Raw genomic sequence first — 57,671 nt, 5'->3', positions numbered from 1 at the left:
ACGCTGGTCACACAAGCCATTCATCAACCACTGCCGGGGGAAGTGGCAGTGCTGGTGTTGGATGGGGATGCCAGCGAGCAGCTGGAACGCCTGACGCGCACACTATCCTGGTGGTCCCGGCAGGATTGCGGTGTGTTGATTCCGGTGTGGATTGGTGAGACCAAAGTGCCTGTAACTGGAACGAACGCTAGTCAGGTGCCGTGTTCGCTGGCTGATACCCGGCCCGTCACTATTGCCTGTGCATTACTGGAGGCAGAAGCTGAATGGCATCAATCAATGGGCGAGTTGAAATGTTTACCGCTGATCGCGTTGGCCTGTCAGCCAGCCACTGCGGTGGCAGTTGAATCCACAGCAGTGACCGATTGGCCGGTGACAACTGCGGTATTACGCCAACCACGGCGGCCGCTGCGACCGTTTATGGTAACGGTCAATCGCCCGGATCCTCACTGGCAGCATGGCGACCATGAGGTACTACCGTTGCTGGATCGTTATTTTGCCGATATTTGTGAAATCAATCCGGCATTGCGGCCACGGCTGGCAAGTCATATCGGTGCGACTAGCGCGATATTCCCCATCAGCCATGAACGCTTGGGCACTCGTACTGGTGGCTCGGCAGGCGCGTTGTTACACCACCATGAGGGAGAATTACTGGCTAACGCCTGTCTGGGCAACCAAATGGGCATCAATCTGCTGGTGACCGATGAATCCGCTGGCCTGGCGATGTTGGAACCATTGCTGCAGACCGTTGCCTTCGCCCGGCGGCAAAAACTGGATGATGAACCAGCGCCTTGGACTGGATTACCTTTAGTCAGTCGCCATGATGCTGCAGCGCCGGAGATGACCGAAGCCTTGCTGTCGCAAAGTGCTGATCAGGTTCGGGTTTTGTTGATACCGGATGGCAACACCGCCTTGGCGGCGTTGAAAGCCTGTTATGGTGAGTCGGGTGTGGTAATGCAACTGGTGATACCGGATGGCAGGGTTGATTCACTATTGACGCCGACCATGGCAGAGCAACTGGTGGCTCATGGTGCTAGTTGTCTGCGGGGGCATTGCGCGGCAGAAATCCAGCTGGTGGCCTGTGGTTATCTGTCGTTGCAACAGGCGTTCAGGATCAGTGAGCGGCTGCAACAGTTTCAGCGCCCGCATTCACTGGTTTATGTACTGGAGCCTGGGCGGTTTCGTTATGCCCGTGATTCTACCGAGGCTGGTTGCCAGATAGATAGCCAGATCATCGACGGTTTGTTCCCGGAGCGGGTGCGTCAACGGCTGGTCTTGTGCGATATGCGCCCGGAGGTGTTTATCGGTCATTTTCGACGCTTGCATCTCGAACACAGTCAGGTACTGGGGTTCCGTAATCATCCGGTAGCCAGAACGGGAAGAATGCCTCAGGCCAATGGCTGCAGCTGGTTACACGGTTTGGTTGAGTTGGCGTTATCACTTGGCTTGCCTGAAGATAGCTGGATGTCTGCGGCAGAATGGCTGTCGTTACAACCCCGCAGACATCAGTTCTGACATCCGTCCAGGTTGTCTTACATGTGTCCAGTGGTTTCGTAACGTTGGTGCCAGCTCAGTGCCTCACCGAGTAAGTGCGGAGTGTGCATCCCGCGTCCGCTGGCGCAGGCCCGTTCAAAGTAGTCCATCAATGCCGGACGGAATGCCGGGTCGGCACACTTCTGGATAATCTGGTGCGCCCGTTGTTTGGGTGACAGACCACGCAGATCCGCTAGCCCATGCTCCGTGACCAGAATTTTGACGTCGTGTTCAGTGTGATCGACGTGAGAGACCATCGGGACAATGGCGGATATCGCGCCATGTTTGGCGGTGGACGGCGTTACAAAAATCGACAGGTAGCCGTTACGGGCGAAGTCGCCAGATCCACCGATGCCGTTCATCATGCGGCTGCCCATAATATGGGTCGAATTGACGTTGCCGTAGATATCGGCTTCGATCAGACCATTCATGGCGATCACTCCCAAGCGTCGAATCAGTTCCGGGTGGTTACTGATATCTTGCTGTCGCAAGATAATACGCTGGCGGTAGAAATCGATGTTGGTATTCAATTCTTCCATTGCCGTGGGGCTGAGCGAAAAGGCGGTCGACGAGGCGGCTGTCAGTGTGCCGGATTTCAGCATCGCCAACATGCCGTCCTGAATCACTTCGGTAAATGCGCTCAGTTGCTTGAAGGGGCCAGCGTCGAGGCCTTCCAATACGGCGTTGGGGATATTGCCGACCCCGGATTGTATGGGCAGCAGCTCTTTGGGCATGCGGCCAATGGCAATTTCCTGCTGAAAAAACTGCAGAATATGACTGGCGATACGGCGAGAAATATCATCCGGTGGATTAAAAGGCGAGTTACGGTCGGGGGCACTGGTTTCGACAATTGCAATGATCTTGTCTGCCGGACAATGGAGGTAGTGTTCGCCGATACGGTCGGTGGGCTGGCTGATCATAATCGGTTTACGATGTGGCGGCAGGGCGGTGCCGTAATAAATATCGTGCATGCCTTCGAGACCGGCACTCTGGGCGCTGTTGACTTCCAGAATCACCTGATCTGCCTGTTCTATCCAGGTCTTGTTGTTGCCAACGGCTGATGACGGAATCAGGCGGCCATCTTCAAGAACGCCACTGACTTCTATCACTGCAATGTTCATTTTGCCGAGAAAGCCGGACCAGGCGTACTGGGACACTTCGGACAGGTGAATGTCGATGTAGTCCATACTGCCGTTATTGATTTTCTCGCGGCAGATCGGATCCGACTGAAAAGGCAAACGCATATTGATGCCGTTGACGGCGGCGAGTTTGCCGTCCAGTTCCGGGGCGGTAGAGGCACCGGTCCAAACGTTGATTCGAAACTCTTCTCCAGCGTTGTTCAATTGTTCAATACGTTCGGCCAGAGCGGCGGGAATGGCTTTCGGGTATCCCGCGCCGGTAAAGCCGCTCATGCCGACGGTGCTGCCAGCGGGTATCAGGGCGGCGGCGTCTGCGGCAGACATCAGTCGATTGCGGAGTGCCGTGCAGAGCATGCGTGAATCTGTAGCCATGGTGAAATCCCGGTTGTATAAAGGTGTAAAACTAAGTGGCGTATTTTGTGTCTTTTTTGTGCCAATACGTGCCAAATGATATGACCAAATGAGCAGTCTGTACGCTCCGGTGGTATCGACTTAAGTCTAAAGAAACGGTCTGTTGGTAAATTTGACCTAATTGCCAGGCTTGGGAAGCGGCAGTGCAATCATGAAAAAGCAGGATTTAAAATTCAAAGGAGGGTGTTCAAGACTGGGTGTTCAAGACTGGATCTAAAAGGCAAGCACGCGGAGGACGTGGATAACGTAGCTCAGCAAACAGCGCCAGAAAGAACGGAAGACGCTGACCTGACGGATGTCAGATCAGCGTGAGGGCAGGACAGGTGGCTTTACTGTTGTTTCAGCGACTGATTCACGACCGCCAATACGGCGTTCATACTGGCGCTCAGAGTATCTTCATCTGCTGCTGCTCCGGTATAACGCTGACCATTGATATTGGCCTGAATAAACGCCACGGCACCGGCATCTGAACCTTCGCCTGCTGATTGTTCATCAAATTGCACGATCTGTACGGCCACGCCCAATGCACGGTGAATGGCGTCGGTAAAGGCGCTGATGGCACCGTTGCCGTGACCATGCAAACTGACCAGGTTACTGCCATCGTTGAGGCAAGCCTGCACGGCGCTCTGGTTACCGCTGCCTTCGAGGGTATAGCTGTCGAGCTGCAACTGGCCATGGCTGGTCATAAAGGTATGGCGGAACAAGCGCACAATATCGTCGGTTTGCAATTCGCTGGCGCTGCGCTCGGCGAGCGCCTGAACCGGTTGTGCCAGTTCAATTTGTACCCAGCGCGGCAAGGTAATGCCCATGGCCTGCTCCAGCAAATAACTGGCCCCCCCTTTGCCGGACTGGCTGTTGACTCGAATCACCGACTGGTAACTACGGCCAATATCTTCCGGATTGATGGGCAGGTAAGCGACATCCCATGGTTCATTTTCTGTCTGTGCAGCAAGGCATTTACGAATAGCGTCCTGGTGGCTGCCGGAAAAGGCGGTATATACCAGCTCACCCAGCCAGGGGTGGCGCGGATGGGTTTTGATATTGGTGCAGGCCTCAACCGTGCTGATAATGTCGTCGGCCATGCTGATATCCAGCTGTGGATCAATGCCCTGGCTATAGAGGTTCATCGCCATGGTGACGATATCCATATTGCCGGTGCGTTCGCCATTACCGAGCAAGGTGCCTTCGATACGGTCTGCACCTGCAAGAAGCGCCATTTCAGCAGCGGCCACCGCGCAGCCCCGGTCGTTATGGGTGTGAATGCTGACCAACACGCTATCGCGCTGGTTGACGTGATCACAAAACCATTCGATCTGGTCAGCAAAGACGTTGGGCATGGCCGATTCGACGGTAGCCGGAAGGTTGAGAATGATCTTCTTCTCCGGCGTCGGCTGCCACACCTCAATCACGGCGTTGCAGACTTCAACCGCGAACTCGACTTCGGTGCTGGAGAAGCTTTCCGGAGAATACTGGAAGGTCCAGTCGGTCGCCGGATAATCCCGTGCGACCTGTTGCACCTTGGCTGCACCTTGGCGGGCGATATCGACAATACCGGCTTTATCAAGATTAAAGACTTTCTTGCGCTGTACCGGCGAGGTCGAGTTGTACACATGCACCACCGCACGACGGGCACCATCCAGTGCTTCGTAAGTGCGTTCGATCAGATCATTACGGGCCTGCACCAACACCTGAATGGTGACGTCATCGGGGATGCGGTTTTCTTCGATCAACCAACGTACAAAGTCAAAATCTGGCTGCGAGGCCGCTGGGAAACCGACTTCGATTTCTTTGAAGCCCATGTTGACCAGCAGGTGCCACATGGCCTGCTTCTGACTCACGTTCATGGGTTCGATCAGTGCCTGGTTGCCATCACGCAGATCCACAGAACACCACAGCGGAGCTGTCCGGATTTCCGCATTTGGCCAGCGGCGATCCGTTTTCCGGATGACCGGAAAGCGAGGGTATTTTTCCGGATTAAAGTCCGGGTTGCTGTATTGATGGTGGCTCATGATGGCTCCGTGCTGGGACTCAGCGTGCTGTAATGAAACTGGATACAGTGTAGTGCGAAGCTCGAGCATAAAGATTGTTAATTTCTGCTATTCAGCAGGTTTTTGTTTTTTATTATTGCGGTATTTATTGATTTTTTAGTGATAAATTGCTGGTTTGTTTTTTAACGTAGTAATAGGTGCCTTTTATGAGTACATCTTCTCGCGCCGCCATTGTGATTTTGGATCGGACAGACAAACACATTCTGGCGCTGTTACAACAGCAGGGTGCCTTGTCGAATCTGGAATTGGCCGACAAGGTCGGGTTATCGCCATCGCCCTGTTCGCGTCGCGTCAAGGCATTGCAGGACAGCGGCGTTATTGAGGGTTACCGTGCCCATGTCAGTGCCAGAAAGCTGGGTCTGGACTTGCTGGCGCTGATACACATCAGTATGGATAAACACACACCAGAGCGATTTGCCGCCTTTGAATCGGCGGTTGATGCCTGCCCGGAAGTGCTGGAATGTTATCTGATTACGGGTCAGTCGGCTGATTACGTACTCAAGGTGATCGTCAGTGATATGGAAGCCTTCCAACAACTGTTGCTCGGTACACTTACCCGTATAGAAGGAGTGAGCGGTGTGCATTCCAGCTTTGTGATGCGCAAGGTGATCGACCGCAGTGCCTTGCCGTTAGATTAGGAAGCGCCTGCTGATATGGGGGTTTGTACTGTTTGGTACCCGTTTGTAGCAGCTCTGCCGGAGGCGGCTATACTCAGGTAGAACCCCTCGGGATCAGGCAAGGGCAACTGTGATTTCTCAATCTCCCTCGGCAGAGAGTAAGCTGACACTCTACATTCTGATGTGCAGCCTTGTATTTGGGGTGCTGTTCAGCGCAGCGCAAATACGTATAGACCATCAGGTAGAAAAAGAGCGCTTCAATACCAATCTCGATGCCTTGCTGGGTTACCAGAGTGGCCAGCTGGCATTGGCATTACAGCAGTACCACAGCACGGCCATTCAATTGATTTTTGAGGGCTTGATGCTGAATCGCTCCATCGTGTCGGTTTATGTTGAAGATGACCTGTCCGGGTATAACCAGCGGCGTGGTTTGTCTGCCGAGGAGCTGGCCAGTGGCCCAATACATACTTATATGGTTGAAAAAACGGTGGGTCTGTTTGGCAATAACCTCGCTGAGCAGCGTCTTGAAAAGGTGGGTACTCTGACTGTCTGGATCGACGAGCGTGCCATTCACGCCGGATTTCGAGAGCGGGCTGCCATTACCGTAGCAATGGAAGTGGCACGTAACGTATTGCTGGCACTGGTGCTGGTGGTGATCTTGCGGCTTCGTCTGACTCGTCCACTCCGTGAATTAACGGATCTGATCAAGGATCTCGATCCCGACAATGCTCTGAAAGCACCGCTGGCAAGCAAGGCCAATCTGCGAGAGCTGCAAGAGTTGGTACACAAGATCAACAGCCTGTTTGCATCCGTCGATGTTGAAATGCAGCGCCGTCGGCAAGCAGAAAGACGAGCCCGCGAACTGAACGACAAACTGGAAGACAAGGTTCGTGCTCGCACTCAGGAATTGAAGAATAGTAATAGTCAGTTGCAGCAAAGCTTTGATGAGCTGCAGCGTACGCAACGGCTGCTGTTGCAGGCGCAAAGAATGGCGTCACTTGGTCATTTGGCCGCTGGCATTGCCCACGAAATCAACAACCCGATCGCAGTGGTTTACAGCAATATTGCCTCTCTCAGTGAATATCTGACCGAGCTGATAGAGCTGGCAGACCTGTATCAATCGGTAGAGCACTCTATTTCCGATTCGGCGATCCGTCAGTCTCTGGAGGCGATGAGACGCACGGTTGATCTCGGCTTTGTTCGTGACGATGCCCCGGATCTGGTGAAAGCCTCCCAGTCCAGTCTGGAGCGAGTCCGTAATATCGTGGCGGAATTGAGAACCTTTGCGAGTCAGGAAGGGCAAACCAGGCAGCGCGCCGACCTGGCTGAATTGATGCACCAAGCCATCGACGAACTGGATCTTCAACATGATGAGCACATTCTCCTGGATGTCATGATGAGTGGTATTCCCAAGGTGGATTGCGTGGCCAGCCAAATCCGGCTGGCGTTTCGTCATATTCTGGATAATGCCCGTGATGCGATCGATGGGTCTGGCAGAATCGAAGTGGCTGCCGAGCAGGTGGATGACAAGGTACGCGTATATATCAAAGATTCAGGGGTGGGAATGAACGCCGATGATTTGAGTTGTTCCGTCAATCCGTTTTTTACCCGTAAAGAAATCGGCAAGGGCACCGGGCTGGGTCTCACTGTGGTTTACAACGTCATGTCCAATCATAGCGGCGTACTGGATATAGAAAGCGAGCCAGGAATGGGAACACTGGTCACCTTTACCTTGCCTGTGACGGCTTTGCCTGGTGCTACTCTGTCAGTGACGAGTTGATTTGCCGAAAGCGCACGAATGATTTAGCGTTGCGGCAGCAACAACGGGAAATAACATGGCCAAACAACAAAGCAGTGGTGGACTGGTGTATTCCACCGAATTCGGGCGTACCTGCCCGGACTGTCGGGAACCTATTGAGCAGTGTTGCTGCGGTGAACCGGAGCAACCTCAGAGCGATGGCATTGTGAGAGTGGCACGTGAGACCAAAGGACGTGGCGGTAAGGTGGTTACCCTGGTGACCGGTGTTCCGCTGGTCGGTGCCGAACTCAAGACGCTTGCCAAAGAGTTGAAGAAGAAATGTGGCGTAGGTGGGGTACTCAAGGATGGCGTGATTGAAATTCAGGGAGAGCAGCGGGATTTGCTGGTCTCCGAGCTGAGCAAACGGGGTTTTACGGTGAAAAAATCCGGTGGCTAACGGTGGAATTGCATCACAGTTTCAGTGACAGAGTAATGACGATTTGATTAATTTGTGACCAGACATGACGCTCTTCAAGCTGTGATCAATTGCATCTTTCCCTTATCTCGAAAAGAGATAATCTGATTACTTCAAATAAACGCCGGAGCATATTGGGCGATGGAAGAAGTAATCCTGTTTCTGGAACGCGGTGGCGAGGTGGTGTACCCCATTATGGGGGTGATCTTTTTGCTCTGGGCTTATCTGATCGAACGTATTTTGTATGTATTTGCTGTGCACCCGAGACGTCGTTCGGTAGCGTTGCAGGAATGGCAAGCACGTAGCAACAAGCATAGCTGGGCATCGCAACAGATCCATCAGGAGCTGATTGCCAATCTGACGATGGGGCTGGACTCGGGATTCAGCACCATTCGGATGTTTATTGCCATCTGTCCGCTTTTGGGTTTGTTAGGCACCGTGACTGGAATGATTGAAGTGTTTGATGTGATGGTACAAATGGGAGCGGGTAGCCCCAAGCCCATGGCAGCAGGTATCTCTAAAGCTATTTTGTCGACCGTTGCCGGGATGGTGGGGGCGATCAGTGGCTTATTGGCACAAACCGTATTAAAACGGGTTTTTGAAAGCGAAAAGCGTCATTTCAAAACGGCACTGGCTTTCGATTGAGTGGCGGTTATCATGCCGCCCATTTTAGTGGGTGGATAGATATAGATGTTGCCACAGCAGATAATTACCAGGGATGAACAAGCCATGGCGCTGGCGCTGGCGCTGGCGCAAGAAGCGGCTGATGACGGCGAAGTACCTGTTGGTGCTGTCGTGGTGCTGGATGGCAAAGTGATAGGCCGTGGACGTAACCGCCAGATTACCGATCTGGATCCAAGTGCCCATGCCGAAATGCTGGCCGTACGTGAAGCGGCCGCCGCCATCGGTAATTACCGCCTCAGTGGTGCTTGTCTTTATGTCACTTTGGAACCGTGCACCATGTGTTATGGCTTGCTGGTTCACAGTCGTATTGAGCGTCTGGTGTATGGGGCGTTTGAACCCAAAGCCGGTGCTGTTCACAGTGCGATGCAGTTACCCACCAATCCTGTTTTTAATCATACTTTCCAGATTGAGAGCGGTGTGCTGGCCGAAGCCTGTGGCCAGATGTTGTCAGCTTTTTTTGCTGAACGCCGAGCCGCCCGTAAACGGCTGCGAGCATTGACCCGGCTATCGACTGCAGCAGACGATGGGGTCGATACTGATTCTGCCAAAGCAGGAAGCAATAGATCCTGTCAGTCTCTGGAAATACCCGGGCGGGATCACGAAACATAAGCACGTCAAACCAGGATCAGTAAAATCAGAGTCAGTAAAACTAAAAACGCCTCGCAAGCGCGAGGCGTCAAACGGTCGTTGAAAAGTGTTTTTACACTGCCTTCAGCAACTACTGGTGACCTTTGCCAGCGATATCAGGAGTTGGCAGCGGCTTGGTTCAGCATGGCATAGAGCTCGTCTTTCAGAACAACGCGGCGCACTTTCAATTGCTCAAGGCGCTCATCCGATGCCGCTTCTTTTTGTTCTTCAATATGGCGCACTTCCTTGTCCAGCTCATCGTATTCATCGAACAGCTTGGCAAAATGACGGTCAGTCATTTTCAAATCACGAATCTGCTCGCTCAGTTCAGGAAAATCATGGTGCAGGTCATGGGCTTCGATGGACATGTATCTCTCCTTGGTAAGTACGTTCAGAATAACGTACCCAATGGGGGTTAGGCTTGATACAGGTCAGACTCAGGTAGAGCAGACTGGTTCGGTTTGTTTAGCCAGAACAAAAACAAAAAGCGAAGGTATGGGGTTGGTGTGTAAACGCTCAAACAACCCCATCTACCGATTTAAATAACGGCCGCTTTCATATTCTCAGGCAGCAGTTTTTCAATGTCTTCCACGGTTTCGCATAACGGCAACTGGGCAAACACTCTCCGTAAATACGCGTAAGGCTCCAGGTCGTTCGCTTTGGCGGTTTCTATCAGGCTGTACATCATGGCGCTGGCTTTTGCGCCACGCTGACTGTCACTGAATAACCAATTTTTGCGCCCTATCGCAAACGGTCGGATAGCATTTTCGACGGGATTATTATCTATATGAAGTCGCCCATCGGTGAGGTAGACCGTTAGTTTGTCCCAGTTTTTATCGAGGTAGGCTAAGGCTTCGCCGGTTTTTCCTTTTGGCAGGGTTTGTTGCAACGCTTTGTCCAGCCATGCTCTGAGTTTGTTGAGCTGGGGCAGGCTTTTTTCTTGTCGAATTTGATATTTCTGTTCGGCTGGTTGGTCTTTAATCGCGGCTTCGATGACGTACAGTCCTTTGATCATTGTCACGGCCATGTCGGCTTTACTGACTTTTCCTTTCGGGCTTGGGCTGACTTTCTGAGCGTCGATAAACTTACGTCGAGCATGGGCCATGCAGGCCAGTGCGACGATGCCTTTTTGCTGCCCAATACGGTGATAGCCAATATAATCGTCGGTTTGCAGGTAGCCTTGATAATCACCAAGCAGCGATCTGGCCACATCGGTGCGACGACGACTGGCGTAATCAAATAAGATAATGGGGTGTTCCCGATCACCGGTTTTTCGTACCCACATGTAGCTGAGGCTTTCGGCTGTTTTATCCGGTTCTTTTAAGACCTGAACTCGGGTTTCATCCATATGGATATAACCGCTTTCAAGTAATTGATCATTGAGCAGGTTGTAAAGTGGTTGCAGCAACTCACTGCTTTTCATCATCCAGTTGGCTAAGGTGTTGCGCGGTAAATGTATGCCCATGCGTTTGAAGATGGTTTCCATTCGATAGAGTGGCAATCCGTCTTGATATTTGGCCACAGCAATGTGCGCCAGTAAGCCTGGGCTGGCATTGCTTTTAGGGATTGGCTGCGTCGGTAAAGCGGCCATCTGCACGCCGCTTTCACAGGCTTCGCAAACGTATTTTTGTCGTGCATGCACCAAGACTTGAACCACCGCCGGAATAATATCCAATTGCTCGCTGGTGTCTTCGCCGATGTGTTTTTTGGTGCAACCACAGGCGCAGATTTTATCGGCCAAAGGAAGATCATGTTCAATGCGTACACGGGGTAATTCAGCCGGTAAAGGCTTACGGCCGGATGTTTTTTTAACGGGCTTGGGTGTTTCAGCCAGGGGTAATTCCGAGTGTAAGGATTCGGCGTCTATCGACTCGGCCGTATCCGCTGCAGAGGCATCGGCCTCGCATTCAACCTCATCGAACAGTTCGACTTGTTGATCACTTTTTTCGCTGCTTTTACCAAACTGGCGCTGCTTAAACAGAATGATCTGTTCTTCCAAAAACTGGATGCGTGATTGTTTTTGGTTAATTAATTGTTCTTTATTTTTTAACTGATTATTTTTTTCTTCCAATAATTGATGCTGCGCTAAAAGCTGTTGTTTTAGAGCAGAAATGTCATCAGGTAAGTGATCCGTCGGTGGTGTTTTCATGGGTTGGAGTATACCAACCCTGGTTAATTCATGGCAGTGTAAAATAAGGTTTCATGCGGTTTATTGTTAAAAATATCCAGACCGTCCAATAATAAATTCAGTTGATAGCCGTCAATACAGATGGCGGCGCTGTCGGTCGGTTTTAGCCATTTAAAGCGCTGCTTTTCCAGGCGTTTGTACCAGAGCACAAAGCCATTGCGCTCCCAGTACAGTAACTTGATTTTATCCCGGTCGCGATTACAAAAGACAAACAGAGCATTGGCCATAGGACTAAGCTCCAGCTCTTGCTCGACCAATGCCGACAAGCCATTAATCGACTTGCGCATGTCCACGGTGCCTGCGTATAAATATACCTGAACCGCTGCACTGGGCCTAAGCATATAAAAGCCCTCGATCTTTTAATGCCAGCAACAGATCCGGTAAGGCTTCAGTTGGTAGCTCAATGATGACGTGTGCACCCAACCTTAACCGCGCCGGAGAGGGTGAGGTCACGGTGATTGGAATCAAAGCCTTTGGCTTGTCCACCACCGGCTCAGCACCGGGCGATAAACGTTTACGCCAATATTGAAGGTTATGCATAGCAAGGTTGTGTTGTTTGCAAAAGGCGACCTGGGATAAACCACTGGTACGCCAAAGGTTGATGTGCTGCTGCCATTGTTCGGATTTAGTCATGAGCTGTCTCGTTGAAGAATTTGAAGACAGCTTAGAATGAATTGAGTAGTGATTTTAGCAGGCTGTTGATTTTATTCCTGATGTCTACCGGCTTCGGTAAGATGCTCTTTTTCAATGAATTCCCGGACTCCCATGCGTGGCGCTGACATTACTCAAGAACCTTTGTTCACCACCATCAAACTGGATGAGCTGGTTCCACACGATCACCCTTTACGGTCCATCAAAATCCTGTTCGATCAGGCGCTCACCCACATCGATTGGAAGCTCAGCTTGATCTATTCCGAGCGTGGGCGGGAATCCATTCCTCCAGAGCGTTTATTGAGAGCCTTGCTGCTGCAAATCCTCTTCAGTATTCGCAGTGAGCGGCAACTGGTTGAGCAGATTCAGTACAACATGCTCTATCGCTGGTTTGTCGGCCTGAGCATTGATGATCCGGTCTGGGATCATTCGACTTTCAGCGTCAATCGGGACCGCTTGATCCACCACAACGTCAGCACCGAATTATTGGCCGAAGTGGTTGCCTCGGCCCAAAAACAAAAGCTCCTGTCGAACGATCATTTCAGTGTCGATGGCACTCTGATACAGGCCTGGGCTTCCCAAAAGAGTTTTCGGCCGAAGCACCCGGATGACGATCATGATCAGGATGAAGGGCCTTCCGGACGCAATCAGGAAAAGAATTTTCGTGGTACCAAACGCAGCAATGATACGCATGAATCGACCACTGACCGCGATGCGAGGTTGTTCAAAAAGTCCAAAGGACAAGAAGCCCGATTGTCTTTCATGGGACATACGGTCATGGAAAACCGGAATGGTTTGATCGTGGCGACACAAGCCAGTCTGGCGACCGGAACAGCGGAAAGGGAAGTCGCCCTGACGCTTCTGAAAGCATTGCCGGGGGCTCATCGTAAGACCGTGGGCGCGGATAAAAACTACGATACCAAAGGGTTTGTGAAGGAATGCAGGAAGCACCGGATCACCCCCTATGTTGCCCGAAATGACAAACGGCCCGGCGGCTCAGCCATCGATGGTCGAACCAGTCATAAAGCGGGTTATGTCGCCAGCCAGATTGTGCGTAAACGTGTCGAGGAGCCTTTCGGCTGGGGAAAGACCGTTGGCCACTTACGGCAGGTAAAAGTGAGAGGACTGGCGAAGGTCAACAGCGTTCTTGAGATGACCATGATGGCCTACAACCTGGTGCGAATGGCAAAGTTACAGGGTCAATCCGTCTGATGGCCGGAAACGGGATGGATAATCCCGTTTCCAGCGAAAAAATCACTCAGAAAACAATCAGATACGCGTGATTTATCGGGTTGAAAAGCTTCTGTCGGCAAAGCGAATAAGAATTTCAACAGCCTGTTAGATGGGGTTTATTGAGCGCTTACGTTGGTGTAGTCAAAATGTAGGCACAAAGGTATATTTGAGAGTGCGGCAATAAAAAAACCCTAATAGAATTAATCTATTAGGGTTTTTTGTTTGGTGGAGATGGCGGGATTTGAACCCGCGTCCGCCAATCCTCCACTAGGAGATCTACATGCTTAGCCGTCTCTATTAATTTAGTTCGTCACGGCCCGAGGGGCAGGGCGTTCAGAACGAGCTCGATTCGGTTTAGCTCTTCAACTCCGAGCGAAGCATCCAAGCGATCCTATAGGGCTTAGCCCTCGTCCCCCTGTTATAGGCACCGGGGTTCAGAGGTAAGCTGCAATTAAGCAGCTAGTGCGTAGTTTTCGTCGTTTGCGACTATATAAATGTAAAACGTTGATTTACGAGATCGTCTTACCCTCTCGGCATGCACCACTAGCTTTGTAATCAACGTCGAATCCAGATCATCCCCGAAATCGGTGTTGCTCAGGCTGTGAGCCCAGGGCTAATGCCCCTTCAGTCTGGAGATTGGATGCCGTTGTACCGGCTTGGTTCCCTTAACTTACCGGGGTTCCTCTTCAGACTGTTTTTTACGGCGCGGTGTTCTGCGCAGCAAGAGCGGGACTATACGTTCCGCGAGTCGATTTGCCAAGTCCGGATTTTTAACGGGTTAGCGCACCGAGTGTTTCATGATGCGTTCTTTTTGTTTGGCCCAGTCTCGGTCTTTGCTGGTGGCGCGCTTGTCGTGGGATTGTTTACCTTTGGCCAGGGCAATTTCTGCCTTGACCCGGTGGCCTTTCCAGTAGAGGGCGGTGCATACGCAGGTGTAACCTTTGGCCAGCACTTTTTGCTCCAGTCTTTCGATTTCTCGAGCGTGGAGCAGCAGTTTGCGTTCGCGCCGGGGTTCCGCAACGACATGGGTGGATGCCTGATGCAAAGGGGTGATCAGGGCACCGGTGAGCCACACTTCGCCTTTATGAAAGGTGACGTATGAATCCAGCAGTTGGCACTTGCCTTCCCGTAGTGCTTTTATTTCCCAGCCACTAAGCACAAGGCCTGCTTCCTGTTTGTCTTCAAGAAAGTAGTCGTGGCGAGCCCGTTTGTTCAGGGCGATGGTTGGGCTGGAGGCTTTTGGCTTTTTTTTGGTACTCATACTGTCAACAAGGATGTCTCTGGGCGGTGTGGGGCTTGTCCGGTCGGACACTGTGGCGAAAGGGCCTGGCTCTTGCGGTTCTGCAACTTGAGGCAGGCGAATAAATCTTTAACAATACAGCCACGGATCAAGCAGAGAAGAATAACATGAATTCAGATAAAACCGGTATGCATGGCGTTTGGAGCAACCGCTGGACGTTTATTCTGGCGGCTACTGGCTCAGCAGTTGGTCTCGGTAACATCTGGAAGTTTCCCTATATCACGGGAGAAAATGGCGGTGGAGCGTTTGTTCTGGTGTACCTGGTGTGTATTCTTGCCGCCGGTATTCCGGTGATGATGGCGGAGGTACTGCTGGGGCGTAAAGGACGGATGAGCCCTATCAATACCATGCGGCAGATGACTGACGAGCAAAATGCCCCGCGTTTTTTTCGCAGTATTGGTTGGATGGGAGCGGTTTCCGGTTTTTTTATTCTGTCGTTTTACAGCGTGATTGCGGGCTGGACGCTGGCCTACGTGGTGAAAATGGCAAGCGGTGTTTTTGACGGTGCGGATGCTGAGCTGGCAGGTAATGAATTTGGCGGCATGCTGGGTAGCCCCGGACTGTTGCTGTTACTGCATACCCTGTTCATTATTCTGACGGGGATTGTGATCTCTCGCGGGGTACACAAGGGGCTGGAAAACAGTGTGCGATTGATGATGCCACTGTTGTTCATGATGCTGATACTGCTGTTTGGCTACGCCTTAACAACACCGGGTTTTGGGGCGGCAATAGCCTTTCTGTTTACTGTGGATTTCAGCAAATTAAGCACTACCAGTGTGGTGGTGGCATTGGGCCATTCGTTTTTTACCCTGAGTCTGGGGATGGGGGCGATCATGGCTTATGGTGCCTATATGCCGAGGCAGGCATCACTGGGGAGGACGGTACTGGCGGTTGGGTTCCTCGATACCCTGGTGGCTCTGGTTGCCGGTGTGGTGGTGTTTTCCGTGGTGTTTTCCAACGGCCTTGAACCTGGTGCCGGGCCTGGTTTGATGTTTCAGACGTTGCCCGTTGCGTTTGCTGCGTTACCTGCCGGGGATCTGATTGGTACGGTGTTTTTTATTCTGGTTGCGATTGCGGCCTGGAGTTCGGCCATTTCCATTGCTGAGCCAGCGGTTGCCTGGTCGGTGGAAAAGGGGATTTCCCGTGGCAAGGCGACGGTGGTGGTGTGTGGTTTGTCCTGGTTGTTGGGGTTCGGTACGGTACTTTCTTTTAATGAGTGGTCTGAGGTTACCCTGTTTGGCAAAACCTTCTTTGGCACGCTGGATTTTCTCACCTCTAACATTTTGCTGCCGCTCGGTGGTATCCTCATCGCCGTTTTTGTTGGCTGGTTTATGAGTCGCGAAGCGATTGGTGCCGAGGCGCGTATACAATCTCCCGTTCTGTTTGGCTTGTGGATGTTTATGTTGCGCTACGTGTCGCCGGTTGCCGTCGGACTGATTTTTATCAATGGCTTGCTGCCGTAGGATCTGCGTGGTAGTCGTTGGGCCAGCTGTCCTGTTAATTCGTTTCAAGAGGTATCATGACCACCATTACGCGCAGTGCGCTGGTGATGTTCAGTGCAGAGCAAATGTTCGACCTGGTGAATGATGTCCGTCGTTATCCCGAGTTTCTGGATGGCTGTCGTCAGACCGAGGTGATTGACGAGGGTGAGGATTACATCAAGGCTCGCCTGACTATTGCCAAAGCCGGAATCAATCAGAGTTTCAGTACCCATAATCGTCTGGTAAAACCGGAACGCATGGAAATGGAGCTGCTGGATGGCCCTTTTACCCGTTTTCATGGTATTTGGCACTTTCAGAAGCTGTCCGAGGAGGCGTGTAAAGTGTCTTTGGATATGGAATTTGAAGTTGCCAACAAGCTGACCGGAGTGGCGTTAGGGGCAGTGTTCAAACAGGTGGCCAATATGATGGTCGATTCGTTCGTAAAACGGGCTCAGGTAGTTTATGGCTGACACAATCGCAGTGGAAGTGGCGTACGCGTTGCCTGAAAAACAGCGCATTCTGGCAGTTGCTGTGCCGTCTGGAACCAGTGTGCTGGAGGCTGCACGGTTGTCTGGTATTACCCGTGAATTTCCGCAGCTGGAGCTGGAATCTGCCAAAATGGGCATTTTTGGCAAGACAGTAAGAAATCTGTCAGACCCTGTACAGGAGGGTGACCGTATCGAAATTTATCGACCGTTGATCATCGATCCGAAACAGGCGCGGGCCAATCGGGCTGCCAAAACACAAAAATAACTGCTCCGGCCCGCTGTGCTCGGGTCGATGTTGTACCTTCGTCGAGCTACTCCAACGGGATGGTGTTGATTGCAGGTTCTTCCTGCGGCAACGAGTCCAGTTGGCTTTGCTCTGAAAATTCTGCCTCTGGTAGGGTGCCTGTGTAGTTCAGATAGTTGCCCTGATCATCAAAAAACACCTGTATGCGGTATTGTTTGGTGATTTTGTCGCGTTCTTCCAACGTGTATACGTAATCCCAGCGTTGGCTTTCAAACGGATTTTTCAGCACAGGCGTTCCCATCACGAACTCGACCTGATGTTCTGTCATGCCTGTATGTAGCTGATTTAGCATATCCTGGGTGACGATATTGCCCTGCTGAATGTTCAGCTTGTGCACACCAGGGAAAACGCAGCCGGAAAGGGTTGCAAAACCAAGTAAAAAAGTCAGAATTGTCGCTCGCATCATTCAGCTGTTGTCTCGTCCGGTGGTTTGCGTTTTTGCATTAGCGGACGATGATACCTGATGAACCAAGTCGCTGTGAAATATTCGAGGGTTGCAATGTCCGATCAAAATATGGAGTTGCGTAAAGCAGGTCTGAAAGTCACTCTGCCAAGAATTAAAATTCTGAGTATTCTGGAAAGTAACCCAGAGGCTCACCTGAGTGCTGAGGATGTCTATAAATCATTGATTGAGGCAGGTGAAGACGTTGGGCTGGCAACTGTATATCGGGTGCTGACCCAGTTTGAGAGTGCTGGACTGGTGACTCGTCATAACTTTGATGGTGGTCATTCGGTGTTTGAGCTGGATAAGGGCGACCACCATGATCATATGGTGGATGTCGACTCCGGCACCGTGATTGAATTTACCAATGAGGAAATTGAGCGGTTACAGCATGAAATTGCGGCGCAGCATGGTTATGATCTGGTTGATCACAGCCTGGTGCTCTATATCCGTAAAAAGAAGTAATGGCCAGGTTCTCGACGAGGCTCCCGGGCTTGGCGGGAACACGGTGAACAGATAACTGTTTTTTGCATCCATGATCCAGTTGTGGCCACTGGTTGCTGCAGGTTTGATGCGCACCATACTGATGTAACGCTTGGAGGGATGGTATCCCTGTCGGTTTTGCAATTTCCCCCATAGCTGCGGACGACCATCCTGCGTCGTCCCTGGCATTCCCGCATTGAAGCCAGCCAGTATCAGCTTGAAGCGCTGGTGCGGTTCCTTATATGGCTGTCTGCTTAACCAGTGCCAGCATTTCTTCGGCATGATTCATGGTGCTGAGGGTAATGTCGACGCCTCCCAGCATTCGCGCAACTTCCCGAGTACGTTGAGTATCTCCGAGCTCCTGAATCCGGGTATGGGTATACTCATCACCGGAAATCTTGCTGACCAGAAAGTGTTGATGGGCTTGCGCTGCCACCTGAGGTTGGTGAGTGACACACATAACTTGTCCTCGTTCACCCAGGGATCGCATCAGGCGGCCAACCCGTTCTGCCGTGCCGCCACCGATGCCGACGTCCACTTCGTCAAAAATCATACAAGAGATATCACTGGTTGCGGCAGTAACCACCTGGATAGCCAGGCTGATACGTGACAGTTCCCCCCCTGATGCCACTTTGGCGAGTGGCCCGGCCGGCATGCCTGGGTTGGTTTGAACCATAAACCGGATCTGGTCAAGACCATGTTTGCCGGCTTCGGCAGACGATAGCGGATCAATACAGGTTTCGAAATGTGTCCGTCCCAACGCCATTGCATCAAATTGGCTACATACATCGGCATCCAGCCTGGCTGCTGCGTTGATGCGGGCCTGGCTGAGCGTTTGCGCTTCGGTGATGTAGCGGTTTTCAAAGGTAATTACTCGTTCTTGTAATTCTGCGAGATCTTCGTCTGACAGGCTTAATTCCGCGAGAGCGGCTTCCTGCTGCTGCCAGTGATCGTACAGGTGGATGGGTTGAATCTGGTGTTTGCGTGCCATGCTGAAAATATCGCTGAGACGCTGTTCAACTTGCTGCAGGCGGTGAGGGTTAATATCAACCTGATCCAGATAGTGGCGTAAGGAGTTGCCCGCTTCTTCCAGTAGTATTTGGGCCTGCTGCATCAGATCGCGTGCTTCAATCAGACTGCTGTGCTGATCGTCAATACGCGCCAGTTGCTGATAGGCGATCCAGGCCATTTGAGCCGCACCCTGACCATCGCTGTCATCTCCGGTGCTGACTGCCAGTGCCTGTTGCCCGCCTAATAACATCGATTCGGCATTGGCCAGCCGTTTGTGTTCCTGCTCAAGATCCGCCACTTCGGTAGCGCCGATGGCCAGTTCACGCAGCTCTTCAACCTGATAGCTGAGCAGTTGTCGCTGAGCCTGGATTTCACTGCTTTCTTCCTGCAATTGGCGCAGTCGTTTATGCAGTTGCTGCCATTGCTGGAAATAGTCAGCCACGGTTGTCGCGAGGGGTTTTAGATTGCCGAAGGCGTCGAGAATCTGGCGCGGAGCGTCTTTTTCCAGTAAGCGCTGATGTGCATGCTGGGAGTGAACTTCAATCAGGTGCTGCGACAATTCGCGTAAATCATTGGCGGAAGCCGGACGGCCATTGATATAGCCACGGGAACGACCTTCAGCAGAAACCACTCGACGCAGCAATATGAGGTCTTCCTCGTCAGGTATATCCCGGCAAGTCAGCCAGTTACGGGCGTTGGGCGTTGGGCAGAAGCTGGCGCAGATTTCCGCTCGTTCAGCTCCATGTCTGACCATGCCGGCATCGGCCCGTTGGCCCAGTGCAAGGCCGAGCGCATCCAGCAGAATTGACTTGCCTGCACCGGTTTCACCAGTGATGACTGCCATGCCTCGCTGGAATTCCAGTTCGAGGTGCTCGACCAGTGCAAACTGGTGAATAGACAGATGGGTGAGCATGGATTAACTCCTTTATCTGAACGTATAACCAGTGTTTTTATATACAGTAGTAATTACTGTCAAGTAACAGTTTGAATTCTCTGCCGGTTATGCCCTTGAATCCGACGAGCGGAACCCCATATAGCTGCGAGCGCCATTTTTCGACGAGAGGAATATTTCATGTCAGACGAGCAAAAGATTCAGGACGAAGCCCTGCAAAACGAAGATCTTCAGCCTGAAGTAGCGATCGAAACCGAAGCGAGTGCAGAATCTGCCGCTGCTGGCACTTCCGCTGCAGAAGTGCAGTTGGCAGCTGCCCAGCAAGAAATCGCTGATCTGAAAGAGCAGGTATTGCGAATTCAGGCAGAGATGCAAAACGTGCGTCGTCGTGCGGAGCTGGATGTAGAAAAAGCCCATAAATTTGGGTTGGAAAAATTTGCCAATGAAATGGTTGCCGTTGTGGATAACCTCGAACGAGGTCTGGCAGCAGCACCAGAGGAAGACGCCACCAAGGCTATTCGTGAAGGTATCGAGATGACCTTGAACGGGTTTTTGTCGGCACTGGCCAAGTTTAATGTCGATGTGGTAGATCCGGTTGGGCATCCGTTTAATCCCGAGCACCATCAAGCCATGACGATGATCGAAAGTGCCGACGCCGAACCCAATTCTGTGCTCGCGGTGATGCAGAAGGGTTACGTAATGAACGGTCGTTTACTGCGTCCGGCGATGGTTGTGGTCAGCAAGGCTGCTCCTGCTATTGATGAAAATGCCTGATTGCATTGACTGCAAAAAATTAACGCCATGCCTTGAAAGCGCCAGCTTCGGACACATATACAGGTCATAGGCAAATACATGGCAACGGTCTTCGTTGCAATTGGTTTAAAGACAAGCAAGCAGTGATCACTGCTCGAGTTTTGGAGAGATTTATCATGGGTAAGATTATTGGTATTGACCTGGGAACCACCAACTCCTGTGTGGCGATCCTGGATGGTGGCAAGACCAGAGTGATTGAAAACGCTGAGGGCGATCGTACCACGCCTTCCGTCGTCGCTTATGCCGACGAAGAAGTTCTGGTTGGCCAGTCAGCCAAGCGTCAGGCGGTCACCAACCCACACAACACCCTGTTCGCGGTCAAGCGTTTGATCGGCCGTCGTTTCAAGGATGATGTGGTTCAGAAAGACATCAAAATGGTGCCGTACAAGATCGTCGAAGCCAGCAATGGTGATGCTTGGGTAGAAGTGCGTGGCGAACAGTTTGCACCCCCACAGATTTCTGCTGAAATCCTCAAGAAAATGAAGAAAACCGCAGAGGATTACCTCGGCGAAAGCGTGACTGAAGCCGTTATTACCGTACCGGCTTACTTTAACGATTCCCAGCGTCAGGCGACCAAAGATGCCGGCAAAATTGCTGGTCTGGAAGTCAAACGTATCATCAACGAGCCAACCGCTGCGGCATTGGCTTACGGAATCGATAAAGAAAGTGGTGATCGTACCATCGCGGTTTACGACCTGGGTGGTGGTACGTTCGATATCTCTATTATTGAAGTCGCTGACGTTGATGGTGAAAAGCAGTTTGAAGTTTTGGCCACTAATGGTGACACCTTCCTCGGTGGTGAAGATTTCGACATGCGCCTGATTGAATATCTGGCAGCCGAGTTCAAGAAAGACAGCGGTATCGATCTGCACAATGATCCACTGGCACTGCAGCGTCTGAAAGAAGGTGCTGAAAAAGCCAAGGTTGAATTGTCCAGCAGCCAGCAGACGGATGTGAACCTGCCTTATATTACGGCGGATGCAAGTGGTCCCAAGCACCTTAACGTCAAGGTAACCCGTGCCAAGCTGGAAAGCCTGGTAGAAGAGCTGGTCAAGCGCTCCCTGGAACCTTGCAAAATGGCGCTGAAAGACTCTGGTCTGTCTATTGCTGAAATTGACGAAGTGATCCTGGTGGGTGGTCAGACTCGTATGCCACTGGTGCAGAAGAGTGTTGCCGATTTCTTCGGCAAGGAACCACGTAAAGACGTGAACCCTGATGAAGCCGTAGCGGTTGGCGCAGCGATCCAGGGTGCCGTGTTGTCTGGTGATGTAAAAGACGTACTGTTGCTGGATGTTACCCCGCTGACCCTGGGTATCGAAACCATGGGTGGTGTTGCGACGCCAGTGATTGACAAGAACACCACCATTCCGACCAAAAAATCGCAAGTGTTCTCAACCGCCGATGACAACCAGACGGCGGTTACCATTCACGTGGTACAGGGCGAGCGCAAGCAAGCGACGCAGAACAAGTCGCTGGGTCGGTTTGACCTTGCGGACATTCCGCCAGCACCTCGTGGTATGCCACAGATTGAAGTAACCTTTGATATCGACGCTAACGGTATTCTGAATGTCAGCGCGAAAGACAAGGCAACCGGTAAAGAACAGTCCATCATCATCAAGGCCTCTTCTGGTCTGAGTGATGCTGAGATCGAGCAAATGGTTGCAGATGCTGAAGCCAATGCTGAAGCAGACAAGCATTTTGAAGAACTGATTCAGGCTCGGAATACTGCCGATGGCATGATCCACGCGACTAAAAAGACGCTGGAAGAAGCCGGTGACAAGGCGAGTGCAGAAGAGAAGGAAGCGATTGAAAAAGCAATTGCTGATCTTGAAGTTGCACTCAAGGGCGATGACAAGGCTGAAATTGAAGCCAAAACCAACGCACTGACTGAAGCCTCTGGCAAGCTGGCACAAAAACTGTATGCCGAGCAGGCTCAGCCAGCCGGTGCGGATGCGGATTCTTCTTCTGCGGATGACGATGTTGTCGACGCAGAGTTTGAAGAAGTAAAAGACAAGTAAGACGACAGATGGGAGACGGGAGTCAGCTTACCTCTGGTAGGCTGACTCCCGTCTTGCGTCTCACATGGCTGGATCAATAGCTCCCATCTGAGGCAAGAAAGACAATGTCCAAACGAGATTATTACGAGATCCTTGGCGTTTCCAAAGACGTTGATGGCAAGGAACTTAAAAAGGCCTATCGCAAGCTGGCCATGAAGTTTCACCCGGATCGTAACCCGGATGACAAGGATGCCGAAGCCAAGTTCAAGGAAGCGACGGAAGCCTACGAAATCCTGAATGACAGCCAGAAACGTGCGGCGTACGATCAGTACGGCCATGCCGGTGTGGATTCCAATGCGGGTGGTGGCTACGGTGGTGGAGCCAATGGCGCTGGTTTCAGCGATATTTTTGGCGATGTTTTTGGTGACATATTTGGCGGTGCTGGTGGCGGCCGTGGCGGTCCCCAGCGCGGTTCTGATCTGCGTTATACGCTGGAACTGTCGTTAGAAGAAGCCGTTCGTGGTGTCGAAAAGAAAGTACGGATTCCGACGCTGGTCAGCTGTGAAACCTGTCATGGCAGTGGTGCCAAACCAGGTACCAGCCCGAAGCAATGTTCAACCTGTAATGGCGTTGGCCAGGTTCGTATGCAACAGGGATTCTTTTCTGTGCAACAAACCTGTCCTACTTGTCGTGGCCAGGGCACGATCATTGAGGATCCGTGTAACAGTTGTCACGGTCGTGGCGTAAAAGAAGAAACCAAAACCCTGTCGGTTAAAATTCCGCCGGGTGTGGATACTGGTGATCGTATTCGTTTGTCTGGTGAAGGCGAGGCGGGTGCTATGGGTGGTCCTGCTGGTGACTTGTATGTTCAGGTCAGTGTGCGCGAGCATGCGCTGTTTCATCGCGACGGGCGTAACCTGTATTGTGATGTTCCCATCAGTATTGTTGATGCGGCACTGGGTGGTGATCTGGAAGTACCAACACTGGATGGTCGGGTGCGTCTTAAAATTCCGGCAGAAACCCAGAGTGGCAAGCTGTTTCGTCTGAAAGGCAAAGGCGTAGCGCCGGTTCGTGGCGGTGGTGCAGGTGATTTGCTCTGTCGGGTTCAGGTTGAAACTCCGGTGAGCCTGAATGATGAACAAAAAGCCCTGTTGATGAAGTTTCAAGAATCATTAACGGGCGAAAAGCATGCGCCGCAAAAAAAGAGCTGGTTTGAAGGTGTAAAAAAGTTCTTCGAAGACGTTTGAAGCCACGCTGAGCGTAGTTGAAAACTGACATTCAAATAACAAGCCCGCGGTTGGATATTGTGCCAACCCGGGCTTTGTTTTATCAGGAATCCAACAATGACACGAATTGCCATTACCGGAGCCGCCGGACGTATGGGAAGGGTGCTGATTCAGGCAGTTGATGCAGCCGAGGGTGCTGAAATTGGGGCTGCGATTGTGCGTCATGATGACCCGATGCTGGGTCTTGATGCCGGTGCAATTGCCGGTTTGGGGAAAGACTTGGGTATCAGGGCTGTTGCCAGTTTGAGCGAGGTGGCTGACCAGTTTGATGTACTGATTGATTTTACAACACCGGCAGTAACGCTGGCCAACCTGTCATTCTGCCAGCAGCATGGCAAATGTATCGTGATTGGCACGACCGGTTTCAGTGATGATGAAAAAACCAGCTTGGCAGAGTGTGCCACACAGACGGGTGTAGTATTTGCGCCGAATTATTCTGTGGGCGTGAATCTGTGCCTGAATTTGTTGCGTATGGCCGCCAGAGTGATGGGCGAAGACAGTGATATCGAAATCATCGAGATGCACCATCGTCACAAGGTGGATGCCCCTTCTGGTACTGCCTTGCGTATGGGTGAGGTGGTTGCAGAAACCATGGGATGGGATCTGAATGAAGTCGCTTGTTATGGTCGTGAAGGTCAGACCGGAGCCCGGCCGCACAAACAAATTGGCTTTGAGACCATTCGTGGTGGTGATGTTGTCGGCGATCACACCGTGATGTTTGCCACCGATGGTGAACGAGTCGAAGTGACCCATAAAGCCCAGAGTCGCATGACGTTTGCTCGTGGTGCCGTACGTTCGGCCTTGTGGATAACCGACCAGAAGGCCGGACTGTATGATATGCAGGACGTGTTGGGCTTCTGACTCGGCCCTGGTAACAAGCGCTTGATGACCTGCCTGCGTGACGATTGCTGCGTTAAAAATGACCGTGAAATGCGTATTTATCACCTGTAAATACCATTTCTTTGGTCATTTTTGCCTTGTATTTATAGCCTCAATAACGCTTCAGAGACCTGTCAGTCCCGACCAATTTTGCTGGACTTGCGTTCGCCTGATGGCGGCTGTTTCACCAACAGCAGATGATCGATAGCGCGATTGACAAGAGCATTCATATCATCCGGTTTACCCATCGGGTCAAACATCATTCCGGTCAACATTTGACTATTGCCCAGTACCCAGCGTGCGCGTTCAGCAGCTGATAATCCCTGGTCGAGTTCATCGAGATTGATGGCGTCTTCAATCTGGATCGTCAATCGTTCCAGTAGCTCTGCTTGTAGCGACAGATATTGTGGCCAGACTTCTTCGCGTGGTGAGGCACTCCATTCGAGCCAGACCTTGATGTAATCCGGCTGCTCTTCGCAAGCCCGTAAAAAACGCTGGAAATAGTCACGAATCCGGGCCAGCGGTGTGGTTGCTGCCGAAAAAGCGTCTTCTGCCATGGCGTGCATAAACTGGGCAATTTCATCCAGTACATCGGTGACCAGTGCATCACGGGTCTTGAAATAATTGAATACGGTTGCTACCGACACCCCGCCAATTTCGGCAATGTCGGTATGTCCTCCACGCCCAATACCACGGCGGGAGAAAACTTCAACAGCATACATCAGTAACAGCCGCTTACGTTCCTCGGGGGCCAAGCGACGGCGACCATCAACAGCAACAGGCATGAAAATCCCTCATGTGTGTAATTTTATATGTATATGCCTGAATCCAGAGCGTTGACACGTGTTCGACATCGACCAATGTTCGGTGAGAAATCGATAAACTAATCAGCAACTGGCTCATCCATGGTTACTATGTAAAGAATTACCCCTACTTGTGGGAAGTAAAATACCGTTTAAAATTGTATGTAACGATATGTAACTGATATGTCACACAAGAGTGCACAGTTCAAATTCCTGGGATTTAAAACGTAACCTGTTCCCGTCTTGTCTTCGATATCGTGGACAGAAAAGCTCTTTTTGCGTATAATTTGCGGTTAATCAAAGCTCGGAGCTTCTCAAGCAGAAGTGACCGACCATTACATAATTTCTGAAATTAGCGGAATGCCGATGAGCGGATCAGCATTCCGCTTTTTTACGCATGGGGTACCCGCCTAGTACCTCGCTTCGCCTGTTTTTCTTTGCTCGGGGATACAGTTTTGTCTACGCCAGCCATTCTAGCTCTTGAAGACGGCAGCTTGTTTAAGGGCACCAGTATCGGTGCTTTGGGAACGTCTGTTGGAGAGGTTGTTTTCAACACGTCCATGACCGGTTATCAGGAAATCCTGACTGACCCGTCCTACACCAATCAAATCGTTACACTCACTTACCCACATATTGGCAGCTACGGTACCAACAGCGAAGACGTTGAGTCCGCTGGCATCGCCGCCAAAGGGCTGATTATTCGTGACTTGCCATTAACGGCGTCCAACTTTCGTAGCGAACAGGCGCTTGATGAATACCTGCGAGCCAATAATGTGGTTGGGCTGGCGGATATCGATACCCGCCGCCTGACCCGTATTCTGCGTGAAAAGGGTTCCCTTAATGGTTGTCTGCTTGCCGCAGACGATGCCTGGAGTGATGCAAGTCAACAACAGGCACTGGCAGAAGCCGCCGCTTTTCCTGGCCTGAAAGGCATGGATCTGGCCAAGGAAGTTACAGTTAACGCACCTTACCGCTGGACCCAGACCGACTGGGCACTGGGCAAGGGCTATGGCGAACAGACCGAAACCCGATTCAAGGTTGTCGCCTACGATTTTGGTGTCAAGTACAACATTCTGCGCCTGCTGGCTGAACGAGGCTGTGAACTGACCGTTGTTCCGGCGCAAACATCGGCTACCGAGGTGCTGGCGATGAATCCAGATGGCATCTTTCTGTCGAATGGCCCCGGCGACCCGGAACCCTGCACCTATGCAATTGACGCCATCCGGCAAATTCTGGAGACCGAAATTCCGGTATTCGGCATTTGTCTGGGTCACCAGTTACTGGCACTGGCTTCGGGTGCGACAACGTTGAAGATGAATCTCGGCCATCACGGAGCCAACCACCCGGTACAGGATCTGGCCACTGGCAAGGTAATGATCACCAGTCAGAACCATGGCTTTGCGGTCGATGAAAGCTCGTTGCCAAACAACCTCAAGGCAACCCACAAGTCACTGTTCGACGGTACGCTGCAAGGTATCGCCCGTACTGACAAGCCAGCCTTCAGCTTTCAGGGTCATCCTGAAGCCAGCCCAGGCCCCCGTGATGTCGCACCGCTGTTCGACCACTTTATTGATCTGATTGAAACCGCCAAAGCCAAGGCCAACGGATAACCACAGGACTGACTGAGTAATGCCAAAACGTACTGACATCAACAGCATTCTGATCATTGGCGCTGGCCCCATTGTTATCGGCCAGGCGTGTGAATTTGACTACTCCGGTGCCCAGGCCTGTAAAGCCCTGCGTGAGGAAGGCTATCGCGTCATTCTGGTCAACTCCAACCCCGCCACTATCATGACCGATCCATCGATGGCGGATGCGACCTATATCGAGCCGATTACCGTTGAAGCCGTTGCCAAAATTATTGAGAAAGAACGCCCTGACGCGCTCTTGCCTACCATGGGTGGCCAGACGGCACTGAACTGCGCCCTGGGCCTGGAAAAGGCTGGCGTACTGGAACAATTCGGTGTGGAAATGATCGGCGCCAACGCCGATACCATCGACAAGGCTGAAGACCGTGATCGCTTCGATCAGGCGATGAAAAAAATTGGTCTGGCGTGCCCTCGTGCCGGGATTGCCCACACTCTGGAAGAAGCGCGTGAAGTGCAAAAAACGCTGGGTTTTCCCTGCATTATTCGCCCTTCTTTTACCATGGGTGGCACCGGTGGCGGTATCGCCTACAACAAGGAAGAGTTTGAAGAAATCTGTACTCGTGGTCTGGATTTGTCACCAACCAGCGAGTTGCTGATCGACGAGTCGCTGATTGGCTGGAAAGAGTACGAGATGGAAGTGGTGCGCGACAAGAACGACAACTGCATCATCGTTTGTGCCATCGAAAACTTTGATGCCATGGGCGTTCATACCGGTGATTCCATTACCGTTGCCCCGGCACAAACCCTGACCGACAAGGAATACCAGATCATGCGCGACGCCTCGCTGGCGGTACTGCGCGAGATCGGAGTGGAAACCGGTGGTTCCAACGTCCAGTTTGGTGTCGATCCAAAAACCGGCCGCATGGTCGTGATCGAGATGAACCCGAGGGTTTCGCGTTCTTCGGCACTGGCTTCCAAGGCAACCGGCTTTCCGATCGCCAAGGTGGCTGCCAAATTGGCGATTGGATACACTCTGGATGAGCTGCAAAACGATATTACTGGTGGTGCAACACCGGCATCGTTTGAGCCATCGATCGACTATGTTGTAACCAAGATCCCTCGTTTTACCTTCGAAAAATTCCCCCAGGCTGATGGCCGCCTGACTACCCAGATGAAATCCGTGGGCGAGGTGATGGCCATTGGCCGTACTCAGCAGGAGTCTCTGCAAAAAGCCCTGCGTGGTCTTGAAGTGGGCTCTTCCGGATTTGATCCGAAGGTCAATCTGGCCGACGAAGGTGCGCGGGACAAGGTTATCTCTGAACTGGTGACGCCGGGTGCCGAGCGTATCTGGTACGTCGGAGATGCCTTCCGCATGGGCCTGACGGTCGATGAAATTTACCAGTATTCAGGCATTGATCCCTGGTTCCTGGTACAGATCGAAGATTTGATCAAAGAAGAAGCCAGTGTTTCGGCCAGCAGCCTGACGGTACTGGATGCCAGTGCGGTCTTGCGACTGAAGCGCAAGGGTTTTTCCGATCAGCGTCTGGCGACCTTGTTGGGAATTTCTGAAAAAGCGTTTCGCAAGCATCGTCAGAAGCTGAATATCCGCCCGGTCTACAAGCGTGTTGATACCTGTGCCGCTGAATTCTCGACCGATACTGCCTACATGTACTCGACCTACGAGGAAGAGTGCGAATCGAACCCGACCGACCGCGACAAGATTATTGTGCTCGGTGGTGGCCCGAACCGCATTGGTCAGGGTATCGAGTTTGACTATTGCTGCGTGCACGCAGCACTGGCGGCGAAGGAAGAAGGGTACGAGGCCATCATGGTCAACTGTAACCCGGAAACGGTTTCGACCGATTACGACACCTCCGACCGCCTGTACTTTGAACCGGTAACGCTGGAAGACGTGCTGGAAATCGTCGAGAAAGAAAAACCCAAGGGTGTCATTGTACAGTACGGTGGTCAGACACCACTGAAGCTGGCCAACGAACTGGAAGCTTGTGGTGTACCCGTGATTGGTACGTCGCCTGAATCGATTGACCGTGCCGAAGATCGCGAGCGTTTCCAACAAATGATCCAGCGTTTGGGTCTCAAGCAGCCGGTGAACGCCACCGTAACCTCTGCCGAAGAAGCAGTGGCTCGCGCTGCCGACATCGGTTATCCGCTGGTGGTTCGTCCGTCCTATGTCCTGGGCGGTCGGGCGATGGAGATTGTCAGTAACGAAAAGTCCCTGCGTCGCTACATGAACGAAGCGGTACGGGTCTCCAATGATTCGCCGGTGCTGCTCGACTACTTCCTGGATCGCGCGATCGAAGTGGACATTGACGCCGTTTGTGACGGTGAAGAAGTCGTGATTGGTGCCATCATGCAGCATATCGAGCAAGCCGGTATTCACTCGGGTGACTCGGCCTGTTCATTGCCGCCTTACAGTCTGCCAGCGGATGTTCAGGATCTGATGCGTGAGCAAGTGAAAGCGATGGCGCTGGAGTTGGGTGTTGTTGGTCTGATGAATACCCAGCTGGCTTATCAGGACGGTGAAATCTACGTGATTGAGGTAAACCCTCGCGCATCCCGTACTGTGCCATTTGTATCCAAGTGTATAGGCGTTTCCCTGGCTTCTATTGCGGCCAAGGTGATGATGGGTCGTTCACTGGCGGATCTGGGCTTTACCAAGGAAATCATTCCGCCGTATTTCTCTGTGAAAGAAGCGGTATTTCCGTTCAACAAGTTCCAGGGTGTTGACCCGATTCTTGGCCCGGAAATGAAGTCCACCGGGGAAGTCATGGGTGCTGGAAAAACTTTCGGCGAAGCCTTTTTCAAGGCTCAGTTGGGGGCCGGTGCCGATTTACCCGTCGGTGGTACCGCTTTCCTGTCTGTCCGCGAAGCCGACAAGTCCGGTCTGGTGGCGGTTGCCAGAGGGCTGGTGGAATGTGGTTTTGAACTGGTGTGTACCGATGGCACCCGTCGTGTCCTGGAGGATGCCGGGGTGCAGTCCAGCCGCATCAACAAGGTAACTCAGGGCCGTCCACATATCGTGGACACAATTAAAAACGATGGTATTGATCTGATCGTCAATACTACCGACGGTGCCCAGGCTATCGCAGACTCGGCAGACATTCGTCGCAGCGCATTGCAACACAAGGTGTATTACACCACCACATTGGCGGGTGCAGAGGCCATTGTTGAAGCGCTGCGTTCCGAAGGTCTGAAAGACGTTCATCGTCTGCAAGATCTGCATGCCAGTATCGGCCAATAAACCAAGCTATCAGGAGTCAATGCAAATGCAGAAGTTTCCTATGACCCTCGAAGGGGAAAAGGCATTGCGCGACGAGTTGCAACGCCTGAAAAGTGTCGAACGTCCGACCGTTATCCAGGCAATTGCGGACGCGCGCGAACACGGTGATCTCAAGGAGAACGCCGAGTATCACGCCGCCCGTGAACAGCAAGGCTTTATTGAAGGTCGTATCCAGGAGATTGAGGGTAAGCTCTCCAATTGCCAGGTGATCGACATCAAGACCATTCCGCGAACTGGCAAGGTGCTGTTTGGTGTGACGGTGACCATTATCAACGTTGATACTGACGAAGAAGTGGAATACAAAATCGTCGGTGATGACGAAGCGGATATCAAAGCCAATCGTATTTCTGTTTCATCGCCGATTGCTCGTGCCCTGATTGGCAAGGAAGAGGGCGACACCGTTGTCGTCAAGATTCCAAGTGGCAGCGTGGAATATGAAATCGATCAGGTCAAACACCTCTGACCTGTGACCGCCGGATTGTCAAGTCGCCTCCTTCGGGAGGCGTTTTTGTATCCGGGAATTGTCAGCCTTAGATTCGGATCTTGAAATTGCTTTGTGGTAGCCTTTTCTTTCACACACAACGTTTTCGAAGTGGCCGTCTTTAAATGGTCCTTTGATTCTGTTGATAAAAGGCAGGGAGGCAGGGATGAAATATCTGGTTGCAGGCATGATGCTGGTGCTGGTGGCACTGAGTGCAGACGCGCAGATATATAAATGGCTGGACGCTAACGGCAAGGTGCATTTTGGCAGCATGCCGCCGACTACGGCGAATGCCGAATCGTTGGATCTTTCCACGGCAACGACCAGCTCGTCCCCTGCGGCAACGATCCCCGCTATTAATCGTGATGAAGCACAAAAAGCCTACCTGGAAAGCGCCGCCGCAGAGCGTAAAAAACGTGAAGCAGAGCGTGAACACCAGCGTGTTGTGGAACAGCAGACCAGGCGTACCTGTGGTGTCCTGAGTGGTATGAGAAAAGATCTCGAAGACAAAAAAGCGTTGTATCGCTACAACGATCAGGGTGAAAAAGTGTTCCTGAATGATGTCGAGAGCAAGGCCTTTCACCAGCAGGTTAACGAAGAGTATGACAAAAATTGCCACTAATTAGTGGGGAGTTGAAAAGTATCAAGGCAGGTAACGTTACGATTGATCGTAGCGTTACCTAAACTATTAGTGCGTATTGTTTGGGCAATGAGCGTGTATTGCCACTGCCATAATCAGTGACGTATTTCGGGAGAATGACATGGGCAACCGTTTTGGCATTCTTGCCATCGATCAGGGAACAACCAGTACACGAGCTATCGTGTTTGACCCGCAGCTGCAAACCGTTGCCATGGCCCAGCAGGAGTTCCCCCAGCATTATCCGGATGATGGCTGGGTTGAGCACAATCCGGATGATCTCTGGCAAAGCACCTGCGCAGTGGTTCAGCAAGCCCTGGCAGAGGCGAGGGAGCAGGGCTGTGAGGTTTCTGCCATCGGCATTACCAATCAGCGCGAGACGACGCTGGTGTGGGATAAACACAGCGGCGCTGCTGTATATCCTGCGATTGTCTGGCAAGACCGTCGCACCGCCAGGCTCTGCGATCAACTGCGGTCAGAGGTTGGGGATGATTATGTACAGGCCCGCTCAGGCCTACGGCTTGACCCTTATTTTTCTGCCACCAAGGTGGCCTGGATTCTCGATAACGTTGATGGTGCTCGCCTGCGGGCAGAACGTGGTGAGCTGCTGTTTGGCACGGTCGATAGTTATCTGATCTGGAACCTGACCGGTGGCCAACGGCATGTGACCGACGCGACCAACGCCAGCCGTACCAATCTGTTTAATATTCATCGTGGTGAGTGGGATAACGAGCTGCTCGACCTGTTTCGTATTCCATCTGCCATGCTGCCTCAAGTACAGGATTGTTCTGGTCATTTTGGCACCGCGCTGGCCCGCTTTACCGGCGATCGGGATATTGCCATCACCGGGGTAGCCGGAGATCAGCAAGCGGCCAGCGTCGGCCAGTGCTGTTTTGAGCCAGGACAGGTAAAAAGCACCTATGGCACCGGGTGTTTTGTACTGCTGAATACCGGTCAAAAACCGCTGTTTTCATCCCATGGACTGCTCACCACGATTGCCTTGCAACTGGATGGTCAGCGCACCTACGCCCTGGAAGGGGCGATCTTTGTTGCCGGTGCGACGGTGCAATGGTTACGGGACGAGCTAGGCATTATCGAACGGGCGTCCGATACGGAACGGTTAGCCAGCGGGCTGGACAGTAACAAGGGTGTCTACCTGGTGCCTGCGTTTACGGGGCTGGGTGTGCCTTACTGGCGGGCCGACGCTCGGGCCGCGATTGTTGGCCTGACCCGTGGCGCTGGCAAGGCAGAACTGGCCAGGGCAGCGCTGGAAGCCGTCTGTTATCAGACCGCCGACCTGTTTGCAGTGATGGAGCAGGAAGGTCTGCGGCCAACGTCATTGCGGGTTGATGGTGGCATGGTGTCCAACAACTGGATGCTGCAATTTCTTGCGGATGTGTTGAATACCGAGGTACTGCGTCCGGCACTGCTGGAAACCACCGCACTGGGAGCTGCCTATCTGGCCGGGCGAGCAGTGGGGCTTTACGGTGATACCTCGGAATTCACCCGCCTGTGGCAATGCCGGGCAACCTTTACACCCGCCATGAGCGAGGCCCAGCGTGCTACTTTGCTGGCCGGATGGCAAAAAGCCGTGCAGCGTGTGGTGCTGGAATGACTACGATTCTGTCAATAAGGAAACCAGTGTGACGCAGCGACAAGATACTCTGAAACAACTGGATGGTGAGTGCTTTGATGTGCTGATTGTCGGCGGTGGCATTAACGGTGCGGTGTCGGCAGCGGCACTGGCCAGCCACGGTGCTCGGGTCGCCCTCATTGATCGTGATGATTTTGGCAGCGCGACCAGTGCCAACAGTTCCAATCTGGTCTGGGGTGGCATCAAATATCTGGAAAGTGGTGAAGTGGCGCTGGTGAATGAACTGTGCCGCAGTCGTAACCGGCTGATGCAGCGTTTTCCCAGTCGAATTCGCGAAATACGCTTTCTGACGACGGTACCCAAAGGTTTTCGCAAGCCCGCCTGGATGGTTTACATCGGTGCTTTGCTGTATTGGGGTTTTGGTCGCGGGGCAACCCGGATGCCGGAGTACCTGTCGCGACGGCGGCTGCAACAGCGTCAGCCATTGATCGACATCGCCGTTGCCCAGGGCGGATTGGAATATTCAGATGCCTGGCTGGTTGATAACGACGCCCGGCTGACGTTTGATTTTGTTCGTACGGCGATACGACAGGGCGCGGTGGTGGCCAACTACGTAGCCTCTGAAGGATCACAGCAGATCGATAATGAATGGCATACCTGTGTAGTCGACCAGCAAACGGGTGCACAGCGGCTGATTCGCTCCCGTGTATTACTGAATGCCACCGGCCCCTGGGTCGACGGCTACAACCAGTTAAGCCAGCAATCGGCTGGCCATCATCATGTGTATTCAAAAGGTATCCACCTGATTGTGCCCCGGCTGATCGAAGAAGAGCGTGTGCTGGCATTTTTTGCCAACGATGGCCGGCTGTTTTTTGTGATTCCGATGGGCAGCAAGACTTGTCTGGGTACGACCGATACCCGTGTAACGCGGCCTGAGTCGGTGGTGACCGCCGCTGATCGCCAGTTTGTGCTGGATAACGTCAATCAGCGTCTGAAGCTGGACAAGCCGCTGACCGCTGCTGATGTGATATCCGAGCGCTGTGGTGTGCGGCCGTTGGTGGTGGCCAGTGCGGCGGCAGAGAATCAAGATAACGCAGAGAATCAAGCCGACTCTGTTAATCAAGACAACAAGGAAGCAACAGGAGAAGCAGGAAAAGAGCAGGGTGACTGGCTTAACCTGTCGCGCCGCCATGCGATTGATGCCAGTGCCGACCATCGTTACCTCAGCATTTTTGGTGGCAAGCTGACCGATTGTGTCAACGTCGGCGAAGAAATATATGACCATATCAGTGCGTTCGGTATTCCGTTGCAGCCGAGATCCGATCGCTGGTTTGGTGAGCCGGACGAGCGCCGCCGGGAAGGCTTCTGGCGTCAGGCAACGGAGCAAGGGCTGGATCAATACTGGTGTGAGCATCGCCGGGAGACCTTGTTGCAGCGTTGGTGGCGGCGTTATGGCACCGATGCTTTCGAGTTGCTGGTCGATGTGGCGGATCACCCGGAATGGTTACGGCCGCTGCTGGAGGGTGACGACCTGCGCGAGGCCGAAGTCCGGCTGGCGGCACGGCTGGAGATGGTTACCCGGCTGGAGGATTTTTTACGTCGTCGTACCATGCTGGAGCTGACCAGCGGCAAGGCAGCGCTGGCACAATCCCCGGTATTGGCGCACATCAGCGAATTGTTATTTGGCTCTGCTGGCGAACAACAATTGCGGGATTATCTGAACACGAATGTTGCGGATCACTTGCCAGAGGCTGATCTCTGACCTGCGACTTCCTCTGGTCGTCAGCAGCAGGTGAGCTTTCTGCTTGGCCACTGTCTGCCTATACTGCCGCGTTTGGTCGCCATAGGAACACTGCATGAAAACCGCTCTGATTATCGGCTACGTCTGGCCGGAGCCGGCATCGTCCGCTGCGGGTAGCCGCATGTTGCAGCTGATTGCGGCACTGCAATCGGGTGGTTATCGGGTGGTGTTTGGTTCGCCAGCCGACTGGAGTCCTCATGCGGTGGCGCTGGCCGACTACGGAGTGGAAGCCGCCAAACTGCAGCTTAACAGCTCGACGTTTAACGACTATATCGCCGGGCTGCAGCCGGATCTGGTGATGTTCGACCGTTTTATGATGGAAGAGCAATTTGGCTGGCGGGTGGAAGAAACCTGCCCGAATGCGCTGCGGGTGCTGGATATGGAAGACGTCCACAGCCTGCGTCATGCTCGCCATCAGGCGCTCAAGGAAGGCGTAGAACCGGGCTTGAAACATATTCATTCTGAATTGGCGATACGGGAAGTGGCGGCTGTTTTACGTTGCGACCTGGCGCTGGTGATTTCGGAATTTGAATTGCACTGGTTGCAGCAACAATTCCAGATACCGGCAGCTCAGCTGATCTATCTGCCTTTTATGCTGCTGGCATCACAATGGCAGCGGCCGTTGACGGCGCTGTCTCAACGCCAGCATTTTGTCTGTATCGGTAATTTTCGCCACGAGCCGAACTGGGATGCCGTACGCTGGCTCAGAGAAGCCCTTTGGCCCGCCATTCGCCAGCAGCTGCCAACGGCGGAGCTGCACGTTTTTGGTGCTTATCCGCCTAAAAAAGCGACCAGCTTGCAGAATGAACAACTGGGTTTTTATGTCCCCGGTTGGGCAGACGATGCGCTTGAGGTGGTGGATTCTGCCCGTGTCATGCTGGCCCCGTTAAGGTTTGGTGCCGGGTTGAAGGGCAAATTGCTGGATGCAGCAATCACCGCAACCCCAGCTGTCACCACTCCGGTAGGGGCAGAAGGCATGTACGGTTCTGCCATGGGCAATCAGCGTGACCTGGGCATATTGGTGGCCGATTCGGCGACCGTTTTTGTTGATGCCGCCGTGCAGCTGTATCAGAACGACAGCCTGTGGGATACGTGTTCCGCTGCGGCGGTTCGGTTGGCACCAGACCGTTTTGCCTTTGCAGATCATGCACCGCGCTGGCTGGCACGACTGTCCGAGTTGGCAGGGAACCTTGAAAACCATCGGCTGAGCGGGTTTTACGGTGCCATGTTACGGCACCATACGCTCAAAAGTACTCGCTACATGTCGCAGTGGATCGAGGCCAAAAACCGGTTGTCGTAGTCTGTTCGCGTGGTTGAAGTGGTTGAAGTGGTTAGGCGTCAGCCCGGCCAGCGCTTCCAGACATGGGTCGAGAGACCATGCAAAAAGATACTCAATAATACCGTCAATACCGCTGTGCCAAACACCGTATCGTAAGCTGCGATACGGTCGGCGTACCCCATTTGCTGAATAGCCAGCATCAAATACAGAATACTGGCAATGCCACGAGGGCCAAACCAGGCGAGAAAAATCTTCTGTCCAAATGGCAAGCCACTGCCGGTCAGGGAAATCAGGACTGGAATCATCCGCACCAGTGTCAGGCTGAGCAGGGCATAAGCCAGCATGGGCCAGCTGAACAACGGCCAGGCTTCGGCGACAAATACCAGCCCGAAGAGGAAAAACATCAGCAAGCTCAGTACTTCACCTTCCGCCTCACCAAATTCACGCAAGCGAGTCATCACGGTGACCCGGTGCGATTCCAGAAACAGCCCCGCCAGAAAAGCAGCAATAAAGCCATTGCCCCCCAGTGATTCAGCCCCGGAGTAAGCCAGAAAGGCCAGCGATAACGACGACAAGCGTTGGAACAACGGCATCATTTGGTGGGCGTCCGAGGCCCATTGCACCAGTCGGCCACCCCAACGGCCAACCACCACCCCTGTCAGGCCTCCGACGACAAACTGTTGGGTGACAAACACAGGCCATTGCATGGAGTCGAGAAAGGCATAGTCGCCAGCGTTCATCACGGCCAGTACAAATAACAGCACCGGCAAGGCCAGGCCGTCGTTCAGGCCACTTTCAACGGTAATGGTATGTCGCAGCGGCAAACTGATACGTTTGTCGGAAAAGATCGCCTGAGCCAGAGCCGCATCGGTAGGAGACAGCATGATGGCCAGCCAGGCCGCAGGCAGCCAGGCCAAGCCCAGTAGCGGTACTGCCAGTACCCAGCCTGCCAGCATGGTGAGTGGCAAGCCAATGGCGAGCAGACGAATAGGTAAAATTTCGTAGCACACCAGTTGTGAACGTTTGATCTGGCTGGCGTCGGTAAACAGGATCAGTGCCAGAGTGAGTTCAGCCAGCACGGTCAGTTCGCTGGCCTTGATATCGGCGGGCACCCAGGCAAGTACTTGCGGCCCGACCAGAATCCCCATCAGGGTGACCAGCATGGGAGCACTGATGCCAGATTGATCAATACGTTTTGAGAAAGCACTGTAGAACAGCAGTGTTGCCGCCAGGGTCAGCAGCAGGGAATGGTTACTCATCGTTTGGCTGGTTATTCATCTGGCTATCCATGGCGGGCTGGTACGGCAGGTGTTATTCCCAGACTATACGCAAGGGCTCACCAAAATCATCATAGATTATTTTTTTACGCGGACGACGGCGTGGCTGACTGGCAGCTGCCGCAGGGCGTTTGGGCTTGCGTTGGGAATCACGGCGCTGGTCAATGGCTTGTAGCACCTCGGGCACGGGTGTGCGTTCTTCTTTGGGTTTTTCGAACGCCATGCTGCGTTCGTCATAACGTCCGTTTTGCAGACCCGTAGCGCCCCTGGCGACCTCGCTGACCTCTCCGCCTTCTTGCAGATACTGTTCAACTTCGTCGTTCAGTTGCTGACGTATTTCCGTTTTGGTGGGTCGTTTCATGCGTAGCTCTTGCGCGCGTGGGCAATCAACGGATCAGAGTGCCAGACGGTGGGTTACAGTTCAATGTATTCATTACGGATTATTGTGCTGCTGTTGGATCCTGTGGTGCAGGTCATAATAGCCCCTTTGCAACCGGTTTCTGCAATACCTTCGTTTCTCCTATCGTTGGTAGTTAGTGGTTACCCAACCAATACCGGGGCTACCCAGCCAACACCGGGGTTACCAGGCATCAGCAGCTATAAAAACAGCTCGGCCAGTCGGACACTGGAACGTTTGCCGATAGCGCCCTGATGCTCTTGTAGCCAGAGCTCGGCACGGTGTCTGCCCATATCCCGTAATTGGTGTAATACGCGTTGGTCGGGCAGCGCCCTGGACGTCGAGGGTAACTGATCCATTTCGCCATTGGGGTCAATCAGATGGAACCGCAGCCGGTTGAGGGCTTTTTCCAGTCGACCAAAGGGCCGCCAGCTTTCCCGAGCAAAGGCTCGTGCCTGGGCCAGAATACGCATTTCGCGTAAAAATCCGGCATTAAAAGCAATATCCATGGCCCGGTTTTTAATCGCGGAGGCTGTTTTTGGGGTATCGCCATGGTGCATGGGTGCCAACAGCACCATCAGAATATCGGCACAATTGCAGTGATAATACAGCGGGAAAATCGCCGGGTTGGCGGAGTAACCACCGTCCCAGTAAGGCTCGCCTTCGATTTCGACGCTGTGATGCACCATTGGTAAACAGGCCGATGCCAGCAGTGCGTCGGCACTCATATCCTGATTACGGAAAATCCGTAAATGGCCGGTGTTGGCATTGGTGGCGGCGATAAACAGTTGTACCGGGTTGTGGCGACGCAGACGTTCAAAATCAAAGCTCTTTTCCACAATGGCACGCAGTGGATTGATGTCGAGGGGATTGAGCTGATAGGGCGAAAAGTAGTGGGTAAAACTCATCATAAAATTAAGTGCCGGAGCCACCGACATATCCCCGGCAGTGCTCAGTCCACTGAGTTTGAAGGGTGCACTGGCAGCTACGGCTTCCCAGAAATCATTTAATGCTTCGCGTGCACCGTCACGGCCTCCCACCATCATGCCATGGGCCAGCGCTACTGCATTCATGGCACCAGCACTGGTACCGCTGATGCCTTCAACGTGGATGTGTTTTGTTTCCAGTAAACGATCCAGTACGCCCCAGGTGAAGGCTCCGTGCGCTCCTCCTCCTTGTAACGCAAGGCTGAGAGGGTGCTTGACGGGTGCGAACAGAACCATGGAAATACCTGGGTTGTCTGTGAGGTCGTCCAGCCTACCAAGCTCAGGCTCAATTGATATGGCTCTCTGGTGGACAAGAGCATTCAGTCAAATTGGCAGAGGATTGTCTGCCTTTATTCACAGTTATATATCCGGTGCAGAAACACTATACCCAAATCGTTATCCGGGAAAGAATGTCGACATGGCATTCTTCCAAGTCTGCTCCAGTACGGTTTCGACCGGTAAGGCTTTTACCTCGGCAATTTTTTCGGCCACGAAAGGCAGGTACTTGGGGGCGTTTTCAATACCACGGTAGGGCATTGGCGTCAGGTAGGGGGAATCGGTTTCGAGCAGCAGACGCTCGATTGGTGTCGCGGCCACTACTTCCCGAACGTTCGTGGCCTTGTTAAAGGTGACGATGCCATTAATGCCAAGGTTGAAGCCCAATGTGACCGCCAGTTGGCCCAGCTCCAGCCCGGAGGTGAAACTGTGGATCACCCCTTTGCGGTTCATTTGTGGAGCGTATTCTTGCAGAATCGCCATGGTGTCATCGTCGGCTTCGCGGGTGTGGATCACCACCGGCTGATCGAACTCGATCGCCAGCTCCAGTTGGCGGCAAAACACCTGGCGTTGAACCTGGTGATCACAATGGTCGTAGTAATAGTCAAGACCGATTTCACCCACGGCAACGACCTTGCCATGGCCCGAGTGTTCTCGCATATAGGCTTCGGTCGCAGCGTCAAACAGCGCGGCTTCGTGCGGGTGAACGCCCAGGGTGGCGTAGACGTCGTCGTGCGCCAGCGCCAGCGCCAGCGCGGTTGGCATGTTATCGGGCTGCACGCTGATGGTCATAAAACGTTCAACACCAATGGCACGGGCTTCGGCCAGAATAGTGTCGACAGGCGCCTCCTTGAGGTAGTCGAGATGAAAGTGTGTCTCGATGATAGGGCGTTGATAGTCGGGCACGGCACGGCGGTTCTTTTTGCTCATGGATACTCCGGTTGTCTGACTGCAGTCGGTAAGTTCCGGGGCAGATCAATGAATGAGAGTGTCATTATAGAAATGTGGCCAACCTTATGGCCAGTCTGCTTTGCTGCAGTCTGACTGTGGTATAAGTGCCTCCTCTGATCCATTTTTTTGTAAGGAACTCATCATGAGCATGATTCACTTTGTCGGCGGCGAGAAAGGCGGTGTCGGAAAATCCGTGGTTGCCCGTTTATTGTCACAGTATTGTCTGGACAAAGGACTGCATTACGCTGGTCTGGATGCTGACCAGTCGCATGCCACGACGACTCGTTATTACAAAGAGTTTACCCAAGCGTTGACACTGGATCAGTTTGAAAGCACTGACGCTATCATGGAATGCGCACTGGAGGCCGATCAGCAAGTCGTGGTGGATTTGCCAGCCCAGAGCCAGCGTTTCCTGGATCGCTGGATCGACGATAACGGTGTGCTGGATATGTGTGAAGAAATGAATATCCCGATTGTCTTCTGGAACGTCGTCGACGACAGCCCGGACTCGCTTGAATTGCTGGAAAAGTTTCTCGCCAAGTACAAGTACTACATGAACTGCATCGTGGTTAAAAACGAAGGCCGTGGCACGGTATTCAAGGACGTCGATGCACTGCCAGCACTGACTGAACAGGATGACCTGGCCCGTATTCTCAGCATGACATTACCTGCCCTGCATTCGCCCACCATGTTCAAGATCAACAAGCGCGAAATGTCCTTCTGGGCGGCGGTGAATCAGAGCGATGCCTCTGGTGCCAGCCTGAGCCTGATGGAGCGTCAGCGTACCAAGGTCTGGATGCGCAAGGCCTACGCCGAGTTTGACACAGTGTTTTCCCGTGTGACCAACTCCAACGCGGTTCCGCTGATTGATTAAACGATTTAATTAAATTGATGACAGTGACGGACAAGCTACTGAACTGTCCTGGATGCTGACAACGGGGTGATTGAGCCACTGCGTGTTGGCATCCGGTATGACGCAATATCAGCAACCGGCCAGGTTATCCCGCTTATGAAACCTTCCGATAACACAACGAATACCACGGCGTTACAGGGCAGTATCTGGCTGCAAGGTCAGCAACGGCCCTTTGCACGTGAGCAGGTTGACCTGCTGCAGGCGATTGCCGATACCGGCTCGATCTCTGCTGCTGGCAAACAGGTGGGCATCAGCTACAAAACCGCCTGGGATCGTATTGATACAATGAATAATATGGCCGACCAGCCACTGGTTGCCCGAGCCGCAGGCGGTGCCCGTGGTGGTGGTACGGTACTGACCGGTTACGGTGAGCGGATGCTGGCCGGGTTTCTGATATTACAGGAAGCACATGACGTCTTTTTGCAACGTATTCGTCAGCGGGTACAGTCGCTGGGGGATGTGGCCGATGACATCAGTGATTTATTAAGGGCAGGGCAATTGAAAACCAGTGCACGTAACCAGTTCCGAGGCGTGGTTGAACAAGTGATTCCTGGTGCGGTGAACGCCGATATCCGCTTGCGGATAACGTCCGATCATCTTGTTACCGCCCAGATTACCGAAGAAAGTCTCAATAGCCTGGCAATTGAACCTGGCCACACCCTCATCGCCCTGATCAAGGCACCGGCAGTGATGCTGTCGAGTGATCTGGATATCAAGCTCAGTTCCAGCAACAAGCTGGTGGGCACTGTCTCCCGTATTACCCGAGGGGCAGTGAATGCCGATGTGGTACTGGCGCTGGCTGATGGCAAAACCATCAGTGCGATTATCTCCAACCGCAGTCTTGACGAGATGGAACTGCAAGAGCAGCAACAGGCTTGCGCCTTGTTTGAAGCCAGTAGTGTGGTGCTGGTGGTCGACGTTTGAGCACTGACTACTGACCCACCGGGGCTGCTGGCTCTCTGTTCTGCGGGCTTACTGCGGAATGTCATAACCATACTGGCGGATAATCAACCGTGCCGGTGCTGATTGCAGGTACTGCAACAGCGCCACTGCGGCCTTGTTGTGTTCTCCGCGTTGCAGCAGTACTGCGTCCTGACGGATGGGGTCGTGCTGCTCTAGCGGCACCACCCATGCCGTTCCCTTCGATATCTTGCCGTTGAGGCTGATCTGTGACAGCGCCACAAAACCGAGATCCGCGTTACCGGTACTGACAAATTGCCAAGCCTGGGCAATGCTATCTCCTTGAACCAGTTTACTCTCGATAGACTCGCTCAATCCCAACTGGGTGATGACCTGGGTGGCCGCCAGTCCATAAGGGGCCAGGCGTGGATTGGCAATGGCCAGCTTGTTGAACTGGCCATTACGCAGGGTTGCAAGCGGATCAATGTCTGGCTGGATTGTCCACAACGCCAAGCGTCCCAGTGCATAGCTGAAGCGGCTACCTGCAACCGCAGTTCCGGCGGTTTCCAACACTTCCGGTTTTTGCTGATCAGCCGATAAAAACACATCAAAAGGAGCTCCATTCTGGATCTGGGCTACAAACTTGCCTGATGAGCCAAAGGACAGTTGTGCGACATGGCCGGTTTTTTCTTCAAATTCGGCGGCTATTTGTTTCATCGGAGCAGTGAAATTGGCCGCAACGGCGACGGCCACTGTATCGGCATGGGCTGTTGTCAGGCACAACAGTGTGCCCATGAACAGAGCGATGTCTCGGATTATTCGCGGGCTTTGGTGACGGTACTGGCGCCTGTCTGTATCGGGACGCGAGAGAGTTGAGAAAGTCGTTGGTTGATCAATCATGCCAAATACTCCGGTAAAAAATGTGGTTATTGGATTCGCTGTATACTAGCCTATATAACGATTGTGGCAACCAGGAAATACTGGTGTGCATATCGCCCCATACCCACTACTTGACATTCTGGACGATTAAAATGAAGACAACGAGACTGTATTTCACCGCAGGAGTCATCCTGCTTGGCGCGACATGGCAGGCAACGGCGGTGGAGCTGGGAGACCATCCCCTGAACTTTTACGGCAGCTTGCATGCCTCGCTGGATTATCTGGATTCCGATATATCGGAGGCTGAAGCAGCTGCCAGTGCCAGCGACAAACTGTCGTCGGGGGATGTCAGCCTGTCCTTCAACTCTTCGAAAATCGGCCTGCGGGGAGAAATACCTACCGATGTCGCCGGGCTGACAGCCTTCTATCAGATAGAACAGAACATCACCCCGGATGGCAGTAGCAGCAATACCTGGACGACGCGTAACAGTTATCTGGGCTTGCGTTGGCAGCCAAGTGATCAACGTACCGCAGAACTGCTGGCGGGTCGCTACGACAGCCTGGTGAAAGGCATTGCGCTGGATTACAGCTTGCTCAAGCATACTGTTGCCGACCGCGGTGCAATTCTGGGGGCCGGAGCCAATCGCGGCAATGCCCTCGACTTGCGGGTGGAAAACATGCTGCTGGGACGCTGGCAAACCCCGCTGGCTGGCGGAGCGCTGCATTTGGCACTGCAATATTCACCAGATGCGGTGAAGTCGTCCGGTTACGTCGATAACAATCAGCGGCTCTACGTGGGTGCTCGGGCCGACTGGTCGCGTGCAGGCTGGACGCTGGCAGCCGCCACAGAACACTGGCAGCAACTGGCACTGGGGTCAGCCAGCGGTGACTCTGACAGCTGGCGTATTCTGGCGCGTTATCGGGGGGCACAATGGACACTGCAAGGTTTGATGGAAAATTTGCGTTACCAGCCCGACGACCACAGTATCACCGACCTCGACCGTAAAGCCTGGGCACTACAGAGCGCGTGGAAATCGGGCAAACTGACCTGGCTGGGCAGCATCATGAAAGCAGCCAGCTATCGTCACAGTGAGGACACTGGTGCTGTGATGTTATCTGGCGGGGTAGAGCGCAAGTTGTCCAAATCGCTCAAAACCTACGGTGTTTATACCCGCACCAACAACGACAGCAACGCCAGCTTTCAAGGCGTTGACGGTACTCACGGTGATGAGCTGGCAACCTTGCCAGGCCGCTCGCCACAAGCGTTATCAGCAGGTTTGGTACTGTCGTTCTGAGGCTTTCGTCGACACTGACGCCACAAGGCGTCAGAATTCCCCCTGTTATTCTTGCCGACAAGTCCTGTTATGACCCCAGTTTACTCCGTCCCCGTAACGCCAGAGCCTCATATCCGCGAGCTGGAAATCAAGCGTAGCCAGTTTATAACCTTTGTGGGGCAGGCCAGCGACCGGGCAGCGGCAGAGGCCTTTATTCGTTCAATTCGGGAGTTGCATCCCCAGGCACGCCATGTGTGCTGGGCCTACATTGCCGGAGCACCGGATACCACAGTGATGTCTATGAGTGACGACGGCGAACCGGGCGGCACCGCCGGACGGCCAATGCTCAAGGTGCTGCAACACAGTGGCCTGGGAGAAATTGTAGTGGCCGTGGTGCGTTATTTTGGTGGTATCAAACTCGGTACCGGTGGACTACAGCGGGCGTACTCTGATGCCGTTATCCTCGGGCTGGCGGAATTGCCAACTGAACAGCGTATCCCGCAAACCCGGTTAACGCTGGAATACGACTACCCGATGGAAGCCGTTGTCCGGCATTTGCTGGATCAATACCCCACCACCATAGAACACTGCGATTTTCAGGCACGGGTCTGTATGAAGCTGCTGGTGGCCGATAGTGACCGAGAAAATTTTATCCTGGCTCTGACCAACCAGAGTGGCGGTGCTGTCAGGGTGGTCAAGCCAATCCAGCATGATCACTCGTAGAGGCTGGTGTTCAACCTCTCAATCATAAAACGTCTTGTCCAGCGTAAGACCTGTTTATCGGGACGACCCTCTGTCGTCATCTGCAGACCCTTGTATCTACATTGTCCAGTATTGGCATTTTAATCGGATGTTATGACTGAGACAGATCAATTGCGGCGGTTAATTTTAGGCGTCGTTTTTCTACCCGTGTGCTGTCCCGGTGCACGCTTCTGTGGTGATGCTAGGTACGGCTGGTACTGGTTGCACCAGTCTGATTCCTGCTTTTCCAAAATCGGTCACTGATCTTTTTATCAACGCTTTGGGTTACACCTGCAAGCACATTTTCAGCGCATTTAATCGTGACTGAAACCCTTGTTATGGAATGCAAGCACCACCGTCCACTTTGACATATGACAGATGCACCCTGTCGGTGCGCTAGCGAGATGGCATATGGATTGCCCGTTAATCCGGTGATCTGTCACACCGCACTTTGTGGGGTTGGCCATGGCTGTGTCTGGGGGGAGATAGCCATGGCTGTCACAAGGTTGCTTTTTATCGCTATATAACAACGAGGATAATATATGCGCAGATTGGCCGTAGTATTCATCGGCTGCCTGATCGGGTTGCCAGCCCAGGCGGAGGAATCCGTCGTTTCCACTCTGGCGGCCGATACCATTTGGGTCGTGACTGCCGCTGCATTGGTGTTTTTTATGCAAGCAGGCTTTGCCTTACTGGAAGCTGGCATGTCACGGGCAAAAAACTCCGTCAATGTGATGATGAAAAACTACATGGACGTGTGCTTGGGAACCCTGATGTTCTGGCTGGTCGGGTATGGGCTGATGTTTGGTAATAACGTCACCGGGTACTTTGGTACCAGTCACTTCATGATGTCGGGTGCCGAACCCTGGGATTACACCGTCTTGCTATTCCAGACCATGTTTGCCGCAACCGCAGTCACGATTTGTAGCGGCTCAATGGCTGAACGTACCCGCTACGATGCCTATCTGGTGGCGTCGGCTGTAATTGCGGCTTTTATCTATCCGGTGTTTGGCAGTTGGGTTTGGGGTGGCCTGTACGGTGGCTCTGGCTGGCTGGCTAATATGGGCTTTATTGATTTTGCCGGTTCGACCGTGGTGCACTCGGTCGGAGCCTGGTGTGCTCTGGCGGGCATTATGGTGTTAGGACCTCGTACTGGTCGTTTCTCCCGTGAAACTGGCGAAGCCCGCAATATTCCAGGGCATAACCTGTCGTTGGTCGCTCTGGGTGGTTTTATTCTCTGGCTCGGCTGGTTTGGCTTCAATGGCGGTAGCACCTTGGCTGCGACGGCGGATATCGGTTTGATCGCGTTGAATACCCAACTTGCAGCCGGTGCCGGTGCGCTCGGTGCCTTGCTGTTCAGCCGCGTATTCCGAGTCCCTATCCTGCTGACAGCAACCGTCAATGGCAGTATTGCCGGGCTGGTTGGCATTACCGCAGGATGCGCCAGCATGGAGCCTCAATGGGCCATTCTGACAGGACTGATTGCCGGTATGATCGCCGTCGCCGGGTCATTGATGATGGAACGGATGAAACTGGATGACGTCGTGGGTGCGGTACCAGTGCATGGCTTTGCTGGCGTCTGGGGTACGCTGGCCGCCGGTATGTTTGTGACAGGGGATCTGTTTAACACTCATCAGGTGATGGTGCAGTTGATTGGCATTGTGGCTGCGTTCGTATGGGCTTTCCCGCTGTCACTGCTGACGTTTGGGCTGATTCGGATGACGATAGGTTTACGGGTTACCACCGCTGAAGAGCAGCAGGGCCTTGATGTGTCTGAACACTATGAAGTGGCCTATCCCGAGTTCCACAAAGACATGACGTACTTTCGTCAGTAAGTATGGAGCGTGCGGATGAATATCAATACCAAACGCCGTGCGGTGTATACCGTACTGAGTGAAGTACTGGATGGCGACGAGCTCTGGGACGTGATGTGGCGCTGGGAAGAAGGCTATGCCCAGAAATCCCAGTATGAGTTGAACGGCTTCTTTAACGACTGTCGGGATTTGCATGCCATCGCCTCCAATCGATCACAGCTTTATCGTGATCTGATTGGCTTGCTGATGAGAGGGACATCTGGCCTGAAGGCTGACCCGATCTCGCAAATGGAAGCCTATCGGCAACGTAATGGCATACTGGACAACCCGGTTACGCTCAATACGCACGAATGGATGCCCTGTTTCAGCGCTGTGGTACAAGAATTAATGCTCCAGGTACCAGCCGCGCAAGTTCAGCAGGTACGGATGCAGGCTGAAGAACAGGCGCAACAACGTGGGGTGACGCCGGATCTGGTGTATGCGTTTTCCATGCTGGCCTTAGGCAAGTCGTCCACTAATTTGCTGTCGCCCGATTTTGGTGAATTAAAAACACTGTTGAATCTGGTTTATGTCGCCATGTGTGAGCAGCTCGGGCCAGTGGCCACCGATCGCATCCTGTCACAAGCGATTGAACGTGCCAGAAAAAAGTTCAAAGGAGTGGACGCCCGTCTGCTATTGCAGCATCGCACACGTTGAGCAAACAGGTTATACGGCAGACTGAAAGAATGCTGTTATCACCGTAGCGGTGTGCGGACTGGGCCGTTGACCCAATGGCTCAGTTTCCGCGCACATCTTGCAGAATTGTATACAGACAAGGCAGTAGCCCAGCAGCAGAAAAGTGGCGATCAGCAACCTGAAAGTCACATTAATGACCAGCGGGATCAGAGCGCGAAAAAGTCCAGCCTTGCCTTGCCGCCAAAATAATAACTCACCATCGCGACTGTGCAGAGATATCCCGAATCGTCAGCGAGTGATAAGAGCGATCCTCAAGAAAGACGCGGGCCGCGCCAACCGGTTTTTTGCCGCTTCTCAATATCACGGTCACGGGACATCCGCGTTGGGGCATGCATAAAACGGCATCTCAAAATCCACTGGCTTAGGTTGACACACAGGGCCCTCGGCTAGCCGATTAGCTGCTGCCATACTCATCACTCAGTAAGTACTTCCTCAATTGCATCTCATCTCTCATGAGATGAAGGGTAAGCACATTATTTCCATCACACCTATAGAAAACTCGGCATGGGTTGCATACAACTTCTCGGTAAATAGAGTCAGGAAGTTCTGGCGGCTCTCTCCCTGAGTTCGGAAACTGCTCCAAGCGGTCTACTTTTTTGAAGACTCTAGCTACAAGTTCTCTTGCTGCATCCGGCTTATCTACAGCAATATATTCGGCAATGTCATCCAACTGATCAAGAGCTGGTTCCGTCCAGACTATTTTAGCCATTTACCCATTCGCTCCTTAGCTTGGGTATGAGTCAACGTCTTTTTATCAAGTACCGCCCTTTCTCCTTTTGAAAGAGCTTCCAGCAGAGTCAACCGACGTTGCATAAACTCGTAGTCTTGAACATCCACAAGATAGGCTGATGGTTCGCCATGTTCGGTAATTAAAACGGCCTCTTTAGACGTATGTAGATCTGCAAGGATTTTAGTAGCTTGCCTCTTTAGGGTGGTCACCAATTCAACCTTCATTCTTCTGCCCTCAAAAATCAAAGTGCTACTATAGTAGCACCCAGATTTTTGACTTGCCATCTGAACTAGACGTAGGTAACCGCTTCATTAACCCCATCTACTCTTGCATCTGATTCCAGGGCAATAATGCCTCTATCGCTTCCAGACTGTCTGCCCTGTATGTCAACCTAAGCCTGAGCCAGTGGATTTTGTACCTCTCGGGGTTGGTCAGTTATCCGCACTGTCGTGGGCCAGACCGTCTGCTTGTAGCCGATTATGGGCCGTTTTTTTTGATCAGGGTTTCATTCATCCGGGACGCCATCACATACAGCCCGATCAGCCCGGTGGCGGCAATCAGTTGTGAGCAAAGTAATAGACTACCGGCTGTTAGAAGAGCACTGATTGCCAGTGGTGCCGCCGCCTGGCCAGAATCGGAAACCAGTTTCCAGACCCCCATAAAGCGGGCGCGTCCGGTGGCTGGTGCAAAGTCGGAACCCAATACCATCACCAGGCCAGCACTGACGCCATTGGCAAAGCCGATGAGCAGGGCGCTGAGTAGCAGTCCCAGGTAGCTGTCTGCCCAGCCGAGGGCGGCGAGTCCGCATGCAAACAGCAACAGGCTGGGTGCGGCGGCGGCCTTGCGTCCCCAGCGATCCATAATAATGCCCGCCGGAATAAACATCAGGCTGTCCATCAGGGCGGCAGCGGCGACCACCAGGCCGATCTCGGCGACTGAAAGCCCGATGGCATTACCCGCCAGTGGCAATAATACCACTCGGCCAGCACGCATGAATTGCAGCGAAATCATCGCCAATCCGGCACTGAGAAACGCCTGACGGTGATCTGTCAGCACCTGAACAATGGCAATAAAGCTGTGGGGTGTGCGATCGGCTTCTGGTTCACCACGGTCGGCCGACAAAAATACAATCAGTAACGACAGCAGGCATAACAGTACCAACACCACAAAGGTTGCCTGGTAGCCAAACTTGACCGCCGCAAGGCCGCCCAGTGCCGGGCCTAACAGGGAGCCAACGCGCATGGCTCCGGCCATCAGTGAGATGGCCCGGCCCCGTTGGTGAACCGGGGTGCGGGTGGTGACGTACGATTGTCTGCCGATCAGTGAAAATGACATGCCCATCCCGGCGATCACGCCGCCCAGTCCCAGCAATAATGGCACATCGGTCAGCGTCATCAGGCCGTAGCCGACAACGTAGGCGGCAGCGCCGAGCATCAGGCAAATCTTGTCGCCCCAGCGTCCAGCGACGATACCGGCGGGAATATCCCCTGCCAGCTGGCCAATCCCTCGGGTTGCCAGCATCAGGGCGGCGACGGAGGGGCTGTACCCGAGTTCGAGTACGTACAGCGGCAGCAGTACCAGGATGGCGGTTTGAGCGGTGGCGGTTAATAACCCTGGTAAGTAAACAGGCCAGACAAGGCTGGTGAGTAATAGTCGTAATGATGGAGACGATGTGGACACGGAGGGATCTCGTTGCAGGTCGACTGAGAGTCTAACGGTGCATTACTCAAGGGGACATCTATTTAATCCTGCACGACTCTGCGCGAGTGTTGCCGGTGATCAGGGCAAGGCGGCGAATGCCGCGAAATGACGAGTCCTTTTCACCTTCGGCAACACCACTCTGGATAGCGGCAACCCTCGCTCTGCGCAGGCTGCCGGATGATTCCGACTCGGTGTCGCCGGTTGTTGACGTGACCCGTCAGGCCTGCAAACCGGCTTCGTGATTCGACACCATCCGAAAGCCCAGGGCGGGCACCGGATTAAATAGATGGCCCCTCAAGTATCAACCGTTCATCTGGCAATGGCCTGTTGTCAGGCTCGTAGGCTGTGCTCCCACGGTCGGTGCCTGGCAACACTGGTATTGGCATCGAAGCTATTGGCATCGAAGCTGCAAACAAAGCTTTATGGTGCCGTCAGAGTCGATAATTTGACGTTTTTCTGGCGCGCAGGAATTTATCAGCGTCAGAAATGAGGTGAGATTATGGCAGGTCAGGGGCGTCTGAGTGACATTATGCGGAGCCTGAATCAGGCCGGAATGGTCGGCCAGCGGATTCGTGAGTCCGGTTTTGTGCTGGAAAAAATCGAGATGAAAACCAGTTTGGCTGAGCTGGCAGGAGCGGTGTCGGAAGCCAAGATGGAATTGGGTATCTTGCAAGCGCATCTACAAGATAAGGATGCGGAACTCAAGGCCATGGGGGAGTTGTTGCATACCAAGGCCCAGTTGCGCCGTCGTGGCGATGGCTATTACAAAAGTCGTGATGGCAAGGTGTATGGTCAGCCGTTCTGTTCTTATTGTTGGGAGGGGGATCAGAAGCTGTTTCATTTGCATAACCGTATTCTGAAAAAAGATGTGCGTATTTGCCCGCACTGTAAAAATGAATACCAGTCTCAACGGACGCCGTATCTGGAGGCTGATGGTTTATTGCTGTAAGCCTGTCGGTGTCTGGTTCAGGCTTGATAAAGGATGGAGATGGAAGGAGGGCTGAACTACCATACAGATGCCATCCACTCCCTACCGGTAACTCATGTGATTGCTACTCTCCCTGTTTTTGCTGTCCGATCGCGCCGAATATTGCCAGTGTTTACACTGGTTCTGGCTTTGCTGGACAGCTCCCGGCTATTGGCGGCAACAGACGTTAGCCCGTCTGACAGTAGTGCCCCGGCATCCGGTTCGGAAACTGCTGGTGTTCCTCAAGGAGATTCTCAAGCGGGTCAAGGTGATGCGGAAACCGGGGGGCCTGAAACGGCTGCCACACTGTGGCAGGCTGAAAAGCCAGAGCAGGAAGAGACCCCGTTGCTGGAAGATGAACCGCTGCAGACCGAAACCGTCGATATCGAAATGATTTCACCGGAGGAATTCAAACCTGCCATCCGTCAGTATTATCCGCAGATGATACGCAAGCGTCAGGTCGAAGCGCTGGCGGCCAACAGCCCGCACGTGCTGTTACCGCATCGGCCTAATTATGTGATGCCATTCAGTTACCAAAGCAGCCCGAACAACCGGGATGTGGAACAACTGGTGGATCATTATTCTGGTGGTGAAGAATCGTACGATGGTGGTTTCAGTCATGTAGAAGCGATTATGCAGTTCAGTATCAAATACGAATTGCTACAAGGGCTGTTGACCAAGTTTGATCGGCTTGAAATTGCTTATACCAACCGTTCCTACTGGCAGGCCTACAATTCAAAAATATCCAAACCCTTCCGGGAGACCAATCACGAGCCGGAGATTATCTACTCGTGGCAACCCGGTATTTCCTGGCTGGATCACGCCGGTATTGGCCTGAATCACCAGTCCAATGGTCAGACCAGTTCACTGTCACGCAGCTGGAACCGGGTCATCGTTGAGGGGGCGTCGGTCTTTTCTCACGGCATTTGGTTCGGCAGGGTCTGGTGGCGTATTCCCGAAGGCAAAAAGGCCGATCCGTATGATCCTTCCGACAACGACAACCCGGATATTGAAGATTATCTTGGCTATGGTGAACTGAATTACATGCGGGTCTATGGCAAAAAGTCACTGGCAGTGATGCTGCGTAATAACCTGGATGTAGACAATAACCGTGGTGCCATAGAAATCGGTCTGACTTTTCCACTCACGCACACGCTCAAGGGCTTTGTGCAATATTTTAACGGCTATGGCGACAGCCTGATTGATTACAATCGCTGGCAAGAACGCTTTGGCATCGGGATCAAGTTGACAGATTGGTTATAATCGCCGTTTTTATCGCTGCGGGTACAACATGATTCGATTGGGGCTGATCGTCAATCCACTGGCGGGTATTGGTGGGGCTGTAGGCCTGAAGGGCAGTGATGGCGCAGCCACTGTATCCCGCGCATTGGCGCTAGGGGCTGAAAAAAAAGCCGGACTACGCACCTTGCAGGCGCTGAAGTTGCTGGTTCCACTCCAGGATCAGTGTGAATTTGTCACCTGTCCCGGAGAGATGGGGGCCATCTGGCTGGAACAAGCCGGGCTGCCTTGCACGGTGCTTGATCTTACCCTGGTTGCCGCCAATCAAACCTGTCGTGAAGATACCCTCGAAGCAGCCCGTTTGATGTTGAAGGAAGCGCTGGATGTGCTGCTGTTTGCTGGCGGCGACGGCACGGCCAGAGACATCTGCAGCGTGGTTGACAACACGCTGCCGGTGCTGGGCATTCCGGCCGGGGTCAAGATTCATTCAGGGGTATATGGCATCACTCCGGTGGCCAGCGCAGAAGTGATTTGCCAGCTGGTGAAGGGTGGGCTAGTGGGCATTCGGGAGTCTGAAGTGCGAGACCTGGACGAAGACGCCTTCCGTCGTGGTGTTGTTCGAGCCAGGCACTATGGCGACATGCGCGTGCCTGTGGTGGGTCACTTTATTCAGGCCGTCAAACAGGGCGGTGCCGAAGTAGAAGAACTGGTGCTGGCCGACATCGCCGCGACGTTGCAACAGGAAATGGAAGACGGTTGTCTCTATCTGCTGGGCTCTGGCAAAACCACTCAGGCCATTATGGCCGATATGGGCCTGGAAGGGACGCTGCTCGGTGTGGATGCGATTCTCGATGGCCAACTGGTTGGTTGCGACCTCAATGAGCAGGGCATTCTGGCCCTGCTGGATAACTACCCGATTCGCCAGGCGGTACTGAGCGTGATGGGCGGGCAGGGTCATATTATCGGTCGCGGCAACCAGCAGTTCAGCGTCACGGTGCTGACTCGTATTGGCCGCGACAACATCAACCTGGTCTCCACCAAAACCAAAATCACCGCGCTGGCGGGCCGCCCCCTGGTGATCGATAGCGGCGATAGTCGGTTTGATACTGACTGGGCTGGCACCATGGAAATTCTGACCGGTTACCAGGACCGCATTTTGTATCCGGTGGGGTGATCATAGAGTAAAGAGACACAGGTGCCATTCTGTTTCTTGGGTTGGGAACCTCTGTACCTTGATGTCGTCCCATCTGTTTTTAACGCTCCTGAGGGAATCAATGGATGGCTACTCCCGCACGCATCAATATCAATCGCTACAGGTATCAGCGATCAGACGTCTGCCATCACGTGCGTGTATCAATCCAGTGGTTTTGTCTTAGTAGTTGTTTGCTGTTTGCTGCGATGGTTGAAGCGGAGAATGCGCAAGCGGGTCGAGTGGAGGCCATCCGTATCTTGCAGCAAGCCAGTTTTGGCCCAGGGCCGGTCAGTATTGCCGAGGTAATGTCCGCAGGGGTGGAGCACTGGGTGGATGAGCAATTGGCGATGCCGCAAAAGTACAGCCAGCTACAGCGCACTATTCAATTGGCGCTGATGGAAGACCCTGCACGCAATTGGTTCGAAACATCCATGTTTAATTCTCAGGCGGTGTACCGGGTTCGGGATTTCCAGCAATCGGCCTGGTGGGAGCAAGCGTTGACTGCTCCTGATCAGTTGCGTCAGCGGGTAGCTTTTGCATTGAGCCAGCTGTTGGTGGTGTCGGTGAGTGAACCACCCTTACATCTGAGAACAGAAGGCTTGGCGGCATACAACGATTTGTTGCTCAAGTACGCGTTTGGTAATTATCGTGAGTTGCTGTCAGCAGTGACGTATTCTCCAGCAATGGGTATTTACCTTTCGCATCAGGGTAATCGCAAAGCGAACCCGAAAACTGAAACCTCACCAGATGAAAATTATGCGCGCGAGCTGATGCAACTGTTTTCAATTGGGTTGTACCGGTTGAATCCGGACGGTTCGATCCAGCCAGACGGCCAAGGTAATCCAGTACCTTCTTATACCCAAACTGATGTAATGGCATTGGCCAGAGTTTTAACAGGTTGGGATCTGGTCGGTAATCTCAAATACGGCGGTAAAAACCAGCGTCGCATTCAGGTTATTGAGCCGCTGGAATTTACCAAGGAATTTCACGATTTTGGCAGCAAGGTGTTATTGGGAAAACCGATCGAGGCCAAACTCTCTGGCAAGGCGGATATCGAGCGAGCACTGGATATTCTGTTTGCTCATCCGAATGTGGGGCCTTTTGTCAGTAAACACATGATCCAGCGGCTGGTATCCTCCAATCCGTCGGCCGCCTATATTGGTCGCGTCAGTGCCGTCTTTAATGACAATGGCAAGGGTGTGAGGGGAGATATGAAGGCGCTGGTACGGACAATTTTGCTTGACCCAGAAGCGCGTAATCCGGCCGCGGGTGCAGAAAAACTGAAAGAACCAGTACTGGCGTTGGCGGGGTTGTTAAGAATGCTCAAGGTTCAGCCTGCAGAACCATGGAAATCTGCCCATGGCGGCCAGATGCTCGATGTTATCTGGTTTAGAGATCTGAATATTGGCCAGAACGCTTACCGCTCTCCCTCCGTATTCAATTTTTATTCCGCCGACTATCAGCCTTCTACTGCGGGCTTTGCGGAGCAACAGTGGGTTGCGCCGGAAGCCGAAATTCTGGATGTCGAATCCTTGACCAGTTTCAGTAATATCGTGCGACAGGTATTGGTTCGTAATGATATTCAATCGCTGGATATTCGAGGTCAGGGCTTTACCAGAAAAATCAACAATGAACGCAGAAATCAGTCTATCAACCTGCTGGTGGATACTGGTCCTTGGTTACAACGGCTGGAGCTGGCGTTGGAGAACGACAGTAATGGAGATTTTTTGCGTCTGAATACCGATATGGTGGCCCGTCGTCGGGCTCTGGATGCGCTATTGGATGAACTGGAATTACAGATGCTGGGACAGCCAATGCCGGAACAAGCCCGAATTCGACTGACTGAGTATCTGATGGTGCCTCAATATGACAAGAAACCTCAGCAGGAAGCGCTGCAGATTCTCGAAGACAGTATTCGGTTGCTGGCGATGATGCCGGAATACTGGGTTCAGCATTAATCACCACAGGAAGGAGCCGCTGAAATGGCAGATAAACGACACCCCTGCTGGTCACGCCGTCATTTTCTGCAACGGGCGGGCGCTACCGGGTTATTGACAGCAGCAGGTGCTGGAGTCATGAGTCGCTCCTGGGGGAACTCCAGTCATGCCGATGTTGGACCACGCTTACCGGCGGGTAAAGACTATAAGGCCTTGATATGCCTGTTTTTGTATGGTGGTAATGATTCCTGGAATTTGCTGATCCCATCAGCCAACGAAGGCAGCGAAGTTGAAGAGGGGTTTGGCTATCAGACCTATGCATCCCGCCGTGCGGGGCTGGCGGTCAAACAGCAATCGCTTGAGATTTCTACGGGTCAGGTTGGCAGAGCCGCAGCCAATCCATATCATCAGAAAGATGCCGCCGCAAGTTATCTCAAGGGTCTTTACAAGGTAGACAAACAGTGGTCAGTGAATGGCTGTGCTCCTGAGTTGGCGCGATTGCAGCAACACAACAGACTGGCCTGGGTGGTCAATTCCGGGGTGCTGGTAGAGCCTGTGGATCGTCAACAATACGAATCAGGCATCTTGCCGTCCTTTCTGTTCGCCCACAATCATCAGCAGCGTTATCTGGCGACCGCCGATGGCACCGCTCATGAGTCGCTGGGTTGGGCTGGTCGATTAGCCGACCTGTGGCAGTCGGGGTCTGTCAATGGCATCGATCATGCTCATTTGTTCGGTATGAACATGGCGTTAGGAGGGCGAAAGCCGATGTTTGCCTCACAATCGGCTCCTGAACGCGTCTTGCCCGCTGGTAAGCCACTCAAAATGGACTCCATCAATCAGACCGGCCCAGCCAATGAGCGGCGTCGGGCTGACGTTCTGAATGCGTTAAATACCTTGCCGCGTCGAGATCTGTTTGAGCAACTGTTTGCCAGCCGCCAGCAAACGACCATGGAAATGCTGACGCGGTTGAATGCTGAATGGCAAAATACCCATGATTATTCCTCGTTGACCGGTAGTTATGGCGAACCCTTATTCAGTATGCCGGATCAGGGACTGATAGGCCTGGATGACCGGTTGCCTGTTGGGTTGCTGCGTCAGTTGGAAACCGTTGTCCGCATGGTTGAAATTGGCAAACGGCAGGGTTTGCGGCGGCAGATTTTTTTTGTATCTATGGGGGGTTTTGATACCCATGCCCAGCAAGCGAACAAGCATCCCTTGTTGCTACGTAATCTGAGTCTGTCAGTCTGGCACTTTCAGCAGGCGATTCGGGCGTTGGGTATGGAAGACAAGGTCACATTGTACAGCCAGTCTGATTTTGCCAGAACCTTGCAGAACAATGGCGATGGTACGGATCACGCTTGGGGTGGGCAGCAGTTTGTTGTCGGCGGAGCCGTCAACGCCGGTATTTATGGTGCTATGCCGGATTTGCGGGTCGATAGCTTACAGTCTGTACCAGACAACCGAGGTCGGATGATTCCTGGCCTGGCGAATGAACAAACGCTGGCTGCACTGGCAAACTGGTTTGGTGTTGCGGCGTCAGACATGATCCATTTATTCCCCCATTTGACCAATTTTCAGGCTTCTGACTCTGTGGCATCGGCCTGGCTGCCTTTGATGAAAAATACATAGGAGCTGCTGGCAACGGAATCATATTGAAGCCCCTGTTGCTACAAAACCTGCGCGGATACTGATCCTGTTCATCTTCGGTTAAGGTTGCGACCGTATAATGTCCTCTGATGATTGATGACATAACAATGGATAGCCTTTATGAATACTGAAATTCGCAGCTATAACCTGATTAGCAAGGTGATTCACTGGGGTTCGGCCCTGTTGATTTTTGGTCTGCTGGCGGTTGGGATGACGCTGGAGGATATGGAGAAGGGCCCGGAGAAGTTCGAGTTGCTGGGCTTGCACAAGTCGTTTGGTGTGCTGTTGTTGATTGTGCTGGTGCTGCGCTTTATCTCTCGGTTTACCAACCCGGTGGATGCGTTGCCTGAGTTGAGCCGCAAGGATGTGATCAAGGCCAAGGCGCTGCAGGGGTTGCTGTATTTGTGCATGTTGATTATGCCGCTCAGCGGTATTTTGATGTCTCAGGCCGGTGGTCACGAGGTGGCGCTGTTTGGTCTGGGTTTACCAACGCTGATGGGAGAGAGTAAGGACATACATGAAGTGCTGGGTGCGGTGCACGGTATCACTTCGAAGGTGTTGATTGTGCTGTTGCTGGCGCACATTGGCGCAGCGTTGTTCCATCACTTCAAACTCAAGGATGACACCCTGAAACGGATGTTGTGATACTTGGGTGACGGAGCGGGTGACGGGTGAATAACGGATCAGGCGATGTGATGTCGTCTGATCCATTATCTCCGCGATTAGCCGCGATACCGGTCTTCCATGCGGCGCAGAAATTCCGCCATAATCTCGTGGTAAAGCGCTGCTCCGAGTGACAGATCTTCCACTTCGCTGTCGATACTGGGGTTGTCGTTCACTTCAATAACCACCACCCGGCTGCCGCTTTGCTTGATGTCGACACCGTAGAGGCCATCACCAATCAGGCGAG

53 protein-coding genes, 1 other RNA gene and 1 pseudogene (2 of these 55 running past the window's edge) are annotated in these 57,671 nt (G+C 53.0%); 35 read left to right on the top strand and 20 right to left on the bottom strand.

Features of this window, described 5'->3' with window-relative positions:
- Window positions 1-1,512: the 3' portion of a hypothetical protein gene (locus SOJ49_RS13925; RefSeq protein WP_369855102.1), read on the top strand. Its footprint begins 507 nt before the window's first position; only the last 1,512 of its 2,019 coding nucleotides appear in the window; the start codon falls outside the window, past its left edge; the stop codon is at window positions 1,510-1,512.
- Between the two features lie 17 nt (window positions 1,513-1,529).
- On the opposite strand, the gene SOJ49_RS13920 is transcribed toward SOJ49_RS13925, so the two are convergent.
- The gene (locus tag SOJ49_RS13920; protein ID WP_369855101.1) at window positions 1,530-3,041 is read right to left on the bottom strand and encodes an acetyl-CoA hydrolase/transferase family protein; all 1,512 of its coding nucleotides are present in this window, start codon (window positions 3,039-3,041) and stop codon (window positions 1,530-1,532) included.
- 368 nt (window positions 3,042-3,409) lie between these two features.
- Window positions 3,410-5,089, bottom strand: a complete 1,680-nt coding sequence (locus SOJ49_RS13915) for a 2-isopropylmalate synthase (RefSeq protein WP_369855100.1) — start codon at window positions 5,087-5,089, stop codon at window positions 3,410-3,412.
- A gap of 185 nt (window positions 5,090-5,274) precedes the next feature.
- Between SOJ49_RS13915 and SOJ49_RS13910 the strand changes: the two genes are divergently transcribed.
- The 5 genes and pseudogenes from SOJ49_RS13910 to tadA all read left to right on the top strand — a co-directional run.
- The gene (locus SOJ49_RS13910) at window positions 5,275-5,766 is read left to right on the top strand and encodes an Lrp/AsnC family transcriptional regulator (protein ID WP_369855099.1); all 492 of its coding nucleotides are present in this window, start codon (window positions 5,275-5,277) and stop codon (window positions 5,764-5,766) included.
- Window positions 5,767-5,875: 109 nt separating this feature from the next.
- Window positions 5,876-7,525: a sensor histidine kinase gene (locus SOJ49_RS13905; protein ID WP_369855098.1), complete on the top strand. Its 1,650-nt coding sequence runs from the start codon at window positions 5,876-5,878 to the stop codon at window positions 7,523-7,525.
- 55 nt (window positions 7,526-7,580) lie between these two features.
- Window positions 7,581-7,940 carry a translation initiation factor Sui1 gene (locus SOJ49_RS13900; RefSeq protein ID WP_369855097.1) on the top strand — a complete coding sequence of 120 codons (360 nt, stop codon included), beginning with the start codon at window positions 7,581-7,583 and terminating at the stop codon, window positions 7,938-7,940.
- A gap of 159 nt (window positions 7,941-8,099) precedes the next feature.
- Window positions 8,100-8,603 carry a MotA/TolQ/ExbB proton channel family protein gene (locus SOJ49_RS13895; protein WP_369855096.1) on the top strand — a complete coding sequence of 168 codons (504 nt, stop codon included), beginning with the start codon at window positions 8,100-8,102 and terminating at the stop codon, window positions 8,601-8,603.
- 45 nt (window positions 8,604-8,648) lie between these two features.
- Window positions 8,649-9,113 (top strand): annotated as a pseudogene (gene tadA, locus SOJ49_RS13890) (tRNA adenosine(34) deaminase TadA); the annotation flags it as partial.
- Between the two features lie 272 nt (window positions 9,114-9,385).
- Here tadA and SOJ49_RS13885 read toward each other — a convergent pair.
- From SOJ49_RS13885 to SOJ49_RS13870, 4 genes are all read right to left on the bottom strand, one after another.
- A complete protein-coding gene (locus SOJ49_RS13885; RefSeq protein WP_369855095.1) occupies window positions 9,386-9,637 on the bottom strand; it encodes a YdcH family protein in 252 nt (83 codons plus the stop codon).
- A 170-nt stretch (window positions 9,638-9,807) separates the two neighbouring features.
- Window positions 9,808-11,418, bottom strand: coding sequence for an IS66 family transposase (locus SOJ49_RS13880; protein WP_369855094.1), 1,611 nt, complete (start codon window positions 11,416-11,418; stop codon window positions 9,808-9,810).
- Between the two features lie 23 nt (window positions 11,419-11,441).
- Window positions 11,442-11,798, bottom strand: a complete 357-nt coding sequence (gene tnpB / locus SOJ49_RS13875) for an IS66 family insertion sequence element accessory protein TnpB (protein WP_369855093.1) — start codon at window positions 11,796-11,798, stop codon at window positions 11,442-11,444.
- Window positions 11,791-12,090 carry a hypothetical protein gene (locus tag SOJ49_RS13870; RefSeq protein WP_369855092.1) on the bottom strand — a complete coding sequence of 100 codons (300 nt, stop codon included), beginning with the start codon at window positions 12,088-12,090 and terminating at the stop codon, window positions 11,791-11,793. The genes tnpB and SOJ49_RS13870 overlap by 8 nt, the downstream gene beginning before the upstream one ends.
- Before the next feature lie 132 nt (window positions 12,091-12,222).
- On the opposite strand from SOJ49_RS13870, the gene SOJ49_RS13865 reads away from it, so the two are divergent.
- Entirely contained in the window at window positions 12,223-13,320 is a 1,098-nt protein-coding gene (locus SOJ49_RS13865; RefSeq protein WP_369855091.1) for an IS5 family transposase, read from the top strand.
- A gap of 244 nt (window positions 13,321-13,564) precedes the next feature.
- Here SOJ49_RS13865 and ssrA read toward each other — a convergent pair.
- Window positions 13,565-13,921: a transfer-messenger RNA gene (gene ssrA / locus SOJ49_RS13860) on the bottom strand.
- Between the two features lie 198 nt (window positions 13,922-14,119).
- Window positions 14,120-14,602, bottom strand: a complete 483-nt coding sequence (smpB, locus tag SOJ49_RS13855; protein ID WP_369855090.1) for an SsrA-binding protein SmpB — start codon at window positions 14,600-14,602, stop codon at window positions 14,120-14,122.
- Window positions 14,603-14,748: 146 nt separating this feature from the next.
- Between smpB and SOJ49_RS13850 the strand changes: the two genes are divergently transcribed.
- From SOJ49_RS13850 to SOJ49_RS13840, 3 genes are read left to right on the top strand one after another with little or no spacing between them, the layout of a single operon-like run.
- Window positions 14,749-16,104, top strand: coding sequence for a sodium-dependent transporter (locus SOJ49_RS13850; RefSeq protein ID WP_369855089.1), 1,356 nt, complete (start codon window positions 14,749-14,751; stop codon window positions 16,102-16,104).
- Window positions 16,105-16,160: 56 nt separating this feature from the next.
- Window positions 16,161-16,592 (top strand): type II toxin-antitoxin system RatA family toxin, encoded by a 432-nt coding sequence (locus SOJ49_RS13845; RefSeq protein ID WP_369855088.1) that lies wholly within the window; start codon window positions 16,161-16,163, stop codon window positions 16,590-16,592.
- Entirely contained in the window at window positions 16,585-16,875 is a 291-nt protein-coding gene (locus SOJ49_RS13840; protein ID WP_369855087.1) for an RnfH family protein, read from the top strand. Before SOJ49_RS13845 ends, SOJ49_RS13840 begins: the two co-directional genes overlap by 8 nt.
- A 46-nt stretch (window positions 16,876-16,921) precedes the next feature.
- Here SOJ49_RS13840 and SOJ49_RS13835 read toward each other — a convergent pair whose 3' ends face one another.
- A complete protein-coding gene (locus SOJ49_RS13835; RefSeq protein ID WP_369855086.1) occupies window positions 16,922-17,320 on the bottom strand; it encodes an outer membrane protein assembly factor BamE in 399 nt (132 codons plus the stop codon).
- Between the two features lie 93 nt (window positions 17,321-17,413).
- Between SOJ49_RS13835 and fur the strand changes: the two genes are divergently transcribed.
- On the top strand, window positions 17,414-17,821 hold the full coding sequence (fur, locus tag SOJ49_RS13830; RefSeq protein ID WP_369855085.1) for a ferric iron uptake transcriptional regulator: 408 nt from the start codon (window positions 17,414-17,416) through the stop codon (window positions 17,819-17,821).
- A 256-nt stretch (window positions 17,822-18,077) separates the two neighbouring features.
- Here fur and recN read toward each other — a convergent pair whose 3' ends face one another.
- Window positions 18,078-19,763 carry a DNA repair protein RecN gene (gene recN / locus SOJ49_RS13825; RefSeq protein ID WP_369855084.1) on the bottom strand — a complete coding sequence of 562 codons (1,686 nt, stop codon included), beginning with the start codon at window positions 19,761-19,763 and terminating at the stop codon, window positions 18,078-18,080.
- 159 nt (window positions 19,764-19,922) lie between these two features.
- Here recN and grpE point away from each other — a divergent pair, with 159 nt between their 5' ends.
- The 4 genes from grpE (at window position 19,923) to dapB (ending at window position 24,699) form a co-directional block, all read left to right on the top strand.
- Window positions 19,923-20,516, top strand: coding sequence for a nucleotide exchange factor GrpE (gene grpE / locus SOJ49_RS13820; RefSeq protein ID WP_369855083.1), 594 nt, complete (start codon window positions 19,923-19,925; stop codon window positions 20,514-20,516).
- Window positions 20,517-20,671: 155 nt separating this feature from the next.
- Window positions 20,672-22,573: a molecular chaperone DnaK gene (dnaK, locus tag SOJ49_RS13815; RefSeq protein ID WP_369855082.1), complete on the top strand. Its 1,902-nt coding sequence runs from the start codon at window positions 20,672-20,674 to the stop codon at window positions 22,571-22,573.
- A 104-nt stretch (window positions 22,574-22,677) separates the two neighbouring features.
- Window positions 22,678-23,799 (top strand): molecular chaperone DnaJ, encoded by a 1,122-nt coding sequence (gene dnaJ / locus SOJ49_RS13810; protein ID WP_369855081.1) that lies wholly within the window; start codon window positions 22,678-22,680, stop codon window positions 23,797-23,799.
- Window positions 23,800-23,895: 96 nt separating this feature from the next.
- Window positions 23,896-24,699, top strand: coding sequence for a 4-hydroxy-tetrahydrodipicolinate reductase (gene dapB, locus SOJ49_RS13805; protein ID WP_369855080.1), 804 nt, complete (start codon window positions 23,896-23,898; stop codon window positions 24,697-24,699).
- A gap of 152 nt (window positions 24,700-24,851) precedes the next feature.
- Here the strand turns inward: dapB and SOJ49_RS13800 are convergent, their stop codons facing one another.
- A complete protein-coding gene (locus SOJ49_RS13800; RefSeq protein ID WP_369855079.1) occupies window positions 24,852-25,502 on the bottom strand; it encodes a TetR/AcrR family transcriptional regulator in 651 nt (216 codons plus the stop codon).
- A gap of 473 nt (window positions 25,503-25,975) precedes the next feature.
- Here SOJ49_RS13800 and carA point away from each other — a divergent pair, with 473 nt between their 5' ends.
- The 7 genes from carA (at window position 25,976) to SOJ49_RS13765 (ending at window position 36,223) form a co-directional block, all read left to right on the top strand.
- On the top strand, window positions 25,976-27,130 hold the full coding sequence (gene carA, locus SOJ49_RS13795; RefSeq protein ID WP_369855078.1) for a glutamine-hydrolyzing carbamoyl-phosphate synthase small subunit: 1,155 nt from the start codon (window positions 25,976-25,978) through the stop codon (window positions 27,128-27,130).
- Window positions 27,131-27,149: 19 nt separating this feature from the next.
- Entirely contained in the window at window positions 27,150-30,371 is a 3,222-nt protein-coding gene (gene carB, locus SOJ49_RS13790) for a carbamoyl-phosphate synthase large subunit (RefSeq protein WP_369855077.1), read from the top strand.
- 25 nt (window positions 30,372-30,396) lie between these two features.
- Window positions 30,397-30,873, top strand: a complete 477-nt coding sequence (gene greA, locus SOJ49_RS13785) for a transcription elongation factor GreA (protein WP_369855076.1) — start codon at window positions 30,397-30,399, stop codon at window positions 30,871-30,873.
- A 184-nt stretch (window positions 30,874-31,057) separates the two neighbouring features.
- Window positions 31,058-31,513 (top strand): DUF4124 domain-containing protein, encoded by a 456-nt coding sequence (locus SOJ49_RS13780; protein WP_369855075.1) that lies wholly within the window; start codon window positions 31,058-31,060, stop codon window positions 31,511-31,513.
- Between the two features lie 139 nt (window positions 31,514-31,652).
- On the top strand, window positions 31,653-33,143 hold the full coding sequence (gene glpK, locus SOJ49_RS13775) for a glycerol kinase GlpK (protein ID WP_369855074.1): 1,491 nt from the start codon (window positions 31,653-31,655) through the stop codon (window positions 33,141-33,143).
- A gap of 28 nt (window positions 33,144-33,171) precedes the next feature.
- Window positions 33,172-34,884: an FAD-dependent oxidoreductase gene (locus SOJ49_RS13770; RefSeq protein ID WP_369855073.1), complete on the top strand. Its 1,713-nt coding sequence runs from the start codon at window positions 33,172-33,174 to the stop codon at window positions 34,882-34,884.
- Window positions 34,885-34,978: 94 nt separating this feature from the next.
- The gene (locus SOJ49_RS13765) at window positions 34,979-36,223 is read left to right on the top strand and encodes a glycosyltransferase (RefSeq protein ID WP_369855072.1); all 1,245 of its coding nucleotides are present in this window, start codon (window positions 34,979-34,981) and stop codon (window positions 36,221-36,223) included.
- A 38-nt stretch (window positions 36,224-36,261) separates the two neighbouring features.
- On the opposite strand, the gene SOJ49_RS13760 is transcribed toward SOJ49_RS13765, so the two are convergent.
- The 4 genes from SOJ49_RS13760 to SOJ49_RS13745 form a co-directional block, all read right to left on the bottom strand.
- Window positions 36,262-37,461, bottom strand: coding sequence for a cation:proton antiporter (locus SOJ49_RS13760; protein WP_369855071.1), 1,200 nt, complete (start codon window positions 37,459-37,461; stop codon window positions 36,262-36,264).
- A 52-nt stretch (window positions 37,462-37,513) separates the two neighbouring features.
- Complete coding sequence (locus SOJ49_RS13755) at window positions 37,514-37,840, bottom strand: hypothetical protein (RefSeq protein ID WP_369855070.1); 327 nt, start codon at window positions 37,838-37,840, stop codon at window positions 37,514-37,516.
- Window positions 37,841-38,076: 236 nt separating this feature from the next.
- A complete protein-coding gene (locus SOJ49_RS13750) occupies window positions 38,077-39,099 on the bottom strand; it encodes a patatin-like phospholipase family protein (RefSeq protein ID WP_369855069.1) in 1,023 nt (340 codons plus the stop codon).
- A 159-nt stretch (window positions 39,100-39,258) separates the two neighbouring features.
- On the bottom strand, window positions 39,259-40,068 hold the full coding sequence (locus SOJ49_RS13745) for a TatD family hydrolase (RefSeq protein WP_369855068.1): 810 nt from the start codon (window positions 40,066-40,068) through the stop codon (window positions 39,259-39,261).
- 163 nt (window positions 40,069-40,231) lie between these two features.
- On the opposite strand from SOJ49_RS13745, the gene SOJ49_RS13740 reads away from it, so the two are divergent.
- Together SOJ49_RS13740 and SOJ49_RS13735 are read left to right on the top strand one after the other, a co-directional pair.
- Entirely contained in the window at window positions 40,232-40,963 is a 732-nt protein-coding gene (locus SOJ49_RS13740; protein ID WP_369855067.1) for a division plane positioning ATPase MipZ, read from the top strand.
- A gap of 135 nt (window positions 40,964-41,098) precedes the next feature.
- The gene (locus SOJ49_RS13735) at window positions 41,099-41,926 is read left to right on the top strand and encodes a TOBE domain-containing protein (protein ID WP_369855066.1); all 828 of its coding nucleotides are present in this window, start codon (window positions 41,099-41,101) and stop codon (window positions 41,924-41,926) included.
- Window positions 41,927-41,974: 48 nt separating this feature from the next.
- On the opposite strand, the gene modA is transcribed toward SOJ49_RS13735, so the two are convergent.
- Window positions 41,975-42,697, bottom strand: coding sequence for a molybdate ABC transporter substrate-binding protein (modA, locus tag SOJ49_RS13730; protein WP_369855065.1), 723 nt, complete (start codon window positions 42,695-42,697; stop codon window positions 41,975-41,977).
- A gap of 236 nt (window positions 42,698-42,933) precedes the next feature.
- On the opposite strand from modA, the gene SOJ49_RS13725 reads away from it, so the two are divergent.
- The 4 genes from SOJ49_RS13725 (at window position 42,934) to SOJ49_RS13710 (ending at window position 47,306) form a co-directional block, all read left to right on the top strand.
- The gene (locus SOJ49_RS13725) at window positions 42,934-44,076 is read left to right on the top strand and encodes a porin (protein WP_369855064.1); all 1,143 of its coding nucleotides are present in this window, start codon (window positions 42,934-42,936) and stop codon (window positions 44,074-44,076) included.
- A 69-nt stretch (window positions 44,077-44,145) separates the two neighbouring features.
- Window positions 44,146-44,778, top strand: coding sequence for a YigZ family protein (locus tag SOJ49_RS13720; RefSeq protein ID WP_369855063.1), 633 nt, complete (start codon window positions 44,146-44,148; stop codon window positions 44,776-44,778).
- Between the two features lie 560 nt (window positions 44,779-45,338).
- A complete protein-coding gene (locus SOJ49_RS13715) occupies window positions 45,339-46,631 on the top strand; it encodes an ammonium transporter (RefSeq protein ID WP_369855062.1) in 1,293 nt (430 codons plus the stop codon).
- A 15-nt stretch (window positions 46,632-46,646) separates the two neighbouring features.
- Window positions 46,647-47,306: a hypothetical protein gene (locus SOJ49_RS13710; protein ID WP_369855061.1), complete on the top strand. Its 660-nt coding sequence runs from the start codon at window positions 46,647-46,649 to the stop codon at window positions 47,304-47,306.
- Between the two features lie 433 nt (window positions 47,307-47,739).
- Here the strand turns inward: SOJ49_RS13710 and SOJ49_RS13705 are convergent, their stop codons facing one another.
- From SOJ49_RS13705 to SOJ49_RS13695, 3 genes are all read right to left on the bottom strand, one after another.
- Entirely contained in the window at window positions 47,740-48,054 is a 315-nt protein-coding gene (locus tag SOJ49_RS13705; protein ID WP_369855060.1) for a type II toxin-antitoxin system RelE/ParE family toxin, read from the bottom strand.
- Window positions 48,042-48,299 carry a type II toxin-antitoxin system Phd/YefM family antitoxin gene (locus SOJ49_RS13700; RefSeq protein WP_369855059.1) on the bottom strand — a complete coding sequence of 86 codons (258 nt, stop codon included), beginning with the start codon at window positions 48,297-48,299 and terminating at the stop codon, window positions 48,042-48,044. The genes SOJ49_RS13705 and SOJ49_RS13700 overlap by 13 nt, the downstream gene beginning before the upstream one ends.
- 253 nt (window positions 48,300-48,552) lie before the next feature.
- Window positions 48,553-49,755, bottom strand: coding sequence for an MFS transporter (locus SOJ49_RS13695; protein WP_369855058.1), 1,203 nt, complete (start codon window positions 49,753-49,755; stop codon window positions 48,553-48,555).
- Window positions 49,756-49,871: 116 nt separating this feature from the next.
- On the opposite strand from SOJ49_RS13695, the gene SOJ49_RS13690 reads away from it, so the two are divergent.
- From SOJ49_RS13690 to SOJ49_RS13660, 7 genes are all read left to right on the top strand, one after another.
- Complete coding sequence (locus tag SOJ49_RS13690) at window positions 49,872-50,018, top strand: hypothetical protein (protein WP_369855057.1); 147 nt, start codon at window positions 49,872-49,874, stop codon at window positions 50,016-50,018.
- Between the two features lie 257 nt (window positions 50,019-50,275).
- Window positions 50,276-50,725: a hypothetical protein gene (locus tag SOJ49_RS13685; RefSeq protein ID WP_369855056.1), complete on the top strand. Its 450-nt coding sequence runs from the start codon at window positions 50,276-50,278 to the stop codon at window positions 50,723-50,725.
- Between the two features lie 147 nt (window positions 50,726-50,872).
- Window positions 50,873-52,006 carry a phospholipase A gene (locus SOJ49_RS13680; protein ID WP_369855055.1) on the top strand — a complete coding sequence of 378 codons (1,134 nt, stop codon included), beginning with the start codon at window positions 50,873-50,875 and terminating at the stop codon, window positions 52,004-52,006.
- A gap of 28 nt (window positions 52,007-52,034) precedes the next feature.
- Window positions 52,035-53,156, top strand: a complete 1,122-nt coding sequence (locus SOJ49_RS13675) for an ATP-NAD kinase family protein (RefSeq protein WP_369855054.1) — start codon at window positions 52,035-52,037, stop codon at window positions 53,154-53,156.
- A gap of 104 nt (window positions 53,157-53,260) precedes the next feature.
- Window positions 53,261-55,132, top strand: coding sequence for a DUF1800 family protein (locus SOJ49_RS13670; RefSeq protein ID WP_369855053.1), 1,872 nt, complete (start codon window positions 53,261-53,263; stop codon window positions 55,130-55,132).
- A 24-nt stretch (window positions 55,133-55,156) separates the two neighbouring features.
- Window positions 55,157-56,743 carry a DUF1501 domain-containing protein gene (locus tag SOJ49_RS13665; RefSeq protein ID WP_369855052.1) on the top strand — a complete coding sequence of 529 codons (1,587 nt, stop codon included), beginning with the start codon at window positions 55,157-55,159 and terminating at the stop codon, window positions 56,741-56,743.
- 138 nt (window positions 56,744-56,881) lie between these two features.
- Window positions 56,882-57,406 carry a cytochrome b gene (locus SOJ49_RS13660; protein WP_369855051.1) on the top strand — a complete coding sequence of 175 codons (525 nt, stop codon included), beginning with the start codon at window positions 56,882-56,884 and terminating at the stop codon, window positions 57,404-57,406.
- 77 nt (window positions 57,407-57,483) lie between these two features.
- On the opposite strand, the gene SOJ49_RS13655 is transcribed toward SOJ49_RS13660, so the two are convergent.
- On the bottom strand, window positions 57,484-57,671 hold the end of the coding sequence (locus tag SOJ49_RS13655) for a RimK family protein (RefSeq protein WP_369855050.1). It continues 1,288 nt past the right edge of the window; only the last 188 of its 1,476 coding nucleotides appear in the window; the start codon falls outside the window, past its right edge; its stop codon occupies window positions 57,484-57,486.

Source organism: Candidatus Thalassolituus haligoni (assembly GCF_041222825.1).
Lineage (GTDB): Bacteria > Pseudomonadota > Gammaproteobacteria > Pseudomonadales > Oceanobacteraceae > Oceanobacter > Oceanobacter antarcticus.
Note: the sequence above shows the minus strand (reverse complement) of the source record. Positions and strands in the feature narration are given on the sequence as shown.

Bases quoted from the DNA above. Each gene is read 5' to 3' on its own strand.
- SOJ49_RS13920 (WP_369855101.1), bottom strand. From the start codon at position 3,041: ATGGCTACAGATTCACGCATGCTCTGCACGGCACTCCGCAATCGACTG.
- SOJ49_RS13915 (WP_369855100.1), bottom strand. From the start codon at position 5,089: ATGAGCCACCATCAATACAGCAACCCGGACTTTAATCCGGAAAAATAC.
- SOJ49_RS13910 (WP_369855099.1), top strand. From the start codon at position 5,275: ATGAGTACATCTTCTCGCGCCGCCATTGTGATTTTGGATCGGACAGAC.
- SOJ49_RS13900 (WP_369855097.1), top strand. From the start codon at position 7,581: ATGGCCAAACAACAAAGCAGTGGTGGACTGGTGTATTCCACCGAATTC.
- SOJ49_RS13895 (WP_369855096.1), top strand. From the start codon at position 8,100: ATGGAAGAAGTAATCCTGTTTCTGGAACGCGGTGGCGAGGTGGTGTAC.
- SOJ49_RS13885 (WP_369855095.1), bottom strand. From the start codon at position 9,637: ATGTCCATCGAAGCCCATGACCTGCACCATGATTTTCCTGAACTGAGC.
- SOJ49_RS13880 (WP_369855094.1), bottom strand. From the start codon at position 11,418: ATGAAAACACCACCGACGGATCACTTACCTGATGACATTTCTGCTCTA.
- tnpB (WP_369855093.1), bottom strand. From the start codon at position 11,798: ATGCTTAGGCCCAGTGCAGCGGTTCAGGTATATTTATACGCAGGCACC.
- SOJ49_RS13870 (WP_369855092.1), bottom strand. From the start codon at position 12,090: ATGACTAAATCCGAACAATGGCAGCAGCACATCAACCTTTGGCGTACC.
- SOJ49_RS13865 (WP_369855091.1), top strand. From the start codon at position 12,223: ATGCGTGGCGCTGACATTACTCAAGAACCTTTGTTCACCACCATCAAA.
- smpB (WP_369855090.1), bottom strand. From the start codon at position 14,602: ATGAGTACCAAAAAAAAGCCAAAAGCCTCCAGCCCAACCATCGCCCTG.
- SOJ49_RS13850 (WP_369855089.1), top strand. From the start codon at position 14,749: ATGAATTCAGATAAAACCGGTATGCATGGCGTTTGGAGCAACCGCTGG.
- SOJ49_RS13845 (WP_369855088.1), top strand. From the start codon at position 16,161: ATGACCACCATTACGCGCAGTGCGCTGGTGATGTTCAGTGCAGAGCAA.
- SOJ49_RS13840 (WP_369855087.1), top strand. From the start codon at position 16,585: ATGGCTGACACAATCGCAGTGGAAGTGGCGTACGCGTTGCCTGAAAAA.
- SOJ49_RS13835 (WP_369855086.1), bottom strand. From the start codon at position 17,320: ATGATGCGAGCGACAATTCTGACTTTTTTACTTGGTTTTGCAACCCTT.
- fur (WP_369855085.1), top strand. From the start codon at position 17,414: ATGTCCGATCAAAATATGGAGTTGCGTAAAGCAGGTCTGAAAGTCACT.
- recN (WP_369855084.1), bottom strand. From the start codon at position 19,763: ATGCTCACCCATCTGTCTATTCACCAGTTTGCACTGGTCGAGCACCTC.
- grpE (WP_369855083.1), top strand. From the start codon at position 19,923: ATGTCAGACGAGCAAAAGATTCAGGACGAAGCCCTGCAAAACGAAGAT.
- dnaK (WP_369855082.1), top strand. From the start codon at position 20,672: ATGGGTAAGATTATTGGTATTGACCTGGGAACCACCAACTCCTGTGTG.
- dnaJ (WP_369855081.1), top strand. From the start codon at position 22,678: ATGTCCAAACGAGATTATTACGAGATCCTTGGCGTTTCCAAAGACGTT.
- dapB (WP_369855080.1), top strand. From the start codon at position 23,896: ATGACACGAATTGCCATTACCGGAGCCGCCGGACGTATGGGAAGGGTG.
- SOJ49_RS13800 (WP_369855079.1), bottom strand. From the start codon at position 25,502: ATGCCTGTTGCTGTTGATGGTCGCCGTCGCTTGGCCCCCGAGGAACGT.
- carB (WP_369855077.1), top strand. From the start codon at position 27,150: ATGCCAAAACGTACTGACATCAACAGCATTCTGATCATTGGCGCTGGC.
- greA (WP_369855076.1), top strand. From the start codon at position 30,397: ATGCAGAAGTTTCCTATGACCCTCGAAGGGGAAAAGGCATTGCGCGAC.
- SOJ49_RS13780 (WP_369855075.1), top strand. From the start codon at position 31,058: ATGAAATATCTGGTTGCAGGCATGATGCTGGTGCTGGTGGCACTGAGT.
- glpK (WP_369855074.1), top strand. From the start codon at position 31,653: ATGGGCAACCGTTTTGGCATTCTTGCCATCGATCAGGGAACAACCAGT.
- SOJ49_RS13765 (WP_369855072.1), top strand. From the start codon at position 34,979: ATGAAAACCGCTCTGATTATCGGCTACGTCTGGCCGGAGCCGGCATCG.
- SOJ49_RS13760 (WP_369855071.1), bottom strand. From the start codon at position 37,461: ATGAGTAACCATTCCCTGCTGCTGACCCTGGCGGCAACACTGCTGTTC.
- SOJ49_RS13755 (WP_369855070.1), bottom strand. From the start codon at position 37,840: ATGAAACGACCCACCAAAACGGAAATACGTCAGCAACTGAACGACGAA.
- SOJ49_RS13750 (WP_369855069.1), bottom strand. From the start codon at position 39,099: ATGGTTCTGTTCGCACCCGTCAAGCACCCTCTCAGCCTTGCGTTACAA.
- SOJ49_RS13745 (WP_369855068.1), bottom strand. From the start codon at position 40,068: ATGAGCAAAAAGAACCGCCGTGCCGTGCCCGACTATCAACGCCCTATC.
- SOJ49_RS13740 (WP_369855067.1), top strand. From the start codon at position 40,232: ATGAGCATGATTCACTTTGTCGGCGGCGAGAAAGGCGGTGTCGGAAAA.
- SOJ49_RS13735 (WP_369855066.1), top strand. From the start codon at position 41,099: ATGAAACCTTCCGATAACACAACGAATACCACGGCGTTACAGGGCAGT.
- modA (WP_369855065.1), bottom strand. From the start codon at position 42,697: ATGGGCACACTGTTGTGCCTGACAACAGCCCATGCCGATACAGTGGCC.
- SOJ49_RS13725 (WP_369855064.1), top strand. From the start codon at position 42,934: ATGAAGACAACGAGACTGTATTTCACCGCAGGAGTCATCCTGCTTGGC.
- SOJ49_RS13720 (WP_369855063.1), top strand. From the start codon at position 44,146: ATGACCCCAGTTTACTCCGTCCCCGTAACGCCAGAGCCTCATATCCGC.
- SOJ49_RS13715 (WP_369855062.1), top strand. From the start codon at position 45,339: ATGCGCAGATTGGCCGTAGTATTCATCGGCTGCCTGATCGGGTTGCCA.
- SOJ49_RS13710 (WP_369855061.1), top strand. From the start codon at position 46,647: ATGAATATCAATACCAAACGCCGTGCGGTGTATACCGTACTGAGTGAA.
- SOJ49_RS13705 (WP_369855060.1), bottom strand. From the start codon at position 48,054: ATGGCTAAAATAGTCTGGACGGAACCAGCTCTTGATCAGTTGGATGAC.
- SOJ49_RS13700 (WP_369855059.1), bottom strand. From the start codon at position 48,299: ATGAAGGTTGAATTGGTGACCACCCTAAAGAGGCAAGCTACTAAAATC.
- SOJ49_RS13690 (WP_369855057.1), top strand. From the start codon at position 49,872: ATGCCGCGAAATGACGAGTCCTTTTCACCTTCGGCAACACCACTCTGG.
- SOJ49_RS13685 (WP_369855056.1), top strand. From the start codon at position 50,276: ATGGCAGGTCAGGGGCGTCTGAGTGACATTATGCGGAGCCTGAATCAG.
- SOJ49_RS13675 (WP_369855054.1), top strand. From the start codon at position 52,035: ATGATTCGATTGGGGCTGATCGTCAATCCACTGGCGGGTATTGGTGGG.
- SOJ49_RS13670 (WP_369855053.1), top strand. From the start codon at position 53,261: ATGGCTACTCCCGCACGCATCAATATCAATCGCTACAGGTATCAGCGA.
- SOJ49_RS13665 (WP_369855052.1), top strand. From the start codon at position 55,157: ATGGCAGATAAACGACACCCCTGCTGGTCACGCCGTCATTTTCTGCAA.
- SOJ49_RS13660 (WP_369855051.1), top strand. From the start codon at position 56,882: ATGAATACTGAAATTCGCAGCTATAACCTGATTAGCAAGGTGATTCAC.